Raw genomic sequence first — 42757 nt, 5'->3', positions numbered from 1 at the left:
GCCGGATGGGTCGATTGGTACAACGCTCGACGTCTCCACTCGAGCATCGGGCATATGCCCCCGATCGAGTACGAAACTCTCTACTACGCTGGCTTCGGAACCGAGGATCAGCCCCAACTGGAGGCGGCACAGAACCTGGGGTGATTCACTTTCACCGTCGAGCCCCAACCCAACAGAACCCAGAACAGCATCCGCACCTCATGGGTGTACACCGGACGTCCCATCGCAACCATCCCTCAATGATCAGGCACGTTGCGATGACTGCTTGAGACCGCCGTGTAGCGGGCTATACATTCGCGCGCACGAGTGACGAAGTCGCCTTCTTCAACGCCTCCAGCGTCGACTCGGCGGCGGCGCGGGCGTCCGCCAACCCGGCTCGATCGGCGACGGGCACCACGGCTTCGAGGTAGGCCTTCACCTTCGGCTCGGTGCCGGACGGTCGCACGACGACGCGAATGCCGTCCCCGGCGAGTTCGACGGCGTCGGTACGCAGGGGTCCGCGTTGGGAGAGGAAGTCGGTGACGGTGACATCGATGCCCGCGAGCTCCGTGGGAGGCGTCGCACGCAGCGCCTTCATCATCGACGCGATGTCGTCCAGGTCGGTCACGCGCTTCGACACCTGAGCTCCCGCGTGGACACCGAATTCGACGGCCAGGTCGTCGAGCATGTTCTGCAGGGTCCGCCCGTCCGCCGCGCACAGCGCCGTGAGGTCGGCGAGAACGACGGCGCCGGAGATGCCGTCCTTGTCCAGGACGTGCTCTGGGTCCACGCAGTGGCCGATCGCTTCCTCGTAGGCGTAGACCAGGCCCTGCCCGGCTCGGACGAGCCATTTGAACCCGGTCAAGGTCCGGGCGTACCGCGCACCGCGGGCGGGAGCGAGCGCTGCCAACAACTGCGACGACACGATCGTGTTGGCCACCAACGAGTTCGGCGGTGCCGTCGTCAGAATGTGATCGGCCAGCAGTGCGCCGGTCTCGTCGCCGGTGAGCATGCGCCATCCCGTCGGTCCGGGAATGCCGATCGCACATCGGTCGGCGTCGGGATCGAGTGCGATCGCGAGGTCGGCGTTCACCTCCGCGGCGAGTGCGAGCACGGCATCGGCCGCGCCCGATTCCTCGGGGTTGGGGAACGCGACGGTCGGAAACTCGGGGTCGGGCGCGAATTGACTCTCGACGACGTGGATGTCTCGAAAACCGAGTCCCCGCAACGCCGTCAGCGCGAGCTCGCCGCCGACGCCGTGCAAGGGCGTCAGGGCAATTCTGATCGCGCGACGCGGGGAACGGACGAGCGCGGGCAACGTGTCGAGATAGCGGGCCGCGACGTCGGATCCACCGGGCGACACCTGTGTCCGGGGTACGTCGACTGCGGGGCCGACAGCCGCGATCTCCGCTTCGATCTCCTTGTCGGCGGGCGGAACGAGTTGTGCGCCGCCGCGGAGATAGACCTTGTACCCGTTGTCCGCCGCCGGATTGTGCGACGCGGTGATCTGCACGCCGAGATCGGCGCCCAACGCTCGCACCGCGAACGCGAGCACAGGCGTCGGCAGCGGCCGGGGCAGGAGAACGACCGAAAACCCCTGAGCGGCCAAGGTTTCCGCCGCCGCGGTCGCGAACGTCTCGGAGCCGTGCCGCGCGTCGCGACCGACGACGACCGTCGATCCGCCCAGGCACTTCTTCTGCAACCACGCACCGATGCCTGCCGACGTCCGAACGACGACGGCGACGTTCATCCCGTTCGGTCCCGCACGCACCTCGCCGCGCAGGCCTGCGGTGCCGAACGAGAGAGGAGCGCGAAAGCGTTCGGCCAGTTCGTCGTCCGTCAGCTCGGACAGTTCCTCGCGCGTCGACGGGTCCGGGTCGCCGGCGATCCACGCGGCAACCTGCTCGGCCAGCGCCGATGGCTCGGACGTCACAGCGACGTCACCAGGCGGTGCAGCAGATCACCCATCCGCGACGCGGATGCCTTGCCCGCCTCGAGAACTTCGGCGTGGTTCAGGTGCTCACCCGTCATGCCCGCGGCCAGATTGGTCACGAGCGAGATACCGAGCACGCGTGCGCCCTGTGCGCGGGCAGCGATGGTCTCGTGGACGGTCGACATACCGACGAGATCGGCACCGAGCGTGCGCAGCATGCGAATTTCGGCGGGCGTCTCGTAGTGCGGACCGGGCAGACCGGCGTACACGCCGTCTTCGAGCGACGGGTCGATCTCGCGGGCGAGATCGCGCAGATCGGAGGAGTACGCGTCGACCAGATCGACGAATTCGGCACCGACGAGCGGCGACCGAGCCGTGAGATTGAGGTGGTCCGAGATCAGCACGGGTTGTCCGACGCTCATGCCCTCCCGGATGCCGCCCGCGGCGTTCGTCAACACGACCGTCTTCACTCCGGTCGCGATGGCCGACCGGACCGGATGCACGACGCGTCGCAGATCGTGGCCCTCGTACGCGTGGGTGCGGCCCTGCAGTAGCAGGGTGTGGGTGCCGCCGACGTTCACCGACGTGATGGTGCCCGAATGACCCGACGCGGACGGCGCTGCGAACCCGGGCAGGTCGGCCATCCGGAGCGTTGCCGTCGGAGTGCCGAAAGGTTCTGCCGCAGCCTGCCATCCGGACCCGAGCACGATCGCGACCGAATGCGAGGAGACTCCGGTGGCGTCTGCGATCGCGGCGGCAGCGGCGGACGCTGCGCCGGTCGGGTCGGTGGTCGGGTCGGGTCGCTGCTCGTCTGTAGTTCCCACGGGGTTCAACCCTAGGAGATAGGGCCGTTCCCGTCTCAGCTACACCGCGGGTGGGCATGGTGTTCCACTGTCGATGTCCGGCACGCGGGATCCCGCATCGTCGGCGCCGAGACTGGTACACCATGCCCACTACCGAATAAGTTACTGCCGGGTAGTATCCGGCTCATGCCTTACCTCGAACGCGACGGCGACGTGCACATCCTGTTTCTCGGTCCCGAGGGGTCGACCGAGGACTCCGAGAATCGGTTTCACCCCGACTGGATCGACAGCGTCCACTCGCTGCTCGACGAGGTCGAGGCGATCTCGGGTCCGTCTGCGTTGGTGACGTCGGCGACCGGCAAGTTCTTCACCAACGGCCTCGACACCGATTGGCTGTTCGCGAACCTCGACAAGATCACTTCGTACCTCGACCGCGTCCACACCCTGTACACGCGGCTGCTCACGTTCCCGATGGCGACCGTCGCCGCGGTGCAGGGGCACGCATTCGGTGCAGGCGCGATGCTCGCGACGGCCCACGACTTCCGCGTCGTGCGCGCCGATCGTGGCTTCTACTGCCTCCCCGAGGTGTCGCTGAACATGCCGTTCACGATCGGCATGTCCGCCCTGATCACCGGCAGGCTGCCGAAGCAGACGGCCGTCGAGGCCATGACCACGGGCAAGCGCTACGGCGGTCCCGACGCGGTCGCCGCCGGTATCGCCGACGCGGTGGCCGACGTGGATCGTGTACTGCCGGATGCCGTCGCGCGTGCGGCGGCGCTGACCGGCACCCGCGGACCGAACCTCGCGGGCATCAAACGGGGCATTCACGCCGACGTCCTCGCAGCACTGAACACTCCGACGGGTGAGAGCAACTTCAGCTTCGGAAACCAGTAGTGACAGACTGGGTCGGTGATCGATGAGACCGATGCAGGTGTGCACAGCGCTGCAACCGACCTGATAGAGCTCTCGCACTCGATTCATTCCGAGCCGGAACTGGCGTTCGAAGAGCACAAGAGTGCCGCGAAGGTGATGGAGCTTCTGCGAGCGGCCGACTTCGACGTCGAGGTCGGTGTCGCGGACATGCCGACCGCGTTCACGGCGAGCTTCGGCAGTGGCGAACTGGTCGTCGGAATCTGTGCCGAGTACGACGCGTTGCCGGAGATCGGGCACGCGTGCGGCCACAACATCATCGCGGCGTCGGCGGTGGGCGCGGCGTTGGCGCTCGCACCCGTCGCCGACCGGCTCGGCATCACTGTTCGGGTTCTGGGGACGCCCGCCGAGGAGACCGGTGGCGGCAAGGTCCTCATGCTGGAGCGAGGCGTGTTCGACGACATCGCAACGGCGATCATGGTTCACCCGGGCCCGTTCGACATCGTCGGCGCGACGTCGTTGGCATTGTCGGACATCGCCGTGTCGTTCACCGGACGCGCGGCACACGCGTCGGCTGCGCCCGAGTGGGGCATCAACGCCGCCGACGCCGTCACCGTGAGCCAGGTGGCGCTCGGGCTGATGCGCCAGCATCTGTCACCGGGTCAGCAGGTGCACGGCATCGTCAGCGACGGCGGCCTCGCGCCCAACATCGTGCCCGGCCACGCCGAGCTGCTCTACTACCTGCGGGCCACGACGTCGGAGTCGCTCGAGGCGCTCACGAAGAAGGCGTACGCCTGTTTCGAGGCAGGCGCGATCGCGACCGGGTGCACGCACGAGATCAGAACGGTCTCGCCGACCTATGCGGAGTTGACGCCGGATCCGTGGCTCTCGGCCGCCTATCGCCGCGAAGCGGAGTCGATCGGACGCACACCGCTCGCACCGGAGTTGGAAGGATTTCGCCCACTGGGCAGTACGGACATGGGAAACGTGACGAATGTTCTACCCGGCATCCACCCGATCATCGGACTCGATTCCGGTGGGGCCGTGACGCATCAACCGGAGTTCGCCGCGGCCTGCGTCACCGAGTCCGCCGACAGGGCGGTGCTCGACGGCGCACAGCTCCTCGCGCGGACGACGGTTCGCGCGGTGACCGATGCCGAGGTGCGTGCACGTCTGCTCGGCGGCGTCGAAGCGCGGGCGGCTGCACGATGATCGAGAACTTCGCGCTCGTCGACAAATGGATTCTCGAGCACGCCGACGAGCTGTCGCAGTGGCGTCGTCACATCCACGCGAATCCCGAACTGGCACGGCGTGAATTCGCCACGACGGCGTTCGTCGTCGAACAGCTCGAAGCCGCCGGATTGACGCCCAAGCTGTTGCCGGGAGGCACCGGCCTGACGTGCGACATCGGCCCGGACGGCCCGCGCGTCGGGCTGCGTGCCGACATGGACGCGTTGCCGTTGCAGGAATTCACCGGCGCGGCGTATTCGTCGACGGTCCCCGGCGTCTCGCACGCGTGCGGCCACGACGCGCATACGACGGTTCTGCTCGGTACCGCGCTCGCGCTCGCGTCGCTTCCCGCTCTGCCGTTCGGTGTTCGACTGATCTTTCAGCCGGCGGAGGAGGTCATGCCGGGAGGTGCGCTCGACGTCGTCGCGGCAGGTGCGCTGAAGGACCTGACGAAGATCTTCGCGCTGCACTGCGATCCGCGACTGGAGGTCGGCAAGGTCGGTGTGCGCGTCGGCGCGATCACGTCGGCCGCCGACACCGTCGAGCTGCGGTTGGACTCACCGGGTGGGCACACGTCGCGGCCGCACCTGACGACCGACCTCGTGTACGCGCTCGGCACGGTCATCACCGGCTTGCCCGGGATGCTCAGTCGCCGAATCGACCCCAGGACCAGCACCGTCATGGTGTGGGGAGCGGTCGTCGCGGGCCAGGCACCCAACGCGATCCCGCAGACCGGCATGCTGACCGGAACGGTCCGTACCGGCGATCACGACACGTGGGCGTTGCTCGAACCGATGGTGCACGAGATCGTCGCCGGGTTACTTGCGCCGACGGGTGTGCAGTACGAGCTTCACTACCGGCGCGGGGTCCCACCCGTCGTCAACGACGAGGCCGCGACGCGCGTCTTCGAGAAGGCGATTCACCGGGTCGGACCCGCGGCGCTCGCCGACACCGCGCAATCCGGTGGCGGGGAGGATTTCTCGTGGTACCTCGAGGACATCCCGGGATCCATGGCGAGGCTCGGTGTGTGGTCCGGATCAGGTCCGCAGCTCGACATTCACCAGCCGACGTTCGATCTCGACGAGCGAGCCCTCGCCGTCGGCGTCAAGGTGATGACGAGCATCGCGCTCGACCCGAACTAGCGGGCTATGTACTTCCGTACACGTCAGGTAGTCCCCGGCCCGACGTTACGGCTGTTGCGGGTGCGGAGTCCGCGCACGTAGTCGGCGGGCGCACCGGCGATTTCGGCGGCGTCGGCCATGACGCCGAGGTAGCGAGCCGACGGCAGGCCACCCTCGTACGCGTCGACCACGTACAGCCAGGCCAGGACGGGACCGTCCTCGGTGTCGATGCGCAGGCGGATCTTGCGGTGGAAGCCGAGTTCGGATCCCTCCCAGCGGTCGAGGCGCTCTTCGTCCTCGACCGGAACGTCGTACAGCACGACGAAGACCTTGGAATCGGCGTCCTCGACGACGGTGGCCAGTGCACCTTCCCAGCCGATGTCGCCACCGGCGAACGTCAACCGCCAGCCGTGCAGCCACCCGGTTCCCGAGATCGGAGAGTGCGGGCAACGCTGCAACATCTGCTCCGGATGCATGTTGGATCCGTAAGCGGCATAGATCGGCACGTCGGCAAGCCTAAACCGTCGGGTGTGTCTGCCATGCGTCGGAAGCCCCGAATCGGGCGTTTCGGCAGGTCGAAGGCAAGTGAAGTAATCCTTACCGATGCAGAGACTTCGCGAAGGGAATAAGTTTGAACCCACAGGCGCTCGAACTCACTCCCACAAGGAAGAGGCTCAATGACCCGGATCGTGATCATCGGTGGCGGACCCGCAGGGTACGAGGCAGCGCTGGTGGCAGCACAACACGGGGGCACCGTCACTCTCGTCGATTCGGAAGGAGTGGGTGGCGCCTGCGTTCTGTGGGACTGCGTGCCGTCGAAGACGTTCATCGCGTCGACCGGCATCAGGACGGAGATGCGACGCGCGACCGATCTCGGTATCTCGCTCGATCCGTCGAAGGCCACCGTCGCGCTCCCGCAGATCAACGAGCGTGTGAAGAGCTTGGCGCAGGCCCAGTCGGCGGACATCGCGGCGCGCGTGCGCTCGGTCGGCGTCGAACTGCTCTCCGGACGCGGCGAGATGATCGACAGCCAGGTCGGAATGGCTGCCCACCAGGTGCGTGCCACCCTCGCCGACGGCAGCGAGCGCATCCTCGACGCCGACGTCGTGCTGATCTCGACGGGTGCGAGCCCGCGGGTTCTGAAGGGTGCCGAACCGGACGGAGAGCGCATCCTCAACTGGCGTCAGCTGTACGACCTCGACGCGCTACCCGAGCACCTGATCGTCGTCGGATCCGGTGTCACCGGTGCCGAGTTCGTGTCGGCGTACACCGAGATGGGCGTCAAGGTGACCGCCGTGTCGAGCCGCGACCGCGTGCTGCCACACGAGGACGAGGATGCAGCGCTCGTGCTGGAGGAGGCGTTCAACGAGCGTGGTGTCACGCTGGTCAAGCACGCCCGTGCCGAGTCCGTTCAGCGCACCGACTCCGGCGTGATCGTCACGCTCGCCGACGGCCGAACCGTCGAGGGCAGCCACGCGCTGATGACGGTCGGCTCGGTCCCGAACACGTCGGGCCTCGGTCTCGAGAAGGTCGGCATCGAGCTCGACCGCGGCGGTTACCTGCGCGTCGACCGCGTCTCGCGAACGTCCGTGTCGGGCATCTACGCCGCCGGTGACTGCACCGGCCTCCTGCCGCTCGCGTCGGTTGCGGCGATGCAGGGACGCATCGCGATGTACCACGCGCTCGGTGAGGGCGTCACGCCGATCAAGCTCAAGACCGTCGCGTCGGCGGTGTTCACACGCCCCGAGATCGCGTCGGTCGGCGTCAGCCAGTCGGCCATCGACAAGGGCGAGGTTCCGGCGCGCACGGTCATGTTGCCGCTCGCCACCAACCCGCGCGCCAAGATGTCCGGTCTCAAGCGCGGCTTCGTGAAGATCTTCTGCCGTCCGGCCACCGGCGTCGTCATCGGTGGCGTCGTCGTCGCGCCGACCGCGTCCGAGCTGATCCTGCCGATCGCGATGGCCGTGCAGAACAACCTGTCGGTCAACGACCTGGCTGCGACCTTCTCGGTGTACCCGTCGCTGACGGGGTCGATCACCGAGGCGGCGCGGCAGCTCATGCGTCACGACGATCTGGACTAGTGCGGCTTCGCCACCCGTGCGCGGAAAGTTGGCCCGGGTTGCAACTATCCAGGCACGGGTGGCGTAGCCGCACGTCGAGTTGTCATGACATACTGGCGTGTGCCGACCACCATCCGGCACACTTCGCACCCCAGTCGATCCTCGGGTAGCTCGTACATCCGTATTTCGCTGCTGGGAGAAATCCATGACAACCATTCCGTCGTTGGCTCGTCGCCTCGATTCCGTGCAGAGTTCGGCGATTCGCGACCTGCTCGCGTTGACTGCGCGCGACGATGTCATCTCGCTCGCCGGTGGGCTTCCGGCCACGGAACTCATTCCAGCGCAACGGGTTCGAGAAGCCGCGGCTGCGGTGCTGTCCGAACCTCAGGCCGTTCAGTACGGCGAGACCCCGGGATGGCGGGGGCTGCGCGAGGTCATCGCCGGACGTGAGTCCGACGCGATCGGACGCGTCGTCGATCCATCGAACGTCGTCGTGACGCACGGCTCGCAACAGGCGCTGACTCTGGTGGCGCAGGCTCTGGTGGACCCCGGCACAGTGGTCGTGGTCGACGAACCCGCGTATACCGGTGCGCTGCAAGTGTTTTCGATCGCCGGTGCCGACATCCACGCAATTCCGATCGCGGCCGACGGCATGGACACGTACGAGCTCGAGCGCCGTCTCGCGGCCGGTCTGCGCCCAGCCCTGGTCCATACGGTCGCCAACTTCCACAATCCTCGTGGCGTCACGATGTCGCACGACAAGCGAGCGCATCTCGCGGCGTTGGCCGATCGCTACGGATTCTGGATTCTCGAGGACGACCCCTACGGCGAGATCTGGTTCGACGCGCCGCCGTCGCCGCCGATCGCGGCGCACTCGGACCGTGTCGTCCGACTGTCGAGTGCGTCGAAGATCCTGGCACCGGCGCTACGGGTCGGCTGGATGGTCGCGCCGAAGAGAGTGTGCGACGCTGTCGAACTGCTCAAGCAGGGTGCGGACCTGTGCGGCTCGTCGATGACGCAGCAGATGACGGCCGAGATGCTGTCGGACACATCGTGGCTCGGGATGCATCTGGAACGTCTGCGCAGTGCGTACGGACAGCGCGCGACCGCGCTGCGGACTGCAGTGGAAGCAGAGTTCGACGATCGAGTGCACATCTCGCCCGCCGACGGCGGAATGTTCGTCTGGCTGACGTTCCGTGACGGCACGGACACGACCGCACTGCTCCCCACGGCGCTGGAGAACGGGGTGGCGTTCGTGCCCGGTCGAGCGTTCGCCGACGCGCCGCAGTACTCCGGTGCGGCGCGGCTCTGTTTCGCGAGTTCAGCGGAACCCGTTCTGCAGGAAGCAGTTCGACGTCTGAAGTCGGCTCACGCCGACACGGCTCACACGCTGTCGTAGGTGCGTTCGACGGCGCGGTTCCAGGTTCGGTACATCTCTTCGCGGACATCCTCGTCGAGATCGGGTTCCCACGTCTTGTCGGCGGCCCAATTGGCGCGGATGTCGTCCTCGCCGTTCCAGTAGCCGACGGCGAGGCCCGCGGCATAGGCTGCGCCCAGCGCGGTGGTCTCGTTGACGACCGGTCGCACGACGGGAACGCCGAGCACGTCGGATTGGAACTGCATGAGGAGCTCGTTGACGACCATGCCGCCGTCGACCTTGAGCGTCGTCAGCGTCACGTCGGAATCCGCGTTCATCGCGTCGATGACCTCGCGGGTCTGAAATGCAGTGGCCTCCAATGCTGCTCGGGCGATGTGCCCCTTGTTCGCGAAACGAGTGAGTCCGGAGATGACGCCGCGGGCATCCGGACGCCACCGCGGCGCGAACAGACCGGAGAACGCAGGCACGAAGTAGACACCGCCGTTGTCGTCGACGGTGTCCGCCAATTCTTCGATTTCTCGGGCGTCGCGGATGATGCCGAGATTGTCGCGCAACCACTGCACGAGCGAGCCCGTCACCGCGACGGATCCTTCGAGCGCGTAGACGGTGTCCGCGTCGCCGAGTTTGTAGCAGACGGTGGTGAGCAGTCCGTGCTCGCTGCGGACCGGTGTCGTTCCCGTGTTGAGCAACAAGAAGTTTCCGGTGCCGTAGGTGTTCTTCGCTTCGCCGGGAGACAGACACGCCTGCCCGAAGGTCGCGGCCTGCTGATCACCCAGGATCCCCGAGATGGGCACTCCCGCCAGCACGCCTCGCGGCCGAACCTCACCGTAGATCTCCGACGACGTCTTGATCTCGGGCAGCATCGACATCGGGATCTCGAAGTCCGCGCAGATGTCCTCGCGCCACTGCAGCGTCTCGATGTCCATCAGCAACGTGCGCGACGCGTTCGTGACGTCGGTGATGTGCTTGCCGCCGTTCGTGCCGCCGGTCAGGTTCCACAGCACCCACGAGTCCATCGTGCCGAAACACAGTTCTCCCGCATCGGCACGCTCGCGTGCCCCGTCCACGTTGTCGAGAATCCACCGCACCTTCGGGCCGGCGAAGTACGTCGACAGGGGAAGCCCGGTGACGCTCTGGTATCGGTCCGCACCCGCGTCGCCCGCGAGCTTCCTGCACAGTTCGTCGGTGCGCGTGTCCTGCCACACGATGGCGTTGTACACGGGTTTGCCCGTTGCCCTGTCCCAGACGAGCGCGGTCTCGCGTTGGTTGGTGATGCCGACGGCGGCGATGTCCTGCGCCTTGACGTCGGCGTTTCCGAGCGCGGCGCCGACGACCTCACGCACGCCCACCCAGATTTCCTCCGCGTCGTGCTCGACCCAGCCTGCGCGAGGGAAGATCTGCCGGTGCTCCTTCTGCGCCGAGCCGACGGGTTTGCCGTCGTGTCCGAAGATGATGCACCTGCTCGAGGTGGTTCCCTGGTCGATCGATGCGATGAAGGTGTCGGACGTCACCAAAGCTCCCTTGTTCGGCCGGATCTATCGTTTCGGGTCGCGCGGGTATACGTGACGAACGGTAGCCTTGCGGTGAATCTCGGAGAAGCACGACATCCGGGTAGAGCACGGCTGCTTCGAATCCACGCGACACGGGAGCGAGTTCTTGAGCAACAAGTCGAACACCACATCCCTCGGGCCACAGGCGCGCGACGACGCGTGGGAGCAGCTGGGATCCGAACAGTTCGACGTCGTGGTCGTCGGCGGTGGCGTGGTCGGAGCCGGAGCGGCACTCGACGCGGCGACGCGTGGGCTCAAGGTGGCGCTCGTCGAGGCACGTGACTTCGCGTCCGGTACGTCGAGTCGCTCGTCGAAGATGTTCCACGGCGGTCTGCGCTACCTCGAGCAGCTCGAGTTCGGGCTGGTGCGTGAGGCTCTGCACGAGCGCGAGCTGTCGCTGTCGACACTTGCTCCCCACCTGGTCAAACCGCTGAAATTCCTGTTCCCGCTGACGCATCGTGTCTGGGAACGTCCCTACATCGCGTCGGGAATCTTTCTGTACGACCGAATGGGCGGCGCCAAGTCCGTTCCCGCGCAGAAACATCTGACGCGCTCCGGCGCGCTGCGGATGGCTCCCGGCATGAAGCGCAAGTCGCTGATCGGCGGAATTCGCTACTACGACACCGTCGTCGACGACGCGAGGCACACGATGACCGTCGCGCGGACGGCGGCTCAGTACGGGGCCGTCGTTCGGACGTCGACGCAGGTCGTCGGATTCCTGCGCGAAGCCGATCGAGTGTCGGGCGTGCGGGTGCGGGACTCGGAGAACGGTGCCACCACCGAGGTACGCGGCCACGTCGTCATCAACGCGACGGGTGTGTGGACCGACGAGATCCAGGCGTTGTCGTCGCAACGCGGTAGGTTCCGTGTTCGCGCATCCAAGGGCGTGCACATCGTCGTCCCGCGCGATCGCATCGTCAGCGAGGCGGCCATCATTCTGCGCACCGAGAAGTCCGTGCTGTTCATCATCCCGTGGGGTGCTCATTGGATCATCGGCACCACCGACACCGACTGGAAGCTCGATCTCGCCCACCCGGCGGCGACGAAAGCCGACATCGACTACATCCTCGGCGAGGTCAACACGGTTCTGGTGACGCCGTTGACGCACGAGGACATCGACGGTGTCTACGCCGGATTGCGGCCGCTGCTGGCGGGGGAGAGCGACGAGACGTCGAAGTTGTCCCGTGAACACGCCGTCGCGCGCGTTGCGCCCGGACTCGTCGCCATCGCGGGCGGCAAGTACACGACGTACCGGGTCATGGCCAAGGACGCCGTCGACCTCGCGTCCGACGACATTCCGGCGCGCGTCGCGTCGTCGATCACCGAGAAGGTGCCGCTGCTCGGTGCCGACGGCTACTTCGCGCTGGTCAACCAGACCCACCACCTCGCCCAGATGTACGGTCTGCATCCCTATCGGGTCACGCATCTGCTCGATCGGTACGGTTCGCTGATCGACGACGTTCTCGCGCTGGCAGCCGACAAGCCGTATCTGCTGCAGCCCATCACCGACGCGCCCAGCTACCTGCAGGTCGAGGTCGTTTACGCGGCGGTGGCCGAGGGCGCGTTGCACCTCGAGGACATCCTGGCGCGTCGCACACGCATCTCCATCGAATACTCGCACCGCGGCGTCAACTGTGCCGAGCAGGTCGCGGGACTGGTGGCGCCCATTCTCGGATGGGATGCGTCGGACGTCGATCGAGAGGTGACCACCTACACGGCGCGCGTGGAGGCTGAGATCAAATCACAGATGCAACCGGACGACGATTCTGCGGATGCACTGCGCGTCGTCGCCCCGGAGGCGCGTCAGGAGATCCTCGAACCGGTGCAGCCCGGAACGCACTGACCTGTGCCTTCCGTCAGTGCGTCAGCACTATCTTGACGGACACGATGAGCGCAGCCGCGACGGCCAACGCGATGGATCCGAGCAGCGTTCCGCGCGTTGGTTTCTCGCCGCGCAAGCGGCCGATGACGAAATTGGTCGACGCGATGCGCGCGATGATGACGACCTCGGCGGCGATCTGACCGATCGCCGGGTCGAGCAGTCCCCACCAGCCGACGGCGAGCAGAGCTGCGGGCAGGACCGTTGCGCTGAGGATCGGCACCGAGTCGCGTAGTTGCTCCCACCGTCCCGCGCGCGACAGATGCGAGCCGGTGCGCACGGTCTGCCCTACCCCTTCGGCGAACGCGTGCGCCACGAAGGTCGACACTCCGGTGCCCACGACGATCGCGACTCCCTGAAACGTGTGTTCCTCCGGTGACGTAAGGGGAATCAGCGCAGCGAGAATCAGGATGTTGCCGTACACGTAGGCGCTGATCCGGCTGGCCGCGTTCTCGCGGTCGAGCGGGTCGGTGCGCGACAGCAGCGGGCGATGCAGCAGGTGTCGCAGATTCGGCGCCATGGTGAGGGAGCCTAGTGCGGCGCGGCGCGGACCATCTGCTGTTCTCGGGTACGGACGAGCGACCGAGGAGCACGTGCTGCCATCGGGCCCGACGCGGCCATCGCGACGAGGGTGAGTATCGCCAAGAAGATCATGATTCGATCCTGGCGCGACTTCCTGTGGATCAGCTGGGACTGGGCTGGCAGTACGGGCAGTAATAGATCTGCCGCTCTTCCATCGGATTGTCGCCGAGGAGCCCGAACTCGATCGTCGTGCCACATCGCCTGCACGGTTTTCCTTCTCGGCCGTACACCCAGAAGTGGCGGCCCGCCCGACGGTCGCCGGTGGTGACGCGCTGGTTGCGGTCCTTGTTGGCCCAGATCGTTCGATACGACAGGTCGACCATCTTGCCGATGTTGCCTGCCTCGCGCACCGGGGTACGTGGGTCGACGCCGCGAAGGAAGCAGATCTCGTTGCGGTACACGTTGCCCAAGCCGGCGAGGTTGCGTTGATCGAGCAGCGCGAGACCGACGGCGCGGTCGGGATCGGCGGAGATGTTCGCGACGGCTGTGCCTGCATCCCAGTCGTCGCCGAGCAGATCGGGACCGAGGTAGCCGACGGCCTCGTCCTCGTTCTCGAGAATCTCGAGAACGCCGAGTTCGAAGCCCACTGCCGTCGCGTCGTCGTTCTCGAGAATCGCCCGCGCCTGGAATGCGGGTCGCCGCCACTTCGCGCCGTGGGGATAGACCTGCCACGTCCCTTCCATCTTCAGATGGCTGTGAATCGAATGACCTGCCACGCGGATCAACAGATGCTTGCCGCGCGATGCGACCGAGTCGACGGTCTGACCGGTGAAGTCGACTGTGGCATAACGCGGCACACGAATGTCGCAGCGAGTGAGCACTTTTCCTTCGAGTGCGGCGCGGAGTTTGTTCGCAGCACGATAGACGGTGTCGCCTTCGGGCACGGCTACCCCCGGAGCCTGAGGCCGCGCGGCGTCGCAGAGAAACCCGCTGTGACAAGCGTTTTCGAGAAGTCGGTGCCGTGGATGTCGTGTCCGTCGACGCGTTCGACGAGCAGCTTGTCGACGCCACCGCGCTTCACCGTCGCGGCCAACGCCTGTGCGGCCGTCGCAGTGACCTCCTCGTTGTCGGAAAACGTCAACACGGTCTTTCCTCCTCGTTCGACGAACAGAGTCAGTTCGCCCTCGTGCAGGACAACGAGTGCACCTGCTTTGCGTCCCGGTCGGTGTCGCGGGGTGTCGACGTCGTCGTCGGGCTTCGGCCACGGCAGCGCGGCGCCGTACGGGTTGGCGGGATCACACGCAGCCAGAACGACGGCCCCTGTCTTCTCCCGCTCGTCGTAGCTGCGCAGCCGGTCGACGACCTCGGATGTCGAGAACTGTGCGCCGCCGAGCGAATCGACGAAGTAGCCGCGTCGGCTGCGACCTGAGTCCTCGAATGTCGTCAGCACCTTGTACATCGTCGCGAACCCGCCCGGGATTCCCTCGTTCATGACGGAACCCCGCGTCACGACGCCGTACCGTTCGAGCAGCACGTCGGCGGTGGCGTGCGCGCGAACGGTCGGATCCGGTTCGAGTTCGGGGACACGGGACCAGCGTCCGCCCGCCGTCGGCGGACCGCTGCGTGACGGTAGCGTCGGGCGCTCGAATCGCCGATACGACCGCAGACGCGGTGTGCGCCTGGGCGCCCGGTGGCTCGGCGCCGACCTGGTGGTGGTGGCGTTCAGCAGGGCGCGCAACGGCGCGAACGTGTCATTGCTGAGGCGGCCGGCCCAGACGAGCTCCCACAATGCTGCGACCAGGCTGTCGTCGTCGGTGCTGCCGACGGTGTCGGACAGTTGGCGGAAGAAGTACGCGCCGCCTGCCGCGACGGCGTCGAGCACGTTGATCTGCAACTCCGACAGGTCTGCTTCGGCAGGCGGCGCCAATGTCAGGGGCGCCGTGTCGGCCATGTGCAGACAGACCCAGCCGTCCTTCGAGCTGATGGACCCGTGGCCGGACCAGACCACCTCACCGGTGGAGGTCAGTTCGTCGAGCATCGCGGGGGAGTAGTCGCGCACGCGCGACGACAGAACGAGCGACTCCCACGCCGACGCCGGAATGGGCACTCCCGCAAGCTGCTCCACGACCGACGCCACTCCGTCGATGCCACTGAGCTGGCGACTGTCGACGTGTTGCCACGCCGGGAGGAAGCGCCCGAGGGTCGCGGTGCCGACAGGTTCCACTTCCTGTCGTGCGGCCGCGAGAGACCGTCGCCGGAGCCTGCGCAGCACCTCGGCGTCGCACCACTCGCTCCCGGTCTTCTCGGGCCGGAACTCGCCTTCGACGACGCGCTTGTCGGCGCCGAGGGTTGCCAATACACCCCGTACGACGGCGGTTCCGATACCGAACCGTGCTGCGACGTCGTCGACCGAGAACGGTCCGTGCGTACGGGCGTAGCGGCTGATCAGATCGATCATCGGGTCGTCGACCGGTTCGATGAACGCGTTGGGCGTTCCGATCGGAAGGGGTACACCGAGCGCGTCGCGCAGGCGGCTGGCGTCTTCGATCGCGGCCCACCACGTGTTCCCGGCGTACGTGACCTCCAACGCTCGTCTGGCCGAGACCAGTTCGTCCAGCCAGAGTCGCGACTCGTCACCGTGGGTCCTGGCGTCGACCTCGTCGGCGGTGAGCGGGCCGAGTAGACGCAGGAGGTCGGCGACGCCTTCGATGTCCTTCGCGCGCCGATCGGGCACGAGGCGTTGCAGTTCGAGTTCGGTGGTCTCGATGACCGACTGATCGAGCAGTTCCCGCAGTTCGACGCGACCGAGCAACTCGGCGAGCAGCGCGGAGTCCAGCGACAATGCCTGCGCACGACGTTCGGCGAGCGGACTGTCGCCCTCGTACATGAACGCGCCGACGTAGTTGAACAGCAACGAGTTGGCGAACGGCGACGGCGACGGTGTCTCGACCTCGACGATCCGGATCTGCCGACGCCCGATCTGCGCAAGGATCTCTTCGAGAGCGGGGAGGTCGTACACGTCCTGCAGGCATTCGCGCACGGTCTCGAGCAGGATCGGGAATGTCGGATAGCGGCGGGCGACATCGAGCAGTTGCGACGCGCGCTGCCGCTGCTGCCACAGGGGTGCACGCTTTCCCGGATTGCGTCGGGGAAGAAGCAGTGCGCGCGCGGCACATTCACGGAAGCGCGATGCGAACAGCGCCGAACCACCGACCTGCTCGGTGACGATGTCGGCGATCTCGTCGCTGTCGAACACGAACAGGTCGGCGCCGGGCGGATTGTCGTCGGTGTCGGGGAGTCGGACGATGATGCCGTCGTCGGACGCCGTCGGTGCCGCGTCGATGCCGTAGCGCTCGATCAGCCGCGCGCCGATCGCGAGTGCCCACGGGGCATGCACTTGCTGGCCGTAGGTCGAGTGCAGCACGAGGCGCCAATCGCCCAGTTCGTCGCGGAACCGTTCGACGATCATCGTGCGGTCCGTGGGAAGTTGCCCGGTCGTCTCCTTCTGTTCGTCGAGAAGCGAGATCAGGTTGGTGACCGCGTTGGCGTCGAGACCGTCGCCGCTCAGTCGCGCGTCGAGGCCCTCGCGTTCGGACGTACTGCGGAGGAACTCGCCGAGAGCCCGACCCAGTTCGGCGGGACGGCCGAGGCCGTCGCCGTGCCAGAACGGCAGACGCCCGGGCTGACCGTACGCGGGGCTGACGAGCACGCGGTCGTGGGTGATCTCCTCGATGCGCCAACTGGTGGCGCCGAGTGCGAACACATCCCCGACGCGCGATTCGTAGACCATTTCCTCGTCGAGTTCGCCTACGCGAGAGGCCTTTTCGCCGACCATATACACCGTGAACAGTCCGCGGTCGGGGATCGAACCGCCGGACGTGACGGCAAGCCGCTGCGACCCGGGACGGCCGGTGAGGGTATTGGCGTCGCGATCCCACACCAGGCGAGGACGTAGTTCGGCGAATTCGTCCGACGGATAGCGACCGGACAGCAGGTCGAGCGTCGACTCGTAGGCCGAGCGCGGCAGGGTCGCGAAGCTGCCGGTGCGCCGGACCGCGTCGAACCAGTCGTGTGCGTCGATGGGCTCGAGTGCACACGCCGCAACGGTCTGCTGCGCGAGGATGTCCAACGGATTGGCCGGTACGGCAAGCGCTTCGATCTTGCCGGTCGTCATCCGCTCGACGGTGACGGCGCAGTGGATCAGATCGGTGCGATGCTTCGGGAAGAGCACGCCTTTCGAGATCTCACCCACCTGGTGGCCGGCGCGTCCGACGCGCTGGAGTCCGCTCGCCACGGACGGGGGTGCTTCGACCTGAACGACGAGATCGACTGCGCCCATGTCGATTCCGAGCTCGAGACTGCTGGTGGCGACGACGCATCGCAGTCGGCCGGATTTGAGGTCGTCCTCGATGAGGGCGCGCTGATCCTTGCTGACGCTGCCGTGATGGGCGCGCGCGAGAAGCGGCTCGGCCCCGTGGTTGACCTCGCCCGAGCTGCCGAGCTGCGACGCGGGCCCGTGTGCGGTGTCGATTCCGTCGCCGAGTCGCTCGGCGTACACCTCGTTGAGTCGGGCCGTCAGACGTTCGGCCAGGCGACGAGAGTTGGCGAAGACGATGCACGACTTGTGGTCGAGGATCAGGTCGACCATCTTCTCCTCGACGTGTGGCCAGATGGACCCCTGCTGCGGCGCGGCCGACGCGTCTCCTTCGGCGGGCGTGGTGACACCGAGCTCGGTCATGTCCTCGACCGGCACCTGCACCGTGAGGTCGAACGTCTTCGGCGCAGGCGGGGCGACGATCTCGATCGGCGCAGCGCCGGTGAGGAATCGGCCGACCTCCTCGTGCGGCCGGACCGTCGCGGACAGGCCGATGCGTTGCGTGGGTTTCGGCAGCATCAGGTCGAGGCGTTCGAGCGAGAGCGCGAGGTGCGACCCGCGCTTCGTGCCTGCGACGGCATGGACCTCGTCGACGATGACGGTGTCGACGAGCGTCAGAGCCTCGCGCGCCGACGACGTCAGCATCAGGAACAGTGACTCCGGGGTGGTGATGAGGATGTCCGGGGGAGTCTTGATCATGGTGCGGCGGTCGGCCTGACTTGTGTCGCCGGACCGGACACCGACGGAGATGTCCGGCGGTTCGAGGCCGAGACGCTTGGCCGTCTGAGTGACACCGACCAGCGGTGCGCGCAGGTTGCGTTCGACGTCGACCGCAAGGGCCTTCAGCGGCGAGATGTAGAGAACTTTCGTCTTGCGTTCGGCCTGGACGTCCCGGGTGGCCAGCTGATCGATGGACCACAGGAACGCCGACAGCGTCTTGCCCGAACCGGTCGGCGCGACGACCAACGTGTGGCGACCGCTCGAGATTGCTTCCCAGGCCCCTGCCTGCGCGGACGTCGGACTGTGGAACGCGCCGGCGAACCACTCCTGCGTCGGCGCGGAGAAACGCGCGAGTGCCGCCGTCGCGTCGGTCTCTACTTTTCGGGCCATTCGACCATGATGCCCCGAGGCACCGACAACGAACCTCGAACGTGTGGGGACGGCGCTCGCTGGGTACTGGACCAGCCATGACCGACGACCAAGAGATCATGCAGAAGATCACCGCAGAACTCGACGCTCGACTGGGCAAGGAAACCAACGGCCTGCAGAACGAAGTTCCGCCGGGCGCCAGCGTCCAGGAAGACGACGGTGAGCGCGGTCCCCTTGGGCGGGACTACCACCTGGCCGCGAAGTACGCGCAGGCACTGGCGATCGGCGAGCCGCAGCTGATCGACCGGGCCGAGTTCGATCGCCTGGTCGAGCAGTACGGCTGACGCCATGTGAGTACTAATGTAGAGCCCGCTCTACATAAGTACTCACGTGCGCCGAAGGCGCCCGACAGGCATCATCGATGTGTGACGGAAAGAAAGAAGCACGGCGTCACTTTCGAGTCGTTCGTCGACAAGCAGATTCGAGAAGCGCAGGAGCAGGGCGCGTTCGAGAACCTCGAGGGCGCAGGCAAGCCGATCCCGAAGGGGACCGGTCCGCACGACGAGTTGTGGTGGATCAAGGGCTATCTGAAACGAGAGAACCTGTCCACCGATGCGCTCCTGCCCGAATCGTTGCAGCTACGCAAGGAAATCGAGAAACTTCCGGCCGTCCTGATCGACATGCGGCTCGAGGAGTCTGTCCGCAGCCATCTGCACGATCTGAACGCCCGCGTCGTCGCCTGGATTCGGGTGCCGTCGCCTCCGTTGATTCCCATCTCTCCGGTCGACGTCGACGCGTGGGTCGAGCAGTGGCGGGTGAACCGGGCCGCGGTCGACGCGGCCGCCCGGGCCTCCCGTGCGTCTAGCCCCGGATCGTCTGCGGCGCCGACGACGCGGCCTGGCTGGTGGCAGCGCCTGCGGGCCCGATGTGCGCGATGACGTCGTCGATCGTGCGTGCCGTCACGTAGGTCGCGACGGACACGCGGCCCCGCACACGCGTCGGGACCAAGGGGTCGTCGGGTGACGGCGAGCGGGTGCCCTCGTCGACGACGATGGATATCGGTCCACCGAACGTGCGCCGCGCATATTCGACGGCTTCGGTGACAGCCCTGTCGAACTGCGCCTGGTCGACGCGGCCGCGAGGGCCGGTGCTGAGCCCGTGCCCCGGTGGATCGACCGCGACGACGTCGTACCCGCGCTCTCGCAGTTCCACGGCCAGCGGAGTGCAATAGCGAGCGTGTGAGCCAGGTCGGGCAGGCAGGACGATCGTCCTGCGCCCACCCCCACGATGCACTTCGCAGTGCACACTTCCGTCGGGTGTCCGCAGTTGAACGTGTTCACCTGCGGCGACGCCCACGACTGCCGATGCCGGTGCCAGGGCTGCCTCACACGCGGCGTCGCGTTCGAGAGCGTATTCGGGCAGGAGAATCGGCCGTCCCTGCAGCAGGATCATGATTGCCGCGCATTCTCGCGACGTCAGCGTCGGCGACCATCCGGTGGCCGTGTGCAGGGCCGTCGAGTCGACGACGGGTTCGCCTGCCGTCACCCATTGGCCCGAGAACGGCGTGAGGCCCAGACGGAAGGCGATGTTCGCGGCGACGACGGCCGCACGTTCAGGCACGTCGAACAGCCTCTGACCCTGCATCGCAGCGAGTTCACGCACGCCTGTCCAGTCGCGTGGCCCGACGTTGTACGGTCCGTCGAGATCCTGTTTCACCGCCCGGTGGAACGCGTCGGCGAGGTCGTGTTGATGCAGGAACTGGTACGACGCGCGATCCGCCTGCGGGAATGCGCCGATCGTGGACGTGAACTGATCGATGCCGTCGTTGGAGAAGTCGGGACCGATGATGTACGTCGGCCGGAGCATGCTGACAGCCATCTCGCCCGGGTGTCGCCGCAGCCACCATTCCGCGTAGTGCTCGACCTCGGCCTTGTCGTGGAAGTAGTACCGGTCGGGATCGCCTGCGGGATAGTCCTTCTCGGTCAGAGGCTCGTCGTGGATGTCCGGGCCGTACGCGTTGATGCTCGACGCGATGACCATGCGTCGTACGCCTGCGCGGTACGCGCTGTCGAGCACGTTGCGCGATCCGCGCTGGTTGATGTCGTGTGTCGTTCGTTTGTCGCGCAGCTCCTCCACGACGAACGCGAGATGGACGACGACGTCGCACCCCCGAAAGATGTGTTCCATCTCCGGAGATCGGATGTCGGACCGAACGGACTGCAATTTGGGGTGCACGAGGGGGGTCCGTCGACGCGCGATTCCCACGACCGACTCGACGTCGTCGTCGTCGAGCAATCCAGGGAGTATCGCCCGAGCGAAGTCGCTCGTCGCTCCGGTCACCGCGATGCGAAGTGTCACGACGGCAGCTCCGCGCGGCTTTCGGCGACCGTGTCGGTGATGGTCTCGATCGCGGTCCTGATGTGCGAATCCGTGTGCGACGCCATCGCGCACAGCCGCAACAGGGCCCCGTCGCGTGGGACTGCAGGGTGCAGAGCCGCGCTGGTGAAGATGCCTCGGTCGAACAGCGTGCGCCACAGGCTCATTGCGACGAGATCGTCGCCGACGTGCAGTGACACGATCGGAGACGCGGTGTCACCGCCCGGTGTCCTCGATCGCGCGCCGACGTCGAGACCGGCGTCGGCCAGTCCTTTTCGTAGTGTTTCTGCGTTGTGCAGTACGCGGTCGGCGCGTTGACGACCTTCGTCGCTGCGGATGAGCCTGACCGACGCGAGGGAAGCACCCACTGCTGCCGGCACCCCCGACGTCGTGAACAGAAAGGCGCGGGCGTGGATGCGCAGTGTGTCGAGCAGGTCGTTCGAGCCTGCGATGAATCCGCCGGTGGAACTGGGACTCTTCGACAGAGAGGCCATACGGATGTCGGTGTCGTTCTCGGTTCCGAACAGTTCGGCGGCGCCGGTCAGCCGGTCGCCGTAGACGCCGAGACTGTGTGCCTCGTCGACCATCAGTGCTGCACCGTATTTCGTGCACAGGGCGGTGATTTCGTCGAGCGGAGCGAGATCACCTTCCATCGAATACAGACCGTCGACGATGACCAGGACGGCACTGTCGCCGTCGACCGGTTCCTGCAGCTTGGCTTCGAGATCCTGCAGGTCGTTGTGTGCGAACTTGCGAATTCGGGCACCGGACAGCTGGCTTCCGTCGCGAATCGACGCGTGCGCTGCGGAGTCGACGACGATGACGTCCTGTTTGCCGACGACAGCGCTGATCGTGCCGACGTTCGTCTGATAGCCGGTGGTGAACACCATGGCCCCCTCGGTGCGATGCCATTCGGCGATCTCGTTCTCCAATTCGAGGTGGAGATCCATCGTGCCGTTGAGCAGTCGGCTCCCGGTGATGGCGGAGCCGAAGGTGTCCAGCGCCTCTCGGGCGCCGCGTTTGATGTCGGGGTGGTCGGCGAGTCCCAGATAGTTGTTGGAACCCAACATGATCTTGTCCACGCCTTCGACCTGTACGACGGGCGCGGTTGCCGATTCCATGACGCGGAAATAGGGGCTGACGTCGGCGTCACGAACGGAGCGAAGCAATTCGACGCGGTCGTCGCCGTCGAGTCTCTTGATCAATCGGTTTACGGTCATCTGTCCCTGGTCTCCTAGGGCATCGTCGGGTGCACGGAAGTCGAGCACTACGTAGATTCGATGGTCGCGAACTCGAGAAGTAGTTCGGCGCGGGTGCGTAATCGGATGGGTGTGGAGAACGAATTCGGAGCGGAAATTTCCATTTCCGCAGATCGAAACTCGTTTTACGGACAAAACAAACTCGCAACCCGGTTTCCATCGACACAAGAAACCTCGAACCGGAGGTTTCGGCAGGTGAGACTGCGGGTAGATCGCCGTCCGGTTGCGAATTCGATTGTCGCTGTTCAGTCATGCCCACGGTGCGAACCGCTCGTGTGCATATCACTCTTGTATTCATCGAAGGAGAAACATGACTGCATTGATGGTTCGAGAACGCGAAATTCTGGAGAAATATCTTCCGGGTCTTCTGGACTATTTGGACGAAACGCCCTTGGCCGATCTCGAAGGTCGTAGCGGTGATGCCATTGCGAAATTCCGAGAAGCCGGGGGTACCGCGCTCATCGTTCCGAAGAATCTCGGGGGATTGGGCGCGACGGCACTCGACGCGGTCCGCGCGCAGCGGGCCATCGGGTCGCGGTCGCCGTCGCTCGGTGCGGCGACGACCATGCATCATCTGTCCATTGCGTCGCTGAACGAATTCGCGCAGGAGGCGTCCGACGACGACCGTGCGTTGATCGCGGCGCTCGTCGAGCAGCGAGCCGTCATCGCATCGGGTTTCTCCGAGGGAAATCCGGGCGGCAGCGTGTTCATCCCCACGATGAAGGCGACGAAGCGGGGGGATACGTACATCATCAACGGCAGCAAGAAGCCCTGTAGCTTGTCGGGTTCGATGGATCTGTTGACCGCGAGTGTCGAGGTCGAAGGCGTCGGCGACAAGGACGGCGAGCGTGCGGTCGCGTTGATTCCGTCCAATCTGGACGGGGTGACCGTGAACCGGTTCTGGGACACCGACATCCTCGCCGGCGCGCAGAGCGACGAGGTGAAGCTCGACGACGTCGAGGTGCCGGCAAGTTTCGTGCTGCTCAACATCGACGACGATCCCGACGGCATTCACGAGATGACGGGCTACCTGTGGTTCGGCATGCTGATCACGGCCAACTACCTCGGCGCCGCGTCGATGCTGTTGGAGAAACTCCTCGCGGCGGACAAGGGCGACTTCGAGGGCTACACCAGGGCGGCGGCCGATATCGAGAACGGCATGGCTGCAATCGAATCCGTGGCGTGGGAATTCGATTCCGGGGCGCGGGGGCAGGATTTGTCCGCCCGACTTCTGTTCTGCCGCATCGCGATTCGTGACGCTCTGGTGCGTGCGAGCTCTGCTGCGATGGAGTCGCTCGGCGGCATCGGATTCATCAAGTCGCCCGAGATCGGCTACCTCGCGGCTGCCATTCAGGCGTACGCGTTTCATCCGCCGTCACGCCGTACCATCTCCGAGACGCTGACCAAGTATCACGGCGGTGACGAATTCGCGTTCGTGTGAGGGGATCTAGTGGTGGTCTTCCTCGTCGGCGAGCTTCTCCTCGCCTCGGTTGCGGAAGAACTTGAACCCGGGGATGCCGATGACTGCGCGTCGAACATCTTTCGTGACGGCGAGCAGTTCGTGAATTTCCGGAGACACTGTGTCGAGCGTGGCCAGAATGGGAATGACCGCTTCCATGTGTTTCACGAGCCCGGGGAGTTGGTCGACCATCTCGATGGCCGCGTCGACCTCGTCCTCGGACAGATGGTCGACGAATTTCTTGGCGAACGGGGCGGACTGTTGAGCAATCGGATCGAACAATTCCACCAATTCGAGTGCGGTGGTGGAGGTCGCCCCGGCCGTCAGCACCACGTCGTTCGCTGCTCGGGTGGTCGACGCAGCCCCGTCGACGACGCTGTCCACGCGATCGATGACACCTCCCGTTCGGTCGATCAGGCGCTGCGCGGCGTCGACGACGGCGTCGATACGGGCGACGAGCACGGCGGCTTCGTCGAGCAGCGCACTGATGCGTCCCGGCAGTTCGACCGCGAACGTCACCGACTCGCGGGCCCATCGGGCGCTCGCTTTCACCACGCCGATCCCGAAGCCGACCGCCGACTTTCCGTCGACGGGGTCGGGGAGTCGGACGCCTGCCAGCACCAGTGCCATGCACACGACAATGCCACAGCCGACAACGCCGCAGCCGACGACGCGACGGCCTGCAACGCCACGGCCTCCGCACGCAACGACGCTAGCCTCGAGTCATGAACATTCTCGTCACCGGAGCGAGTGGCTACATCGGTTCCCGGTTGATCGCGTCGTTGTTGGCGGCCGGTGACTCGGTGTGCGCGGCGTCCCGTACCCCGGAAACGCTCGACGCGTTCGACTGGCGCGACCGGGTGGACACCGTCGAACTCGATGCAGGCGACCCCTTGTCGCTGAAATCCGCGTTTCGAGAAGCCGGACCCGTCGACGTCGCCTACTACCTCGTCCACGGCATCGGTGAGGCCGACTACCGTACCCAGGACACGAGCGCGGCTCGTCACTTCGGAGAGGCCGCATCCGCAGCGGGTGTTCGGCGCATCGTGTATCTGGGCGGATTCGTTCCCGACGACGAAGAGCTGTCGGAACACCTCGCCGGTCGCGCCGACGTGGGGCGAGCGCTCGCCGTCGACGATGTCGAGGTGGTCTGGCTGAAAGCCGCGATCGTCATCGGCGCAGGGTCGACGTCGTACGAGATGTTGCGGTACCTCGCCGACCGACTTCCGATCCTGCCGTTGCCGGACTGGCTGGACCACCCCGTGCAACCGATCGCGGTCGACGACGTGTTGTTCTACCTGCTCGCCTCTCGATCCACCGTGCCGGCCGGCGCGTACGACATCGGCGGCCCCGACACGGTGCCGTACCGCGATCTGTTGTTCGCCTACGTCGATGCCGCCGGACTGACGCGCATCGGGGTGCCGACGCCCGGCGTGCCGACCAGCCTCGCAGGGCGCGTCATCGGAAAGATCATTCCGGTTCCCGACGGGTTGGCCGAAGATCTCGTCGAGTCGCTGCACAACACGATGACGACGTCCGAGAACAGAATCCGCGACATCGCAGGCGAGCCCGACGGTGGACTGACCACGATCGAGGACGCGATGCGCCGCAGCGTTCGCGGCAGTGTCGGCACGCCGCCTGGGGTGGCGGCGCTCAAGGATCCGTTACGCCTCGCGAACACCGATGCGGCGTGGAGCGGAGGTGACGCCCTCGGCATTCGCCGGTACGGCGTCGCGGCGTCGTCACGGCGGACATGGAGCCTGCTCGAGGCCCTCGGCGCGCGTACGCTGCTCTACTCGTGGCCGGTCGCGGCGGTCGTGCGCACTCACCTCGATGTCGCGCAGGACGTTTCCGAACGGGCACGATCGGCAATGCGACGCATGATGACAGCGCGACGCACGACGAAGGACCGAGCGAGTCACGATCGAACAGGGGAGGTCTGATGCCGGGCTGGCAGTCCAGCGTCGTCGACGTGATGCGATCCGCACTCGTCGACAAGGTCGACAGAAACCACGACGAAACCGACAAGGCCTTCCTGCGGCGACGCATCGTGGTGGTCGTGACTCTCGTGGTCGGTGCGACGCTTCTGGGTGTTTCACTGTCGGTCAGGCCGGGAGACAGCGCGTTCTACCCGTTGACGCTCGGTCTCGCGGCTGCATGGATCGTGGGAGGGTTCGCGTCCGGACCGCTCCATCTCGGACGGATTCGCTTCAACGAATCGATGAGACGTCCGATCATCACGCCGATCGTCATCGGATTGCTGGCAGGCGCGGTGTTCGTCGTCGGCGCGCTGATCGTGCGGGAGATTCCGCCGTTGGCCGACTTCACCGAGAACGTCCTGGCCCACGCCAGATTCGGTTCGCTGGCGCTGATCGTGTTCATCACGCTGCTCAACGGCGTCGCCGAGGAAATCTTCTTCCGCGGCGCGCTGTACGCCGCCATCGGCAGGAACAAGGCCGTCGTCATCACGACGCTCGTCTACACCGTCGTCACGCTCGCCAGCGGCAATCCGATGTTGGCGTTCGCGGCCATCACACTCGGGTTCGTTCTCGCGCTGCAGCGGCGTGCATCCGGTGGCATCCTGGCGCCGATCATCACGCATGTCACCTGGTCGACCGTGATGGTGTTCGTGCTACCCCCGCTCTTCGCCTGACCCCGTCCGTTCGCCTGACAACCCTTTCAGCAGCGCCGTCTTCATCTGCGGCCTGCTCGCGGCGACGAGCGTGAACGTCGCCTCCCGCATCAGTCGTTCGGCGGTCCCGTGGCCGACCAACGCGCTGCTGCCGGTAGCCGCGACGAGCGCGGCCGCGGTGCGCACCGCCAGTTCCGACGCGTCTGCCCGCGCGCAGAACATGTCGTACCGGCCCGCGAGCGCGTCGTCGAAGTTCGCGCGAGCGCCGGCATGCAGCCGCCGGTACGCGTCGACGTCGACGCCCAACTCCTCCATCTGCTGGATGCAGCGTCGTGCGATGCCCATCGCCATGCATCCGTTGATCCACGAACCGTAGAGCTGACCTGCCTGGAACTGCGAGTCCGTGACGACCGACACGACAGACGCGTCGTCGACGTGGAAGTTCTCGAAGCGCAGACGCACGGTGTTGCTCGCGTCGGCGGCGATCAACGTCAGCGGCTCGACGGTCAGGCTACCGGTGTCGGTGCCGTCGACTGCCTGTGCGGAAACGATGGCATGGACGATCGAATCGTCGAACTCGTCGCGCGCCGACAACTGGACCACGTCGACGATGCCCCATCCGGATACGAAAGGTGCCGATCCGTCGAGGACGTATCCGGAAGCCTCACGGCGCGCGTACAACTTGGGCGGCCTCGGAATGGCACCGGCGAATGCGACGCCTGCTGTCATGGAGCCGTCGACGAGCTCGTCGAAGTACTTGTTTCTGAGCCCCTCGTTCGGGCTGTTCGCGAGGGACATCACGACTCCGCCGTGCTGCATCCACGTGAACGCGGTGGAAAGGCAGGCGCCGCACAGTGTTTCGAAGATGTCCGGCAGTTCGGACATGTCGGGGCCGTCGTCGCGCGCGGCCAAGCCGTAGAAGCCCGCAGCGGCAAGAGCGTCGAAGTGGCTGCGCGGAATTTCTCCCGCTGCGTCGACCGCGTCGGCGGCGGGAAAGAGCACCGTGTCGGCGAGGTCTCGGGCTCGCTCCGGCCAGGACGTCACCGACGCATCGTAAACCGAACTGCGCGTTCTGAGCTAGATTTGCGCAGGTGAGCGAAAATCTCGATCGGGTCGACCGATTGATCGTCGACGAACTCGTCGCCGACGGCCGTGCCACCCTCGCGACGTTGGCGGAGAAAGCGAGTCTGTCGGTGTCCGCGGTGCAGTCGCGGGTGCGTCGTCTCGAATCGCGCGGCGTCATTCGCGGCTACACGGCCCTGGTCGACGACGAGGCGTTGGGACGACCGTTGTCCGCGTTCGTGGCCATCACGCCGATCGATCCTGCCCAGCCCGACGACGCTCCCGCGCGGTTGAAGCACATCCCGGCGATCTACTCGTGCCACTCCGTGGCGGGCGAGGAGAGCTACGTGTTGTTGGTGCGCGTCGACTCGCCGCGGAGTCTCGAACACCTGCTGCAGGAGATCAGAGCGACGGCCAACGTGCAGACCCGCAGCACGATCATTCTGCAGACGTTCTACGCCCGATGAACCGCATCGGTGTCCGAAAGATCGCGTCGGCCGGATTGTCGTACGGCGTCGTGGCGCTGGTCATGTGGCTGCTCTATCGCTCGGTCGGCAAGACAGGCGCGGTTTCCGAGGCCGTGGGCGGGATCACCGTGACCGAGGTGGTCGTCGTGTGTGCGCTCGGGCTGCTGTACCTGGCGTCGATGCTGCGGCCGATGGCGTACACACTCCCCGGATTGACGACGGCGCAAGCCGGCGTCGCTCGCACCGCGTCGCTTGCTCTGGCCAACACCGTGCCCGAAGGTGGCACTGTCGCAACGGGTTTGACATTCGCCATGTATCGGTCGTGGGGCTTTCGCGCGGTCGACAGCACGACGTCGATCATCACCGTCGGCATCTGGACGAACCTCACCCGCTACGTGTTGATGTCGATCGCGCTCGTGATCCTCGTGGTGTTCGGTACCGGGTCCGGTTCCCTTGTATGGGTCGCCGTGGCGTCGTGCGTCATCGTGGCAGCCGTGTGCCTGTTGATCGCGGCGATCATCGTCGACGACGGATTCGCGCGTCGAGTAGGTCGACTGCTGACGCGGATGCGCAACGCCGTGGCCAGACACCTGTCGCGGGTACATCCGAGAGACATGGAACAGGCCGTGTCGGATTTCCGTGCGCACGTCAACAATCGGGTGCGCACCTGCTGGCGGTCGCTGACTGCGACGATGCTGCTGTCCCAACTGCTCGGTGCACTCGTGCTCGGGGTGGCGGTACGGATGTGCGGCATCGGCCAGGACGTGGTCGGGTGGGATCGAATCGTCGTCGCGTTCGGTGCGATGTGGCTCGCGGCGTTCGTCGCGCCGACGCCGGGCGGACTCGGAATCGCCGAAGCCGCACTGGTCGCGGTGCTCGGCGCAGGACTGGTCGCGAGCGATCAGGCGCAACTCGTGGCCGCGGTCCTACTGTTCCGATGTGCGACGTGGTTGCTGCCCATTCCGATCGGACTGATCTCGTACCTGTACTGGAGGCTGACGAAGAACTGGAAAGTTCCCGCGGCTCAGTCGTCCGTCGACATCTCGCCGAGCGACCTCCAGACACGATCGGACGACAACGGTAGCTCGTAGAGTCTGGAGCCGACGGCGTCCTTGATCGCGTTCGCGAGGGCAGGGGCCACCGGGTTGTACGGCGATTCGCTCATCGATTTGGCGCCGAACGGACCAAGAGTGTCGTACGTGTCGGCGAAATAGACCTCGGTGCGCGGAATGTCGGCGAACTGCGGAACATGGTAGCTGCGAATCGAATCGGTGACGACCGTTCCGGCGCCGTCGGTCTTCATTTCCTCGTACATCGCGGTTCCGATGCCCTGAGCCACACCGCCCTCGACCTGTCCGCGGCATTGCTGCGGATTCATGACGGTGCCTGCGTCGGCGCTCTGAACGGACTGCAGGATGCGGACGGTGCCGGTCCCTTCGTCGACGGCGACACGGACTGCGTGCACGTTGAAGGCGAGTGATCGGGGGACGCCGCCGCTGTCACCGTCGGCGACGAGGGTTCCGCCCGACGCGGCGAGAATGTCGTCGAGCGAGACGAATCGGTCACCGCACTGCACGCCCTGCGGCCCGAGCGTGCACGTCTCGCGAGGGCAACCGGACACAGACGCACCGATGTCCACGACGCGGTCGGCCATACGCGTCGCCGCCGCGTGCAGTGCCTTGCCTGCGACGACGGTTCCCGCGGATCCGAAGGCTCCGGTGTCGTACGTCGTCGCGTCCGTGTCGGATTGGCGGACGACGATGCGGTCCGGTGACGTTCCGAGTGCGGTGGCGGCAATCTGGGTGTGCACGGTCGTCGTGCCGTTGCCGAATTCGGCTGTGCCGATGCGCACCTCGTAGCGTCCGTCCGGCTGCAACGCGACGGACGCCTCGGAATGGTGGCCTCGGGGCGGGATCGTCGCGATCATCGCGACGGCCATGCCCTCCCCGACCTTCCACCCCTCCGGCGGTTCCACTCCGTTGCCTCGCCGGAGAGCCTGTTCGGCCAGGTCGAGGCACTGGTCGAGACCGTAACTGCCGTAGACCAGGTCGTCGCCCTCGACGTGGGCTGCGACGAGCGGGTCACCGGGTACGACGACGTTGCGGCGACGGAACTCGAACGGGTCGATGTCGAGGTCGCGGGCGAGATCGTCCAACGCCGATTCGACCGCGAAGATGACCTGCCCGAGCCCGTAGCCGCGGAACGCACCCGACGGAATGTTGTTGGTGTACACGCTCTTCGCGTCGACGCGCTTGTTCGCGCACCGATACACGGCGATCGATTCGCCGCAGCCGTGGAACATCACGCCTGGACTGTGGTTGCCGTACGCGCCCGCGTCCGTGACGACGTCGATCGCCAGTGCCGTCAGGGTGCCGTCCGCGGACGCCGCAGCCGTGACGTCGACCTGGAACGGGTGGCGGCACGGCGACACCGTGAACTCGTCTCGGCGTGTGAATTCGAACTGCACGGGCGAACCGGTGCGCAGAACGGCCAGTGCCACGATGTCTTCGGTCAGAAGTTCTTGCTTGCCGCCGAAGCCCCCGCCGACGCGGGCGGTGAACACACGGACCTCGTCGCGATCGAGGCCGAAGATCTCGCAGACCTCGTCGCGGACGAGGAACGGGACCTGAGTGCTGGTACGGAGATTCAGGCGACCGTCGTCGGCGCGCCAGCCGATGGTGCCGTGTGTCTCGAGGTGTACGTGTTGAATCCGGCCCGTTCGCCATCGCCCGGTCACGACGGTATCGGCTGCTGCGACAGCTTCCTCGACATCGCCTGTGCCGCCGTGCACTTCGGCAACGAGGTTGCGCGACGCGTCCGCGATCCTCGCGTCGTGTTTCTTGTCGCCGTGGATCTTCGGTGCCCCGGGTGCCGACGCGGCCTCGGTGTCGAACACCGCGGGCAGTATCTCGTAGTCGACGACGAGGGCACGGCATCCGGCCTCGGCAGCAGCGAGAGTTTCGGCGACCACCACGGCGACACGCTGACCTTTGAACCGCATCACCGTGTCGATGACGCGAGTGTCGTCGGGGTCGTCGTTTCGTTGATCGTGACGGGCCGTCGAGAACAGTCGATCGGGGCTGTCCGCCGCTGTCAGAACCAACCGGACACCCGCGATCGCCTCGGCTGCGGAAGTATCGATCGCCACCACTCGAGCGTGGGGATGGGGACTTCCGAGCACGCTGGCATGCAGAAGGCCAGGGGGAGCGAAGTCCATCGTGTACGGCTCGGTGCCGGTGACGATGCGTGTTCCGGCCGGAGCAGCAAGCGAACGACCGCACGACGGACCACCCTGAGGTTTCTCGGTGTTGACGACGCCGTGGACTGCGTCGTCGATCGACCGATATCCGGTGCAGCGGCACAGGTTTCCCTTCAGACGCTGCGGTAGTTCGGCGATGGCGTCGTCGTCGAGTGTCGATGCCGTGAGAACCATTCCCGCAGTGCAGAATCCGCATTGGAAACCGCCCGCGTCGACGAACCGTCGCTGCATCGGGTGAAGGTCGTCCGGTGTGCCGAGACCGGCCACCGTCACGACGCGTCGGCCTGCGGCGCGATAGGCCGGGTAGATGCAGGAGTGGACGGGGTGGCCGTCGACGAGCACCGAACACGCACCGCAATCGCCTGCGTCGCAGCCTTTCTTGACCTCGAAGTGTGCGTTCTCGCGCAGCAGTGTGCGCAGGCACTGTCCCGGGCGCGGTGTGTGGTCGGCGTCGACGCCGTTCAGGGTGAATTTCACGACAGCTCCCCGAGGATGTCCAGTGCCGAACGAATGCTGATGTGCCGACGCCAATCCGGTGCGCCGTGCGGGTCGTCGTACCAGGAGTCGTCCGGAATCGACTGTCGCAGTGCCGCTTCGAGCTCGGATGGGGACGGCGTCGTCGGGAAGCGAACCACATGGGGGCGTACCGTAGCGGCCGTCACCGACAGAACGAACTGGCCGTCGCGGTCTACTCGCCCGATCACGACCGCCGCCGAACGGCCGAGCGGCGACAGCGCCGTCTTCCTGAATGCCGTTGTCGCTTCGAGCGCGTGACGGGGGACATGGATGCTGCGTACGACGTCGCCGACGTTCAGTGCGTTCTCGTGCGGTCCCGTGACGAGATCGACCACGGGGATTCGGTAATCGGAACCGTCCGACGACCACACCGTCGCTACGGCGTCCAACGAGACCGCCATGGAGATCATCGAGCCCGCGGGCAGCGACATGCAGATGTTGCCGCCGACCGTCGCGACCCTCCAGATCTTGAACGACGCGAGCAGGGCGGTCGCGCACTGCGAGAACAGGGCGGTTGCGGGCCAGTCGCGGTCGAAACGTGCCTCCGCGAGCTCACCGATGGTGCAGGTTGCGGCGATCTCGAGGCCGTCGCTCGCATGTTCGTCGTACCCGGCGTCGAGAGCAGGCCAGCCGAGTGCCGTGATGTCCACCAACCGCGTCAGGTGATCCTGCTTCTCGGACATCAACCACGTGCCACCTGCGATGACGGCCGTGTCGGGCGCGCCGGGAGGCAGGCCGGAACGATCGGTGGGGATCACGACGTCCTCGATGGTTCCCAAGTCCATGACGCACCTGCTCTCGGCGCTTCGGTTTGCCGGTGTGGTTCACCTGCACGACTGTCTGTGCCGAACAGTAGTCAGCTCGTGTTACGAACGAAGGGTTCTTCGTCGATCGAGTGGAAACTCGCACGAAACATCAGGAGCGGAGCCTGCGGAGCGACCCAGGTGGCGGGAGCGGAGCCTGCGGAGCGACCCAGGTGGCGGGAGCGGAGCCTGCGGAGCGACCCATCTGGACCGGCTCACCGTGCCACCTAGACTCGCCGCATGGCTTTCACCGGATTCCCGTTCGCGGCGCTCGACTTCTACGAGGATCTCGAAGCGGACAACAGCAAGCCGTGGTGGAACGCGCACAAGGATGTCTACGAGGAATCGGTCAAGGTGCCGATGGTCGAATTGTTGGCCGAGTTGAAAGGCGAGTTCGGCAGCGGCAAGGTATTTCGGCCGTACCGTGACGTCCGGTTCTCCAAGGACAAGACGCCGTACAAGACGCATCAGGGAGGCTTCGTCGCCCGCGGTCCGAGCCTGGGTTTCTACGTGCAGATCGATCCTGCAGGACTGTTCGTCGCGGGTGGTTTCTACGGTGCGACGACCGACGGCATCGCACTGTTCCGCGACGCCGTCGACAACGAGGTACGCGGCACCGAACTCGAAGGGCTGGTGTCGACGCTGACCGAGGCCGGATTCGACATCGGCGGGGACAGGCTGAAGACCAAGCCGCGAGGCTACGAACTCGACCACCCGCGCATCGACCTGCTGCGCCACAAGTCGCTGACGGCGAGCACGCACTTCGGTTCACCGCCGTGGCTCGAAACGGCTGCGGCGGCCGACCACGTGCGCACGGCGTGGCGGACGCTCGTCCCGCTCGTCGAATGGGCGGAGCAGGTGATGCGATAGCGCGGAGGCATCGCCCGCGAGAACCGTCAGCCCACGACCGAGTAGGTCCGCCAGGCGCTACCGGCGTCGGGTGCGTCCTCTCGCTCGACGGTGGCCTGGATGAGTCCGTAGGGGCGGTCGTCGGCGTTGAACACCTCGTTGTCGTTCGTGACCCCGAACCGGCCGATGTCGTACAGGAAGTGATGTTTGTTGGGCGCCGACATCCGGATCTCGGCGATGAACGGATACTTCTGCAGTACTGCCTCACCCATTGCGAACAGGGTCTGCTGCAGCGCCAACGACTGCAGGTTGGCGAAGCGTTCGATCATCGCGGCCTTGACACCCGCATACACGCCGTCCCAGTCGACGTCGATGTGGGTGTAACGCCACTGCGCGATCAACGACGTGGCCATGACGCGGTCGTGCGTCGGCTCGAGCACGGTCAACTCGTCCTCGAGGAAACCGGCGAACTCCGAACCGGTCGACTTGAGGATGACCAGGTCTTTGAAACCGCTGATCACCCACGTCTTCTGGCTGTCACCCTTTCCCTCGACCGTCACCGCCGACGTGCGCGTCTCCTCGCCCTTACGAGTCCACGTGTGGTCGTGTTCGACGCCGTCGATCACGACACGCTGCCACGCGTACTCCTCCAGTTCGATGCGAGCGCCGTCGACGGGTTCGACGTCGTCGACGTAATGCCGCGCCAGGTCGAGGCCGTAACTTTCGAGATGGAGAAGACCTTTCGTCTTCGCGTACGTATACGCCGTCTGCTTCTGCGTGTCGGTGGGGAGGACGGTCGATTGATCGCCCACCAGGTGTGCCGGTGCGAAATCTCCGCGCAGAGCGCTCGAGACGTTGATGTCGTGGATCTCGTGACGCGGGCTGTCCCGGTAGATGCGTACGACGCGGTTCTCTGCCTTCCCGTACTGGTTGGCGCCGAGGACGATCTTGCCGTCGAGGTCGGTCATCGTGCGAAATCCTCTTTTCAGCTGCCGCGGTAGGTGGAATAGGCGAACGGAGACAACAACAACGGCACGTGATAGTGCGCACCGGAATCGGCGACTGCGAACGAGATCGACACCTCCGGGTAGAAGGTCCGAGTGCCGAGTGTGTCGAAATACGTTCCGGTGTCGAACGACAGGCGGTACGTGCCCTCGTCGACGGGACCCGGAAGTAGTTCGGGCACACGGCCGTCGGTGTCGGTGAGAGCCGACGCGATCTCGACTCCGTTGGTGAACAGCTCGACGCGAACTCCCACGGCGGGTGTGCCGCGCACGGCGTCGAGAACATGGGTGCTGATGCCGGTCATGTGTCTTCTCCCAGCAAGCGATGCAGACGAATCCGGTTGATCTTGGCCAGTTCCACGCGCATCACCCGTCGTTCGGTTTCGGGATCGTTGCCCAGTCGTTCCTCGAGAATAGCGAGCAACTCGGTGGCCGACCTGCCAGTCGCGCAGACGAGATACACGTGCCCGAACTTGTCCTCGTACGCCCGGTTAGCTTTCGCCAGCACGTCGAGAACGTCCGAGCCCGCGGTCTGCACCGCCGCCTGTTCCCGCCGCGACGACGGATTGTCGGCCTGTGCTCCGATGCGCGGGTGGCCGTCGAGCGCCCTGTCGATCTCGGCTTCGGGGAGTTCGGCCAACACACGATCGGCTCTGTCCAACAGCATTTCCCGGCTGGCGAACGGTCGGCCGGACGCGACACGTCGCGCCCAGATCGACGAGGAGCAGCATTCGAACAGCGCATGCATCGCCTGTCGGTCGGTCAGCCTGTTGAAACCCTCCAGGCCTGTGTTCTCGTGTAACACCGCGTGTCTCTTTCGTATCTCGCTACGTACGGTCGGTCAACCGTCCGAACCTGGCTGCGGCGATGGGGTTGGCGTCGGCGACGAGGTCGTCGAAACGATAGTTGGCGATCTTGGCGATTTCGATCATCGCAAACGAACGCTCGGCGGCGGGCGCGTTCTCGATACGAGACCAGCCGTTCGCCAGCACTCGGTCGTACCGTTCCGTTTCGCGGGCGCAGATGACCAAGGGAAATCCGAAGTGCCGGCGATACTCGGTGGCGAGTTCGACGATGTCGTCGTGCTCGTCCTCGTCGAGATTCGACAGGCCCGTGTGATCGGCCGCCTCGGGCATGCCGGTGTCATCTTCGCTCCCGAGGTCCGGGTAGCTGTTGATGAGCTCGAGCTGTTCCTCGGTCGTGCCTGCCAGCAGGGCCTCCTGGAAAGCCTCGCGCAGGCTGTGCGCGTCGGCAAACGGTCGTTGCTGGTATGCACGATCGACCACCCACGGTGTCCCCTGGACGAGGCCTCCGAACGTCGAGGCGAAGTCGTCGTGGGTCATCGTGTTGACACGATCCAGCGTGATGCCGTCGCCCGGACCGCCGGCGACGGTCTGACCACGATTGCCGATGTGGAAGAACACGATGTTCAACACGATCGCGGTGACGGCTCCGAGAACGATGCCGCTTCCGAACAGCATCTCCAGCCAGTCCGGGACGCCGTCGGCGACGCTCGGTTGAATGGTGACCAGCATTGCCAGTCCGAGGCTGGTCGCCACGACGATCAAGTTGCGATGGTCGGTGAAATCGACGGCCGACAGCGTCTGAATGCCGACGACGGCGACGGTCGCGAACAGCGCCAGAGCGGCCCCACCGAGAACCGGTGGTGGAATGGACGCGACGACGGCGGCCGTTTTCGGAAGCAATCCCAGCAGCATCATGATGACGCCGGCCGACGCCACCACCCACCGGCTTCGCACTCCGGTGAGGCGCACCAGTCCGACGTTCTCCGAAAATGCCGTGTACGGAAACGAATTGAACGTGCCGCCGACGACCGTGGCGACGCCGTCTGCCCGAAGCGTCGCGGCGATGTCGTCCTTCTTGATGCGCTTGCCGACGATCTCACCCGTCGCGTAGACGCTGCCGGTGGTCTCGACCGCGATGATCAGCATGACGACGATCATCGAGATGATCGCGACGACACTGAATTTCGGTACGCCGAACAGGAACGGCTGGGTGAAGCCGACCCACGACGCCTCGCCCGTACGGTCGAAGTTCATGTCTCCGAGCACGAATGCGACTGCGCTGCCCGCGACGAGCCCGAGCAGGACGGCGATCGTCGCCATGAAGCCCTTGAAGAATCGTTGGATCAACACGATGACGAGGAGCGTTCCGATGGCGTAGGCCATCCAGCGGCCGTTGGTCGGATCTTGTTCGTGCGTAGCAGGATTCGTCACTGCGTCGTTGACAGCGACGGGCAGCAACGCGACGCCGATGATCGTGATCACCGTTCCAGTCACGACCGGCGGGAAGAATCTGAGGAGTCTACTGAAGTACGGGGCCATGAAGAACGTGACGAGACCTGCGACGATGACGGAGCCGTAGACGTACAGAAGGCCTTCGGTCCCGCCGCCGTTTGCCATGGCGATCGCGATGACGGGTGACACGCCCGCGAAGGTCACGCCCTGCAGCAACGGAAGTCGCACGCCGATTTTCCAGAAGCCCACCGACTGGATGATCGACGCGATCCCACACGTGAACAGATCCGCGTTGATCAGGTGAATCAGTTGTTCGTCGGTCAGTCCGATCGCGCTGCCGATGATGATCGGAACCAGCACTGCGCCCGCATAGAAGGCAACGACGTGCTGAAATCCGTACGCGGCGAGTTTCGGGACGGGGAGAACCTCGTCGACGGGATGAACACGGCGACGCTTCGTGGGAAGAACGGACATGGGTACCTCGCAGGTGGCAGCAGGTAATGGGTCCTGCGACGCTGCAGGCGAGTGGTAACAGGATCGACCATGACGGCCGTTACCGCGACTCGAGCGGGCAGAATGGTGCAGTCGGAAAGGACTGGTGAATGACGTCTGACGCGGTCGGAGTGCTTCTCGCCGCCGGTGCTGGAACTCGGTACGGCTCACCGAAAGTACTCGCGCACGACGGGGCGTGGCTGAACGCGGCCGTTCGTGCGCTGGTCGACGGCGGCTGCGGCCGAGTGCTCGTCGTACTCGGGGCTGCGTCGGTGCCGGTGCCTCTCGGCGCGGAGGCGGTCCACGCCCCGAAATGGCGTGAGGGGCTGAGCGCATCGTTGCGCGCGGGGTTGGGTGCAGCCGGTGACGCTTCCTTCGCGGTCGTCCACGTCGTCGACACGCCGGATGTGGGGAGCGACGTCGTCGGTGCAGTCTTGGACGCTGCTCGCGATGCGCCGTCGCACCTTGCACGAGCAGTATTCGACGGCGTACCCGGTCATCCGGTCGTGTTCGGACGCGAACACTGGGACGACGTCATCTCCACGGCCGTCGGGGATTCCGGTGCGCGTGACTTTCTCCGTGGGCGGACGGATGTCGTCGCTGTCGAATGTTCGCGCTGGGCGACGGGTGTGGATCAGGATTACCGTCAGTGACCGAACTGGCTCGGCCGGGCGGCGCGCTCCTACGCTACTGCCGGTCGTGCGTGCGAATGTATAGCGGGCTATACATTCGCACGCACGGGTAGGGTGATTCGGTGATCCTCGGACCCGCCGACACGCTGACCGGCAGACCGTCGAGAGTAATAGTCGCCGGCACGTCGGGTTCCGGGAAAACGACGTTGGCCTCACGGATCGCCCTGGTCCTCGGTACCGAGCACATCGAGATCGACGGCTTGTTCCACGGTCCCGGCTGGACGCCCCGCCCGTCGTTCGAGGCCGACGTGGACGAGTTCTCGTCGAGACCGTCGTGGGTGACCGAGTGGCAGTACGCTTCGGTTCGAGACAAGCTGGCGGACCGCGCCGATCTGCTCGTCTGGCTCGACTTACCGCGAACTACGGTCATGCGCCAGGTGTCGCAGCGCACGATCGGGCGGCGGCTGCGTCGAGAAGTGTTGTGGAACGGCAACATCGAACCGCCGCTGCGCAGCATCTTCCGGGAGGAAGACCACATCATCCGCTGGGCCTGGAGGACGCACTCGCTCACGGGCGAACGTGTCCTCGCGGTGGCCGAGCGCAGGCCGGAACTTTCGATAGTCCAACTGCAGTCACGCGCCGACGTCGAACAGTGGGTCACCGGAGCGCTGGCCGAAGTGACCTGAGAGGTCAGCAGTTCAACGCCGTCGCCAATTCGGTGATCGACTCGACGCTGTACGACCAATCGGATTCGGGCCGCACATCCGAATTTTGTTGCGGCCCATGTTCGCTCGGTCTGCAGACGAACGCGGTGCGGAAACCGCAGTTGCGAGCGGCGTCGAGGTCGCTGTTGTGTGCAGCGACCATCATGCACTCGTCGGGCCGCAATCCGAGGATGTCGGCGGTACGAAGATAGGCGTCGGGTGTGGGCTTGTATGCGCGCACCGGTTCGGCTCCGAGGATCGCGTCCCACGGAATACCCGCATTCTTCGCCATGTCCAGCAGCAGAGAGATATTGCCGTTGGACAGTGGCGCGACGACGAAATGCTCCTTCAACCGCGTGATGCCGTCGACCGAATCCGGCCAGGGATCGAGGCGATGCCACGCAAGGTTGAGGTCGTCGACAGCGGCGTCGGGTAGCTCGATGTCCTGCTCCGACAACACTGTTCGCAAACTTTCACGGTGCAGTTCATCCAGCCGGACGAACTCGCGTGACCCGGATCTGACCTCTTCCATCGACGGTTGATAGAGGCTGCGCCACCGATCCGCGAACGAATATGGATCCTGCAGCTCGGGCAGCGCCGACGAGACTGCGGCAGCCACACTCGTGCGCCAGTCGACGACCGTGCCGAACACGTCGAACAACAGGGCCTTCGGCGCCGTCACCGTCGATCCCGCTTCCGGTTCGACCGGTCCCCGCCGAAGATCACGGCACCGACCAAAGGAATCAACAGGAAGAACAACCAACTGTTCGACACGGGAACGACGAAGAACAGAATGAGCGCAACGATCGGCGTCGCAGCCATGACCGCTTTGCGCCAGTCCCAGCCGTCGTCGTCGGACGACTCCGCGGCAGGTGTTTGCGACGCGGTCCTCTCCAACGGCTTCGAGACGGAAGGAGTGACCGTCGTGGATGGCAGATCCGCGAATACCGCGTCGAGTTGGCCGCGCGTCGTGGCGGAGGAGACGACGGAACTACGTTCGTCGAACTCCGGCAACGTCAGGCGCCCGTCGCCGAGATGTCTGCTCAACGCTTCGAGTGCTTGCTCGCGCTCGGCCGTACCGATGCGAACGTCCGGGTTGTCTGCCATGAGAGACAGACTAACCCGGACGTTCGTGGTCCCAGAGGGGTTCTTACTTCAGTTCCGCGAGGACGGTGCCTTGGGTGATGGCAGAGCCGGGAGTGACGGCGAGGCCGGTGACGACGCCTGCCTTGTGGGCGTTGACGGGGTTTTCCATTTTCATCGCTTCGAGGACGGCGATGAGGTCGCCTTCGGCGACTTCTTGTCCTTCTTCGACGGCGACCTTGACGACGGTGCCCTGCATGGGTGCGGTGACCGCGTCACCGGACGCGGCACCGGCGCCGCCGCCGCCACGCTTGCGCGGCTTGGGCTTNGGCGTCGGGTGCCGGAGCAGCCGCGTCGCCGGATGTCTTCTTCTTGTCGGGTGACGACGCCTGCCTTGTGGGCGTTGACGGGGTTTTCCATTTTCATYGCTTCGAGGACGGCGATGAGGTCGCCTTCGGCGACTTCTTGTCCTTCTTCGACGGCGACCTTGACGACGGTGCCCTGCATGGGTGCGGTGACCGCGTCACCGGACGCGGCACCGGCGCCGCCGCCGCCACGCTTGCGCGGCTTGGGCTTGCGGCGGATCGCACCATCGGATGCTGCGCCGCCGCCGCCGCCGAGGGAGAACTGGCCGGGCAGGGACACCTCGAYGCGYCKGCCRCCGACCTCGACGACCACGTTCTGACGCGGCAGTGCTTCGTCGTCGTCGAGTGCATCTGCTGCGGTGAACGGGGGAACCTGGTTGTCCCATTCGGTTTCGATCCACCGGGTGTGGACGTCGAAGGATTCTCCGTCGCCGATGAACGCGGGGTCGGAGACCACGGCGGCGTGGAACGGGATGACGGTGGCGAGGCCTTCGACCTTGAACTCGGCCAGCGCGCGGCGGCTGCGGGCGAGTGCTTCCTCGCGGGTGGCGCCGGTGACGATGAGCTTGGCGAGCATGGAGTCGAATTGGCCACCGATCACCGAGCCGGACTCGACACCGGAATCGACGCGGACGCCGGGGCCTTCGGGGGCGATGAAGGTGGTGACTGGTCCGGGTGCGGGCAGGAAGCCGCGGCCGGCGTCTTCGCCGTTGATGCGGAACTCGAAGGAGTGTCCGCGCGGTTCGGGGTCTTCGGTGATCGACAGTTCTTCGCCGTTGGCGATGCGGAACTGCTGCAGCACGAGGTCGATGCCGGAGGTTTCCTCGGTGACGGGGTGCTCGACCTGCAGGCGGGTGTTGACCTCGAGGAAGGACACGAGGCCGTCTTGGCCGACGAGGTATTCGACGGTGCCTGCGCCGTAGTAGCCGGCTTCCTTGCAGATGGCCTTGGCGCTGGAGTGGATTTCCTTGCGCTGGGCTTCGGTGAGGAACGGGGCGGGTGCTTCCTCGACGAGCTTCTGGAAGCGGCGYTGCAGGGAGCAGTCGCGGGTGCCGGCGACGACGACGTTGCCGTGCTGGTCGGCGATGACCTGTGCTTCGACGTGGCGGGGCTTGTCGAGGTAGCGCTCGACGAAGCATTCCCCGCGGCCGAACGCGGCGACGGCTTCACGCACGGCGGAGTCGAACAATTCGGGGATTTCTTCGCGGGTGCGGGCGACTTTCATGCCGCGCCCGCCGCCACCGAAGGCGGCTTTGATGGCGATCGGCAGGCCGTGCTCGTCGGCGAAGTCGAGGATTTCCTGGGCGTCCTTGACCGGCTCGGCGGTACCGGGAACGGAGGGGGCTTTGGCGCGGGTGGCGATGTGGCGGGCGGTGACCTTGTCGCCGAGGTCGCGGATGGACTGCGGTGACGGGCCGATCCAGATCAGGCCTGCGTCGATGACGGCCTGGGCGAATTCGGCGTTCTCGGACAGGAAGCCGTAGCCGGGGTGGATGGCGTCGGCGCCGGACTTCTTCGCGGCGTCCAAGATTTTGTCGATCACGAGGTAGGACTCGGCGGAGGTCTGCCCGCCCAGGGCGAAGGCCTCGTCTGCCAAGCGCACGAAGGGTGCGTTCGCGTCGGGTTCGGCGTAGACAGCGACACTGGTGAGGCCGGCGTCCGCTGCAGCCCTGATCACCCGGACTGCGATCTCGCCGCGGTTCGCGACAAGCACCTTNCCGCCCAGGGCGAAGGCCTCGTCTGCCAAGCGCACGAAGGGTGCGTTCGCGTCGGGTTCGGCGTAGACAGCGACACTGGTGAGGCCGGCGTCCGCTGCAGCCCTGATCACCCGGACTGCGATCTCGCCGCGGTTCGCGACAAGCACCTTCGAAATCTGTTTACGTGCAACACCATTGGTGGACATGAGGGGTGATCCTTTATCGCGAGAAGTGAGCATTGGTGAAGTACACTGGGGCAGAACTCAGGCCGTAGCGCAGCTGGTCGGTGGGGTTGCCCCAGGCGCCGAGCGAACTCACCGGCGACCGGGGCACGTGCGGATGGGCCGACGCCGCAGCGATCAGCACCGCCATGAGTGCGGCGACCTCGGTGTCGGTAGGGTTGCCGCCGAACTGCACTGCCGCTGACGTTTTCGCTTCTGTGTCCTCGACTCTCATAGTGGGATGTTTCCGTGCTTCTTGGGGGGCAGGGTGACTTGTTTGCGTTCGAGCAGACGCAGTGCGGAGACGATCTGTCCGCGGGTGTGGCTCGGTGGGATGACGGCGTCGAGGTAGCCGCGTTCGGCTGCGACGTACGGGTTGACGAGGGTGTCTTCGTATTCCTGCTGCAGCTTCAAGCGCAGCGCGTCGACGTCTTCGCCGTTCTTCGCCGCTTCGAGGAGCTGTTTGCGGTAGACGAAGCCGACGGCGCCGGAGGCGCCCATGACGGCGATCTGTGCGGTGGGCCAGGCGAGGTTGACGTCGGCGCCCATGTGCTTGGAGCCCATGACGTCGTAAGCGCCGCCGTAGGCTTTGCGGGTAATGACGGTGATCTTCCCGACCGTCGCTTCACCGTAGGCGTAGAGCAGTTTCGCGCCGCGGCGGATGATGCCGTTGAACTCCTGCCCGGTGCCGGGGAGGAAGCCGGGGACGTCGACGAGGGTGATGATGGGGACGTTGAACGCATCGCAGGTGCGGACGAAGCGTGCGGCTTTCTCGGAGGCGTCGATGTCGAGGGTGCCGGCGAACTGGGTGGGCTGGTTGGCGACGATAC

At 65.8% G+C, this 42757-nt stretch carries 37 protein-coding genes and 3 pseudogenes; 16 read left to right on the top strand and 24 right to left on the bottom strand.

The genetic code is table 11. The features are described from left to right. Positions 1–286: 286 nt before the first annotated feature. Entirely contained in the window at positions 287–1891 is a 1605-nt protein-coding gene (locus tag A3K89_RS24495; RefSeq protein WP_157105442.1) for a phospho-sugar mutase, read from the bottom strand. A 17-nt stretch (positions 1892–1908) separates the two neighbouring features. Next, a complete protein-coding gene (locus tag A3K89_RS24490) occupies positions 1909–2736 on the bottom strand; it encodes a purine-nucleoside phosphorylase (RefSeq protein ID WP_068432000.1) in 828 nt (275 codons plus the stop codon). A 165-nt stretch (positions 2737–2901) separates the two neighbouring features. On the opposite strand from A3K89_RS24490, the gene A3K89_RS24485 reads away from it, so the two are divergent. From A3K89_RS24485 to A3K89_RS24475, 3 genes are read left to right on the top strand one after another with little or no spacing between them, the layout of a single operon-like run. Continuing rightward, positions 2902–3609 (top strand): enoyl-CoA hydratase/isomerase family protein, encoded by a 708-nt coding sequence (locus A3K89_RS24485; RefSeq protein WP_068431997.1) that lies wholly within the window; start codon positions 2902–2904, stop codon positions 3607–3609. Between the two features lie 15 nt (positions 3610–3624). Further along, on the top strand, positions 3625–4797 hold the full coding sequence (locus A3K89_RS24480) for a M20 family metallopeptidase (RefSeq protein ID WP_068431994.1): 1173 nt from the start codon (positions 3625–3627) through the stop codon (positions 4795–4797). Then, on the top strand, positions 4794–5957 hold the full coding sequence (locus A3K89_RS24475) for a M20 family metallopeptidase (protein WP_068431992.1): 1164 nt from the start codon (positions 4794–4796) through the stop codon (positions 5955–5957). The genes A3K89_RS24480 and A3K89_RS24475 overlap by 4 nt, the downstream gene beginning before the upstream one ends. Positions 5958–5980: 23 nt before the next feature. Here A3K89_RS24475 and A3K89_RS24470 read toward each other — a convergent pair whose 3' ends face one another. Next, positions 5981–6442 (bottom strand): gamma-glutamylcyclotransferase, encoded by a 462-nt coding sequence (locus tag A3K89_RS24470; RefSeq protein ID WP_068431989.1) that lies wholly within the window; start codon positions 6440–6442, stop codon positions 5981–5983. Positions 6443–6613: 171 nt separating this feature from the next. Here A3K89_RS24470 and A3K89_RS24465 point away from each other — a divergent pair, with 171 nt between their 5' ends. Together A3K89_RS24465 and A3K89_RS24460 are read left to right on the top strand one after the other, a co-directional pair. Beyond that, on the top strand, positions 6614–8017 hold the full coding sequence (locus A3K89_RS24465) for an NAD(P)H-quinone dehydrogenase (protein WP_068431986.1): 1404 nt from the start codon (positions 6614–6616) through the stop codon (positions 8015–8017). 184 nt (positions 8018–8201) lie between these two features. Beyond that, positions 8202–9395 carry an aminotransferase-like domain-containing protein gene (locus tag A3K89_RS24460; RefSeq protein WP_068431984.1) on the top strand — a complete coding sequence of 398 codons (1194 nt, stop codon included), beginning with the start codon at positions 8202–8204 and terminating at the stop codon, positions 9393–9395. On the opposite strand, the gene glpK is transcribed toward A3K89_RS24460, so the two are convergent. Further along, positions 9380–10885 carry a glycerol kinase GlpK gene (gene glpK, locus A3K89_RS24455; RefSeq protein WP_068431981.1) on the bottom strand — a complete coding sequence of 502 codons (1506 nt, stop codon included), beginning with the start codon at positions 10883–10885 and terminating at the stop codon, positions 9380–9382. The two genes, A3K89_RS24460 and glpK, sit on opposite strands and share 16 nt — an antisense overlap. A gap of 145 nt (positions 10886–11030) precedes the next feature. On the opposite strand from glpK, the gene A3K89_RS24450 reads away from it, so the two are divergent. Further along, positions 11031–12767: a glycerol-3-phosphate dehydrogenase/oxidase gene (locus A3K89_RS24450; protein WP_068431977.1), complete on the top strand. Its 1737-nt coding sequence runs from the start codon at positions 11031–11033 to the stop codon at positions 12765–12767. A 13-nt stretch (positions 12768–12780) separates the two neighbouring features. Here A3K89_RS24450 and A3K89_RS24445 read toward each other — a convergent pair whose 3' ends face one another. From A3K89_RS24445 to A3K89_RS24435, 4 genes are read right to left on the bottom strand one after another with little or no spacing between them, the layout of a single operon-like run. Next, positions 12781–13323 (bottom strand): hypothetical protein, encoded by a 543-nt coding sequence (locus tag A3K89_RS24445; RefSeq protein ID WP_068431974.1) that lies wholly within the window; start codon positions 13321–13323, stop codon positions 12781–12783. A gap of 11 nt (positions 13324–13334) precedes the next feature. After that, on the bottom strand, positions 13335–13457 hold the full coding sequence (locus A3K89_RS26630; RefSeq protein ID WP_261769047.1) for a hypothetical protein: 123 nt from the start codon (positions 13455–13457) through the stop codon (positions 13335–13337). 29 nt (positions 13458–13486) lie between these two features. Next, positions 13487–14269 (bottom strand): DNA-formamidopyrimidine glycosylase family protein, encoded by a 783-nt coding sequence (locus tag A3K89_RS24440; RefSeq protein WP_068431971.1) that lies wholly within the window; start codon positions 14267–14269, stop codon positions 13487–13489. A 2-nt stretch (positions 14270–14271) separates the two neighbouring features. Then, complete coding sequence (locus A3K89_RS24435) at positions 14272–18810, bottom strand: ATP-dependent helicase (RefSeq protein WP_068431968.1); 4539 nt, start codon at positions 18808–18810, stop codon at positions 14272–14274. A 77-nt stretch (positions 18811–18887) separates the two neighbouring features. Between A3K89_RS24435 and A3K89_RS24430 the strand changes: the two genes are divergently transcribed. Beyond that, complete coding sequence (locus A3K89_RS24430; protein WP_068431965.1) at positions 18888–19133, top strand: modification methylase HgiDII; 246 nt, start codon at positions 18888–18890, stop codon at positions 19131–19133. 81 nt (positions 19134–19214) lie between these two features. After that, the gene (locus A3K89_RS24425) at positions 19215–19727 is read left to right on the top strand and encodes a J-domain-containing protein (protein WP_068431961.1); all 513 of its coding nucleotides are present in this window, start codon (positions 19215–19217) and stop codon (positions 19725–19727) included. Here A3K89_RS24425 and A3K89_RS24420 read toward each other — a convergent pair. Both A3K89_RS24420 and A3K89_RS24415 read right to left on the bottom strand, forming a co-directional pair. Further along, on the bottom strand, positions 19651–21147 hold the full coding sequence (locus tag A3K89_RS24420) for an NAD-dependent epimerase/dehydratase family protein (RefSeq protein WP_068431958.1): 1497 nt from the start codon (positions 21145–21147) through the stop codon (positions 19651–19653). The two genes, A3K89_RS24425 and A3K89_RS24420, sit on opposite strands and share 77 nt — an antisense overlap. Continuing rightward, the gene (locus A3K89_RS24415) at positions 21144–22385 is read right to left on the bottom strand and encodes an aminotransferase class I/II-fold pyridoxal phosphate-dependent enzyme (RefSeq protein WP_068432103.1); all 1242 of its coding nucleotides are present in this window, start codon (positions 22383–22385) and stop codon (positions 21144–21146) included. Before A3K89_RS24415 ends, A3K89_RS24420 begins: the two co-directional genes overlap by 4 nt. Before the next feature lie 349 nt (positions 22386–22734). Here A3K89_RS24415 and A3K89_RS24410 point away from each other — a divergent pair, with 349 nt between their 5' ends. Next, complete coding sequence (locus A3K89_RS24410) at positions 22735–23865, top strand: acyl-CoA dehydrogenase family protein (protein ID WP_068431955.1); 1131 nt, start codon at positions 22735–22737, stop codon at positions 23863–23865. A gap of 6 nt (positions 23866–23871) precedes the next feature. Here the strand turns inward: A3K89_RS24410 and A3K89_RS24405 are convergent, their stop codons facing one another. Continuing rightward, positions 23872–24513 carry a ribulose 1,5-bisphosphate carboxylase large subunit gene (locus tag A3K89_RS24405; RefSeq protein WP_068431952.1) on the bottom strand — a complete coding sequence of 214 codons (642 nt, stop codon included), beginning with the start codon at positions 24511–24513 and terminating at the stop codon, positions 23872–23874. A gap of 95 nt (positions 24514–24608) precedes the next feature. Between A3K89_RS24405 and A3K89_RS24400 the strand changes: the two genes are divergently transcribed. Then, positions 24609–25826: an NAD(P)H-binding protein gene (locus tag A3K89_RS24400; protein ID WP_068431949.1), complete on the top strand. Its 1218-nt coding sequence runs from the start codon at positions 24609–24611 to the stop codon at positions 25824–25826. Next, positions 25826–26536 carry a CPBP family intramembrane glutamic endopeptidase gene (locus A3K89_RS24395; RefSeq protein ID WP_068431946.1) on the top strand — a complete coding sequence of 237 codons (711 nt, stop codon included), beginning with the start codon at positions 25826–25828 and terminating at the stop codon, positions 26534–26536. The genes A3K89_RS24400 and A3K89_RS24395 overlap by 1 nt, the downstream gene beginning before the upstream one ends. Here the strand turns inward: A3K89_RS24395 and A3K89_RS24390 are convergent. Next, positions 26516–27559, bottom strand: a complete 1044-nt coding sequence (locus A3K89_RS24390) for an acyl-CoA dehydrogenase family protein (RefSeq protein ID WP_068431944.1) — start codon at positions 27557–27559, stop codon at positions 26516–26518. The genes A3K89_RS24395 and A3K89_RS24390 overlap by 21 nt on opposite strands. Before the next feature lie 47 nt (positions 27560–27606). Between A3K89_RS24390 and A3K89_RS24385 the strand changes: the two genes are divergently transcribed. Beyond that, a complete protein-coding gene (locus tag A3K89_RS24385) occupies positions 27607–28044 on the top strand; it encodes an Lrp/AsnC family transcriptional regulator (protein WP_068431941.1) in 438 nt (145 codons plus the stop codon). Further along, the gene (locus tag A3K89_RS24380) at positions 28041–29135 is read left to right on the top strand and encodes a lysylphosphatidylglycerol synthase transmembrane domain-containing protein (protein WP_068431938.1); all 1095 of its coding nucleotides are present in this window, start codon (positions 28041–28043) and stop codon (positions 29133–29135) included. The genes A3K89_RS24385 and A3K89_RS24380 overlap by 4 nt, the downstream gene beginning before the upstream one ends. Here A3K89_RS24380 and A3K89_RS24375 read toward each other — a convergent pair. Next, on the bottom strand, positions 29069–31780 hold the full coding sequence (locus tag A3K89_RS24375; RefSeq protein ID WP_068431935.1) for a molybdopterin-dependent oxidoreductase: 2712 nt from the start codon (positions 31778–31780) through the stop codon (positions 29069–29071). The genes A3K89_RS24380 and A3K89_RS24375 overlap by 67 nt on opposite strands. Then, positions 31777–32604, bottom strand: a complete 828-nt coding sequence (locus A3K89_RS24370; RefSeq protein ID WP_068431932.1) for an FAD binding domain-containing protein — start codon at positions 32602–32604, stop codon at positions 31777–31779. Before A3K89_RS24370 ends, A3K89_RS24375 begins: the two co-directional genes overlap by 4 nt. A 258-nt stretch (positions 32605–32862) precedes the next feature. Here A3K89_RS24370 and A3K89_RS24365 point away from each other — a divergent pair, with 258 nt between their 5' ends. Beyond that, positions 32863–33492, top strand: coding sequence for a DUF2461 domain-containing protein (locus A3K89_RS24365; protein ID WP_068431930.1), 630 nt, complete (start codon positions 32863–32865; stop codon positions 33490–33492). Positions 33493–33518: 26 nt separating this feature from the next. Here A3K89_RS24365 and pucL read toward each other — a convergent pair whose 3' ends face one another. From pucL to uraD (A3K89_RS24345), 4 genes are read right to left on the bottom strand one after another with little or no spacing between them, the layout of a single operon-like run. After that, complete coding sequence (gene pucL, locus A3K89_RS24360; protein WP_068431927.1) at positions 33519–34439, bottom strand: factor-independent urate hydroxylase; 921 nt, start codon at positions 34437–34439, stop codon at positions 33519–33521. Positions 34440–34456: 17 nt separating this feature from the next. Beyond that, entirely contained in the window at positions 34457–34780 is a 324-nt protein-coding gene (gene uraH / locus A3K89_RS24355) for a hydroxyisourate hydrolase (protein WP_068431924.1), read from the bottom strand. Then, on the bottom strand, positions 34777–35280 hold the full coding sequence (uraD, locus tag A3K89_RS24350; RefSeq protein ID WP_084424102.1) for a 2-oxo-4-hydroxy-4-carboxy-5-ureidoimidazoline decarboxylase: 504 nt from the start codon (positions 35278–35280) through the stop codon (positions 34777–34779). Before uraD (A3K89_RS24350) ends, uraH begins: the two co-directional genes overlap by 4 nt. Before the next feature lie 22 nt (positions 35281–35302). Further along, positions 35303–37207 carry a 2-oxo-4-hydroxy-4-carboxy-5-ureidoimidazoline decarboxylase gene (gene uraD / locus A3K89_RS24345; RefSeq protein WP_068431921.1) on the bottom strand — a complete coding sequence of 635 codons (1905 nt, stop codon included), beginning with the start codon at positions 37205–37207 and terminating at the stop codon, positions 35303–35305. A gap of 128 nt (positions 37208–37335) precedes the next feature. Here uraD (A3K89_RS24345) and A3K89_RS24340 point away from each other — a divergent pair, with 128 nt between their 5' ends. Together A3K89_RS24340 and A3K89_RS24335 are read left to right on the top strand one after the other, a co-directional pair. Continuing rightward, positions 37336–37878, top strand: a complete 543-nt coding sequence (locus A3K89_RS24340; RefSeq protein WP_068431918.1) for a nucleotidyltransferase family protein — start codon at positions 37336–37338, stop codon at positions 37876–37878. A gap of 101 nt (positions 37879–37979) precedes the next feature. Beyond that, positions 37980–38543 carry an AAA family ATPase gene (locus A3K89_RS24335; protein ID WP_068431915.1) on the top strand — a complete coding sequence of 188 codons (564 nt, stop codon included), beginning with the start codon at positions 37980–37982 and terminating at the stop codon, positions 38541–38543. A gap of 4 nt (positions 38544–38547) precedes the next feature. On the opposite strand, the gene A3K89_RS24330 is transcribed toward A3K89_RS24335, so the two are convergent. The 6 genes and pseudogenes from A3K89_RS24330 to A3K89_RS26545 form a co-directional block, all read right to left on the bottom strand. Next, positions 38548–39243 carry a haloacid dehalogenase type II gene (locus A3K89_RS24330; RefSeq protein ID WP_068431912.1) on the bottom strand — a complete coding sequence of 232 codons (696 nt, stop codon included), beginning with the start codon at positions 39241–39243 and terminating at the stop codon, positions 38548–38550. Continuing rightward, complete coding sequence (locus A3K89_RS24325; protein WP_068431909.1) at positions 39240–39668, bottom strand: DUF1707 SHOCT-like domain-containing protein; 429 nt, start codon at positions 39666–39668, stop codon at positions 39240–39242. Before A3K89_RS24325 ends, A3K89_RS24330 begins: the two co-directional genes overlap by 4 nt. A 43-nt stretch (positions 39669–39711) precedes the next feature. Continuing rightward, positions 39712–39972 (bottom strand): annotated as a pseudogene (locus A3K89_RS25630) (acetyl-CoA carboxylase biotin carboxyl carrier protein subunit); the annotation flags it as partial. 50 nt (positions 39973–40022) lie between these two features. Beyond that, positions 40023–41912, bottom strand: a pseudogene (locus tag A3K89_RS24320) (acetyl/propionyl/methylcrotonyl-CoA carboxylase subunit alpha); the annotation flags it as partial. Positions 41913–41925: 13 nt separating this feature from the next. Then, the gene (locus tag A3K89_RS24315) at positions 41926–42162 is read right to left on the bottom strand and encodes an acyl-CoA carboxylase subunit epsilon (protein ID WP_084424098.1); all 237 of its coding nucleotides are present in this window, start codon (positions 42160–42162) and stop codon (positions 41926–41928) included. Next, a pseudogene (locus tag A3K89_RS26545) lies at positions 42159–42757 on the bottom strand (carboxyl transferase domain-containing protein); the annotation flags it as partial. The pseudogene A3K89_RS26545 and the gene A3K89_RS24315, both read right to left, overlap by 4 nt.

The organism is Rhodococcoides kyotonense (assembly GCF_001645385.1).
In the GTDB taxonomy this organism is placed as follows: domain Bacteria; phylum Actinomycetota; class Actinomycetes; order Mycobacteriales; family Mycobacteriaceae; genus Rhodococcoides; species Rhodococcoides kyotonensis_B.
This window is presented reverse-complemented; position numbering and strand designations above follow the sequence as displayed.

What these genes read in the sequence shown, in the direction of transcription:
- A3K89_RS24485 (WP_068431997.1), top strand. Translation starts at nt 2,902, where the DNA reads ATGCCTTACCTCGAACGCGACGGCGACGTGCACATCCTGTTTCTCGGT.
- A3K89_RS24475 (WP_068431992.1), top strand. Translation starts at nt 4,794, where the DNA reads ATGATCGAGAACTTCGCGCTCGTCGACAAATGGATTCTCGAGCACGCC.
- A3K89_RS24465 (WP_068431986.1), top strand. Translation starts at nt 6,614, where the DNA reads ATGACCCGGATCGTGATCATCGGTGGCGGACCCGCAGGGTACGAGGCA.
- A3K89_RS24460 (WP_068431984.1), top strand. Translation starts at nt 8,202, where the DNA reads ATGACAACCATTCCGTCGTTGGCTCGTCGCCTCGATTCCGTGCAGAGT.
- A3K89_RS24445 (WP_068431974.1), bottom strand. Translation starts at nt 13,323, where the DNA reads ATGGCGCCGAATCTGCGACACCTGCTGCATCGCCCGCTGCTGTCGCGC.
- A3K89_RS26630 (WP_261769047.1), bottom strand. Translation starts at nt 13,457, where the DNA reads ATGATCTTCTTGGCGATACTCACCCTCGTCGCGATGGCCGCGTCGGGC.
- A3K89_RS24435 (WP_068431968.1), bottom strand. Translation starts at nt 18,810, where the DNA reads ATGGCCCGAAAAGTAGAGACCGACGCGACGGCGGCACTCGCGCGTTTC.
- A3K89_RS24430 (WP_068431965.1), top strand. Translation starts at nt 18,888, where the DNA reads ATGACCGACGACCAAGAGATCATGCAGAAGATCACCGCAGAACTCGAC.
- A3K89_RS24415 (WP_068432103.1), bottom strand. Translation starts at nt 22,385, where the DNA reads ATGACCGTAAACCGATTGATCAAGAGACTCGACGGCGACGACCGCGTC.
- A3K89_RS24410 (WP_068431955.1), top strand. Translation starts at nt 22,735, where the DNA reads ATGACTGCATTGATGGTTCGAGAACGCGAAATTCTGGAGAAATATCTT.
- A3K89_RS24405 (WP_068431952.1), bottom strand. Translation starts at nt 24,513, where the DNA reads ATGGCACTGGTGCTGGCAGGCGTCCGACTCCCCGACCCCGTCGACGGA.
- A3K89_RS24400 (WP_068431949.1), top strand. Translation starts at nt 24,609, where the DNA reads ATGAACATTCTCGTCACCGGAGCGAGTGGCTACATCGGTTCCCGGTTG.
- A3K89_RS24395 (WP_068431946.1), top strand. Translation starts at nt 25,826, where the DNA reads ATGCCGGGCTGGCAGTCCAGCGTCGTCGACGTGATGCGATCCGCACTC.
- A3K89_RS24380 (WP_068431938.1), top strand. Translation starts at nt 28,041, where the DNA reads ATGAACCGCATCGGTGTCCGAAAGATCGCGTCGGCCGGATTGTCGTAC.
- A3K89_RS24370 (WP_068431932.1), bottom strand. Translation starts at nt 32,604, where the DNA reads ATGGACTTGGGAACCATCGAGGACGTCGTGATCCCCACCGATCGTTCC.
- A3K89_RS24365 (WP_068431930.1), top strand. Translation starts at nt 32,863, where the DNA reads ATGGCTTTCACCGGATTCCCGTTCGCGGCGCTCGACTTCTACGAGGAT.
- pucL (WP_068431927.1), bottom strand. Translation starts at nt 34,439, where the DNA reads ATGACCGACCTCGACGGCAAGATCGTCCTCGGCGCCAACCAGTACGGG.
- uraH (WP_068431924.1), bottom strand. Translation starts at nt 34,780, where the DNA reads ATGACCGGCATCAGCACCCATGTTCTCGACGCCGTGCGCGGCACACCC.
- uraD (WP_068431921.1), bottom strand. Translation starts at nt 37,207, where the DNA reads ATGTCCGTTCTTCCCACGAAGCGTCGCCGTGTTCATCCCGTCGACGAG.
- A3K89_RS24340 (WP_068431918.1), top strand. Translation starts at nt 37,336, where the DNA reads ATGACGTCTGACGCGGTCGGAGTGCTTCTCGCCGCCGGTGCTGGAACT.
- A3K89_RS24325 (WP_068431909.1), bottom strand. Translation starts at nt 39,668, where the DNA reads ATGGCAGACAACCCGGACGTTCGCATCGGTACGGCCGAGCGCGAGCAA.
- A3K89_RS24315 (WP_084424098.1), bottom strand. Translation starts at nt 42,162, where the DNA reads ATGAGAGTCGAGGACACAGAAGCGAAAACGTCAGCGGCAGTGCAGTTC.